This window comes from Pedobacter fastidiosus (assembly GCF_014306625.1).
In the GTDB taxonomy this organism is placed as follows: domain Bacteria; phylum Bacteroidota; class Bacteroidia; order Sphingobacteriales; family Sphingobacteriaceae; genus Pedobacter; species Pedobacter fastidiosus.
In genome coordinates, this window is the sequence record NZ_JACRYL010000001.1 from 352121 (window position 1) to 397469 (window position 45349).

Consider the following 45349-nt stretch of genomic DNA (forward strand, 5'->3'; position numbering starts at 1 on the left):
TTAGTCGCATTTTTTACATTATTAGCTTCTTTCTTCAAAATTCTGTCTATACCAAGTGCAAATTTCGCAAACGAGATGGGTTTGAGTAAGTATTGATCTGATTGAACATCAAAAGCTTGAAGAGCATAATCTGGATGAGCTGTTGTAAAAATTAGGTATTTGGCTTTTTCCCTAATATTTTTTGCTAATTCTATACCGTTAATACCAGGCATATCAATATCCATAAACAACAAGTCGATTTCATCGTCGGCACTAATTTCGGTTAAGGCTTGTATGGGACTAGTAAAGGTTTTGAATAAGTTCAGACCTGGCATTTCTGCTATGTGGTCAGTTAAAACCTCAATCGCATGTTGTTCATCGTCAATAACAACGCATTTTAGATTCATGTTTTATATTAATATGTAAGTTTGGAATGATTTTAACGCAAGTTAAATAAAAAAAGAATCTCTTTAACTAGGTGTTAGAAAAAATCTTAAATCCTTTTTGTCTAATAATCACCACTGTTTCGTGTAATAATCCCTAAGGTTGATGTAAAAAAATAATTGTTGCAATTGATTTTATTAACCTTTATACTGTTTGCCAAAAACAAATAATTGGATAATTTAAACGACAACGTAAAATTTTTCGATTAAAAACAAACATCTACCTGCCCAATCTTGTGTAGCCTGTAGAAATAAAATTAAACAGGCCATACAATACTGGGTTCTTTAAAAGTAAATTTTTGGTTTAAAAGCAAATACACATAAGAAACTAGATCACCTTAAAAGATAATAATTATGGAACTTAAAGACGAAATCGGGCAATTTGCCGTACGGATTAAGAAAATGCTTCCTACAGTTCAAACAGAAGATTCTACTCGGAACGCATTAGTTATGCCTTTTATACAGATTTTAGGTTTTGATCCATCTGAAGTTCAATCAGAAGCCGTTTTAGATTTTGGCGTTAAGAAAAGCAAAAAGGTAGATTACACAATTATGAAAGATGGCGAACCAACTATTTTGGTAGAGTGCAGACATCATGATGAAAACCTTGATATTCACGATTCTCGTTTATCTAAATATTTCCGTAAAACGAAAGCTAAATATGGTTTATTAACCAATGGTTTGGTTTACCGCTTTTACACAGAGAAAATGGTAAAAAGCAAAAAGAATTCAGAGCCCTTATTCGAATTTAAAATTACGGATACCAAAGCAGCAACTATCGCCAAAATGATCGAAGAACACAAAGATTATTTTAATGTAGAAGCTAAAGATGATCAAATTGCCAGCTAGACTTTATCTAACCTAATATAGAAAAACCCCTCAAAATTAATATTTTGAGGGGTTTTTTATTAATTAAAACTTCTGACTATTAAATAATCAAAAGTTTAAACCTTAAATTAACTCAACGCTTCTGCTTACAAACGCAGTTAACTCTGCACCTGTTAACATACCCTGAGCCAATAAAGCTAAATCTATCGCTTGCTTAGCCAAATTACTTTGGTCTTCACCTTCAGCTTTTAAAATTTTGCTTACTAATTTATGGTTTCCATTAATGGCAACTTTATAGCTATCTGGCATTTGGCCGTAAAAGCCCATTCCGCCACCCATTGCAGCCATGTCTTTCATACGGCGCATAAACTCATCCATCGTAATCGTAACCGGTAATTCTTCAGGATGTAAAGCCACAACTTCTACCTGCATACCTGGTTTGGTAATCGCTTTTTCGAAAATTGCAGTTACTTCTTTTACTTGATCTTCCGTTAAAACGTGTTCATTAACTTCATCTTTCTCAATCAATTTATCAGCAACGCTAGAATCAACACGTTTGATTGTAGTTTTATCCAACTTTTGCTCTAACTGATTAATGAAGTGGTTATCAATCGGAGAATCTAAAACCAAAACATCATAGTCTTTTTTGTTTGCCGATTGAATGAAAGCATCTTGTTTCGAAGCATCATTGGTGTACAAATAAACTACTGTTCCGTTTTTATCCGTTTGCAAAGGCGCAACTTTTTCCGCGTATTCTGGTAAAGTAAAAAGCTCATTTTTGGTATTTCCAACTAAAGCAAAATCTTTTGCCTTATCGTAGAATTTATCTTCGCTAATCATTCCATATTTCACGAACATACCAATGTCTTTCCATTTGTTCTCGTATGATTTACGATCTTTTACAAAAAGTTCGCCCAATTTATCGGCAACCTTTTTGGTGATGTAACTGTTAATTTTCTTAACGTTGCTATCAGCCTGCAAGAAACTACGCGATACGTTTAATGGAATATCTGGCGAATCAATTACACCATGTAGTAACATTAAGAATTCTGGAACGATGTCCTTAACCTCATCCGTAATAAATACCTGACGAGAGTATAGCTTGATTTTGTTGCGCTGCATCTCGAAGTCGTTTTTCAACTTAGGGAAATACAATACACCAGTTAAATTAAAAGGATAATCAACATTTAAGTGAATCCAAAATAATGGTTCTTCGCTAAAAGGATATAATTCTCGGTAAAAGCTTAAATAATCCTCATCTGACAAATCTGCAGGTGCTTTTGCCCAAATCGGATTAGTAGTGTTGATGATGTTATCAACCTCAACATCGTTGTATTTTGCTTTGCCTTCTTCATCAACACCATCTTCTACAGATTCTGTTTTTGTACCAAACTTAATTGGAACAGGTAAGAATTTGGCGTATTTATCAAGAATTTCCTGTAGTTTCGATTCCTCTAAAAACTCTTCAGAATCTTTGTTAACGTGAATAATAATATCTGTACCACGGGTGGTTTTCGTGCCTTCGGTAATTTCGAATTCTGTACTACCATCACAAACCCAACGAGCAGGTTCTGCACCTTCTTGGTAAGATAAAGTTTGAATTTCAACTAAATCTGAAACCATAAAAGCAGAGTAGAAACCTAAACCGAATTTACCAATAATCTCATTGGCATCTTTCGCATCCTTAAATTTCTCTACAAACTCACTTGCGCCAGAAAATGCAACTTGGTTAATGTATTTTTTAATTTCTTCGGCAGTCATACCCAAACCATTATCGCTAATGGTAATGGTTTTTGCTTCTTTATCAACAGCAACTTGCACCAAAGGCTGGCCAATTTCTCCGTTAAACTGTCCTAATGAACTTAGTCTTTTAATTTTCTGAACCGCATCTACTGCGTTAGAAACCAACTCACGAAGAAAAATCTCGTTGTCAGAGTATAAAAACTTCTTAATTATCGGGAAAATATTCTCGGTATGTATCGAGATGCTTCCTTTTTCTTGTATGCTCATATGTAAATAAATTGTTTAATCTATAACCTGCATAACAAGGGTTGTTCCAAAGCACTTTATTTGCCAAAATGACAGGAGGTTTTGGGAAGAGGATTTGAAAATTACCCTATCGGTTGGTGTCTCACCGACCGAAATCATAAGCCTTGGTTCGTGTCTCCACGAACCAACAATCGACAAACTAATTAATGAATAATGCTTCATCAAACAGGAACGATTTACATGAACGGTCGTCATCCTCAGCTTGACTGGGGGATCTGTCCTCACCAACTGAAACATTTACCCTATCGGTTAGTGTCTCACCGACCGAAATCATAAGCCTTGGTTCGTGTCTCCACGAACCAACGATCGACAAACTAATTAATAAACAAGGTTCATCAAACAAGAACGGTTTACATGAACGGTCGTCCTCCTCAGCTTGACTGGGGATCTGTTCTCATAAGCCTTCGCCTATATCGGTTGGTGTCACACCGACCGAAATCATAAGCCTTGGTTCGTGTCTCCACGAACCAACGATCGACAAACTAATTAATGAACAATGCTCATCAAACAGGAACGGTTTACATGAACGGTCGTCCTCCTCAGCTTGACTGGGGATCTATCCTCATAAGCCTTGGTTCGTGTCTCCACGAACCAACAAATCGATAAACTAATTAATGAACAATGCTTCATCAAACAGGAACGATTTACATGAACGGTCGTCATCCTCAGCTTGACTGGGGATCTGTCTTCATTTAACGAAACATAAATCTATTTTTTGGAAAGCAAAACCTGTTTTTCAATTAATGTTAGTCCCGCTTTTCGCTTTAGCCCCGATAGAAAAAATCGGGGGCTGTCGCTTCAATCTGGTTAGGAAATAAGGTATTGTACTTTTTTTACAGGTTGTGAATCATAATATGGTGTTATTTAATTCAATTATAATCCTATCGTCTAGTGTCCCCACTGAATGAAACTTAATTCTATATCATATCAAATTCATCTTCTCCATAAGCCAGTTCAATATCAATAAACTGAATAATGAGTGAGCAAATATTTTCATCCACATCAAAGCCATAATAAACGGGGTAGGTGCCATCACCAAAACCGCTCTGAAAAAATGGAATGTTATAGGTTGTTCCGGGAATTTGCCAGTTAATCCAATCACCACCTTCGCGTTGGTAAGTTGGATTTTCAGAATAATTTTTAGCAAAAAGTTCTGCAAAATAATCATCATAAAGGTTCTTGCCTGGATTTTCTAATTGAAACTTATCTTGAAAGGCGCAAAAATGTTTAAGGCTTTCTCGATCTAAAACGCAACCCAAACCGGCATCAACATTGAAACCAAAAAACTCGCCCTCATTAAATTCTTTTAAATCTTCAATCCCAATTAAAGCTTCCTCAAACCTCACAGCATCATAAGCTGTAAATTGAACTTTAACCGCGGCATATCTTGCACAGTCTCCGTCCTCATCAGGCACTACTATACACGCAGTTACAGGAAATTCTCCCGTCGGAACTTTCAACGTGTATGGTTGAGCATCTTGTTGTATGAAAACCAATGGATCTCTAACCAAAATTTCTCCCGTTGGAATGGATACACTACCCAATTCTAAATGATCTAGCTTTTTGCCTGATATTTCTTGAGTTTCAAAATAATCGTTCAAATCACTCGGGCAAGCTAATAATGCTTTTTTTTCTTGCCAAATTTTTAGCCATTCTGCAGTTGGAGTCATAGAGACAGATTTTAAATAATATGCTTACCCAAAGGAATTATTTAATTTTTAATTATCAAAATAAAATTGCCTCGTTTCATTCCTTTAGTAAAACCTAAATATATAAGCCTTGTTTGCGTCTCCACGAACCAGCAATCGGCAAACTAAATAATAAACAATGCTCATCAAACAGGAACGATTTACCTGAACGGTCGTCCTCCTCAGCTTGACTGGGGATCTATACTCACCGACCGAAACATGAATCTCATAGTTTATCAATCAAGAACGATTCACCTGAACGGTCGTCATCCTCAGCTTGACAGGGGATCTGTCTTTACCGACCGAAACATGAATCTACCAAAAATCGACAAGCAAATTAATGAACAAAAATGGTACGTGGAGAAACGAACCATGGCTTAAGGTGGCAAGATTTTTCTATCGGTTCGTGTTTAACTTAGCAAAACATAAATATATGAGCCTTGGTTCGTGTCTTCACTAACCAAAAATCGACAAGCAAATTAATTAACCAGGTTTATCAAACAGGAACGGTTTACCTGAACGGTCGTCATCCTCAGATTGACTGGGGATCTGTCTACACCGACCGAAACATAAATCTACCAAAAATCGACAAACAAATTAATGAACAAAAATGGTTCGTGGAGACACGAACCATGGCGTAAGGAGGTAAAATTATCTACAAACCAACATCTCAATTCAAATAAAGAATAAAACCAAAAAAGCCAAGAAACTTGTCGAATCCTGGCTTAATATCTTGAGTTAAATTTATTAATTCATTAAATAAGTTTCATCTTGCTCTAAAGAAAGAATCTTGCTTATTTTCTTTAACAATACATCCATTTGGAAAGGTTTTGAAAGGAAATCATCCTGACCATAATTTAAGGTTGTAAAATCTTTAGGATCATATAAGCCAGAAATCAATAAAATTGGAATTTGAGATGTACTCTCTATCGATTTTAACTGCTCACACAAAACGCGACCATCGATATGGCCAAGGGAAATATCCAGTAATAATAAATCTGGCTTAAAAGTTTCAATTCTGTTAAAAACTTCTTCACCATCGCTAAGTGCTGAAACTTTAAAGCCACCTATTTCTAATATTAATTGTATGGTTTCTAAAACCTCAATGTCATCATCAACTACCAGTATTCTCTTCATATGTTCTGTGCAATTTTTGTGTGTTGTTACTTATAACACTATTGCGGGTTGTTATGTTTACAATCTTAAGAATATTTTAACAATAAATTTATATTTACCATAAAAAGGTTGTGCAGTTTAAATGGCCTGCTTTACAATACCTTCTTTTTGTAAAATAAAATTGAAAAGTTCTTCGATTGGTTTTTGTAAAATTTTGCCAGATTCTATTCCGTTTTCGGCCAAAACCTGTTTTAATTCATCTTGATAATAGTAAGCAATTGAACCTACAAAATGACAGGGAACTTTTTTATGACGAGGGTAATCCTTAACATTTGTGTCTACAAATTCTTGAAAGCCTGTTTTTAATAATTCCTGAATGAAAGGATGATTTTTATGGTTGGCCATGAAACGGCTGAAGCCCGCTAAGTAGATATTGGGAAAGGGCTTTTGATAAACGTTGGTAATAATCTGTTCTTTTTCGGTTGGAAAAGCCTTTTTAAATTCAGAAGATAAATCGGAAGGCATTTTTTTATAGAGATAACTCAATAAAACCTTCTTGCCGAAAAATGTTCCCGAGCCCTCATCGCCCAAAACATATCCTAAACCGTGGTGACCATCGTGAATTTTTTCGCCATCGAAATAACAAATGTTTGATCCTGTGCCTAAAATGCAATTTAAACCCTCGGCATCGCCACAGGTTGCATAAACCGATCCAAGCAAATCATGATCCACAGAAATAAATGCATTGGTAAAAACTTCAGAAAGCCCGTTTGATACCACTTCATGTTTATCTGGAGAGGAACATCCAGCTCCAAAAAAGTAAATTTCTTTAACTTCTTCGGCATATTGCATAACCGTCTCATTTTTCGAAATCAGTTTAGTTATCTCCTGCTCACTTAAAAAATAAGGGTTTATTCCAGGAGTATTAAACTTAATGGTTTCACCATTAAAATAACCCATCCAATCGGTTTTGGATGAACCACTATCTGCAACAAGTATCATGGACTAAATATAAAAATTAATTGGTTAAATTTATATTTCCGCTGATTTCTTTCAACGTTGTTTCTGCAAGTTTAGCTTGATATTGCATTTCGATGAAACGATTTTTTGCATCGATTGCGTTTCTCTGCGCCTCTCTTAATTCTAGCGGAGCAATGCTCCCTAAACGGTATTTTGCAAGTGTGATATCTAAGTTTTCTTTAGCGATGTCTACATTTCTTTGCTCGAGTTTTACCAAATCTAAATAAGTACTATAGTTTTGATAGGCTGAAAGCAATTGTGCATTAACATCAAGCTTGGTCTTACTCAACGTAAGCAATGAATTGTCTATGTCGATTTTAGCATTGCGTTCCTGTTGGCGTTGCAAAAAGCCGTTAAAAATATTTAAGCTTGCTGTTACTCCATAAGTAAAACCATTTGCAGCAAACTTTTGGTTAAAACCTGTTGGGCTCGTACTGTTTGCCCTGCTATAACCAGAATTTAAACTTACTGCCGGATATCTTGCTCCTCTAACTGATTTCAGCGTTAAGGATGCAATTCTTTGGTTAATAAATGCATTTTGAACATTTGGATTTTGCTTTTCTGCTATTTCTGCCAACTGACTATAAACTAGGCTTCCATCTACACCAATAGAATTAACAACAGTAAAGTTGGTGCTAATTTCTCTAACCATTAACTGGTTTAAGCGTACTTTGGCAATTTGCAGTTCGTTTTTAGTTTGCAGGTAATTTGAGGTATCCGTATTGTAATCTACCTGAGCGGTCAATACATCTAGCTTAGAACCACGACCCAATTCCAGCTTTGTTTTTGCAATTTGCGTTCTTAAAACAGAAACATCCATTGCGCTATCCGCAGCAATTACAAGTTGCTGTTGCCTCACCACATCATAATAAGCAGTAATCACATCAGAAACTGTGGTTAAAATAGTTAAACGCGAATTTAATTCACCTTGTTTTTGCAGTTCTTTCAATCTGTCATAATTGGCGAACATGGTAAAACCATCAAAAATGGTCCAGTTTAAATCGGCTCCCAAACTGTTATTGGTGCTTTTTGCTCCTTTTATTACTCGATCCTCTCCAGTTACCGGCGTTTGTCTGGTATTCTGAATACTTCCTCCATTTGTATAACTAGCAGCAACATTTGGCAACATACCTGCATTGCCAATGGTTGCATTATTTTTTGCAATATCGATGTTGTTCTTGCTTATTTTAATGTCGTAATTATTTTGAAGCGCAATTGAAATTGCATCTTGCAAACTGAGTTGTTCTTGGGCAAAAGCCGAAAGCGAACATAAATTCAGCAATACTATAAATAGGTTTAATCTTTTGCTCATGTTATCTATTTTGATCCCTCCAATGCTTCATGTTCAAAACGCTCGGCTTCTTTTAAATCCTTATTTGGTTTGTACGGTTTAGCCCAGTATGAATAAATTGCTGGGATTACAAAAAGGGTTAAAATCAACGAAAATAATGTTCCGCCAACAATAACGGTTCCCATACTCATTCTGCTTTTTGCGGCTGCACCTAAAGCCAACGCAATAGGTAAGGCGCCAATTGCAATGGCCAAACTTGTCATTAAAATTGGTCGTAAACGAGAAACCGCAGCTTCGCGAATGGCTTCGGGAATTGGAATACCTTTTTCTTTAAGCTGGTTGGCGAATTCTACAATTAAAATACCATTTTTGGTTACCAAACCGATTAGCATAATGGTACCAATCTGACTGAAAATATTCCAACTTTGACCACATAACCAGAGCGATAAAAATGCCCCGGCAACCGCCATTGGCACCGTTAAAATAATAATAATTGGATCTTTAAAACTCTCAAACTGTGCCGATAGAATTAAATAAACCAATAACAACGCTAAGCCAAAGGCGAAAAATGTGTTTGAAGAACTTTCTTTAAAATCTCTAGATTCACCACTTAAATCAGTCGAAAAACTTTCATCCAAAACCTTTTTTGCAATGGCATCCATCGCGTCAATTCCATCACCAATACTTTTTCCCGGCGCTAAACCTGCAGAAACCGTAGCTGCAATAAAACGGTTATTTCTGTACAATTGTGGCGGACTACTTTCTTCTTTTGCCGTAACCAAATTATCCAGCTGAACCAATTCCCCACTATCATTCCGAACATAAACCGAACTTAAATCCAAAGGATCTTTCCGGTCACCACGATCGAACTGTCCAATAACCTGATACTGCTTTCCATTCATAAAGAAATACGAAAACCTTTGCCCACTTAAACCAAGGTTTAAGGTTTGCGCAATTGCAGCGATGGAAACACCAAGGTTTTTAGCTTTATCTCGATCAATAGTTAAGTTAATTTCTGGTTTATTAAACTTCAGGTTTACATCCGAAGTGGTAAATGTCGGGTCTTTTGAAACCTCATCCATAAACAATGGAACTTTCTCTCTCAGTTTCTCGAAATTTTGAGCCTGAATAATATAACTAATAGGTAAACCACCTCTACGACCAACAGAAATGGTGGGTTGCTGATTTACAATCGTTTTTCCTTCGGTATATTTTTTAGTAATTTTTGTAAGCTGATCAGCAATTTGCTGTTGGGTTCTTTCTCGATCTTCGGGATCGACCAAGCCCATGCGCAAAAATCCAGAGTTTACAGAACCTGATCCTCCAAAACCTGGTGAAGTAATGGTAATGTTTACATTTTTTTCGGGAACCGAATCGATAACTAATTGATTCAGTTTCATGATAAACTTGTCTGTATAAGCGAAGGAAGCGCCTTCTGGTGTGGTCACATTAATGTTAATTGCACTTCTATCATCATAAGGAGCGGTTTCTTTTGGAAGAATTTTCCAAAAGAGAAAAATCAAGCCCATACAAACCAAAATAATTGGAATGGATAACCATCTTTTATCTAAAAACTTATTTAGATTGGTTTCGTAACCGTCGTTCAGCTTAACAAAATAAGGCTCTGTCCAGTTGTAGAATTTTGAAGGCTTGTGTCCACCTTTTTTCATCAGATAAGCGTTAAGCATTGGCGTTAACGTAAGCGATACAAAAGCAGATACCAATACGGCTGCGCCAATTACAACCCCGAATTCCCTAAACAGTCGCCCAACAAATCCCTGTAAAAATATTACTGGAAGGAATACGGCAGCAAGCGTAATTGAGATGGAAATAACAGCGAAAAAGATTTCATTTGAACCTTTAATTGCAGCCTCAAACGGCGACATTCCTTCCTCAACTTTCTTAAATATATTTTCCGTTACCACAATTCCATCATCCACTACCAAACCCGTGGCCAAAACAATTGCAAGTAAACTCAATACGTTAATGGAGAATCCAAAAGCGTACATAATAAAGAATGTAAAAATTAAGGAAACTGGAATATCGATTAACGGTCGGAAAGCAATTGCCCAATCTCTAAAGAATAAATAGATAATCAGAATTACCAAGATAAGCGATAAACCAATGGTTTCGGCTACTTCGGTTACCGAACGTTTAATAAATAGGGTAGTATCTAAAGCAACTTTAAGTTTAATATCCTGCGGGATATCTGCTTTTAACTTATCAAAACGCTTATAAAATTCGTTACTGATATCTAGATAATTTGCGCCAGGCTGAGGGATAATCGCAACGGCAACCATCGGTCTGCCAGATTCTCGTAAAATGGTTTCTTCATTTTCAGGACCTAAAACTGCGTAGCCAACATCCTTTAATTTGATTACCTGATTGCTGTCCGTTTTTAATATTAGGTTGTTAAACTGCGATTCGTTGGTTAGTTTACCGAGTGTTTTAACAGTAAGCTCGGTTGTTGCGCCGGTAATTTTTCCTGATGGCAATTCAACATTTTCATTATCTAGCGCCGTTACAATATCTTGAGAAGTTAAACCATAAGCACTTAACTTATTCGGATCCATCCAAATCCGCATGGCATATTTTCTTTGTCCTTGAATTTGAACACTACTAACACCCGGAATGGTCTGAATACGATCGGCAATAACATTTTCAGCAAAATCACTTAATTCTAGTGTATTTCTTTTATCGCTCTGGATGGTCATCGATAAAATCGCATCCGAATTTGCATCAGCCTTACTTACGGTTGGCAAACCATCAATATCTTTAGGGAGCGTTCTTGCTGCCTGCGAAACTTTATCGCGAACATCGTTGGCGGCTTCCTCGATGTTTTTATCAAGATTAAATTCGATGGTAATATTACTGGTACCCTGATTACTTGAAGAGGAAATATTACGAATTCCATCAATCGAGTTGATTGATTTTTCTAAAGGTTCGGTAATCTGCGATTCTATAATATCTGAGTTGGCTCCGGGGTAAGATGTTCTCACAGAAACCACTGTTGGATCGATAGATGGATACTCACGGACGCCCAAAAAGTTATAACCGATTATCCCAAAAAGGACAATCATTAGGTTCATAACAATAGCAAGAACCGGTCTTTTTATACTGGTGGTCGAAATACTCATACTTATTGTTTAACCAAATGAACTTTTACCGGAGCGTCTTTTTTCAATGCCATTGATCCTGTTGTTAAAACAGTGTCGCCAACTTTTAAGCCAGAGGTTATCACAATGTTTTCGTCTGTACGGGTTCCTGCTTCAACTTTTACTTCCTGTGCCTTTCCGTTTTTTTGGATGTAAACAATTTTTCCTTTTAAAACAGGAACAACTGCTTCATTTGGAATTAGAATAGCATCTATTAATGTATTTAATGCCAGTTTTATTTTAGCGAAAGATCCTGGTAGCAAAGCATTATCTGCATTTGATGCTAGCGCTCTAATTTGTAGAGTTCTTGTTGTGGCATTAATTCCTGGCTCAATTGCATAAACTTTTCCAATGTTTTCTTTTGAAGAACCATCAGTAGTAAAGGTGATTTCTGAGTTCACTTTTATCTGCCCAGCATATTTTTCTGGTACTGAGAAGGTAACCTTAATTGGGTTTGTGCTTACTAAATTTGCAATTGTAGTTGCGGGAGTTAAATACGTACCGGCTGAAATATTTCTTAAACCAACTCGTCCGGTAAATGGTGCACGGATTGTAGTTTTTGCCAGTTGCGCTCTAATTAATTGCGATTGTGCCTGTAAAGATTTTAAATCTGCTAAGGAAGTATCGTACTCTTCCTGACTGATTGCTCCTTTTGCCAAAAGTTGTTTAGCCCTATTTTCGTTTGTTCCAGATAAGCGTTGTTTAGTTAAGGCTTCTTGCAGTTGAGCCTGAATATCTAAATCGTTAACTTTTACTAAAACGCTTCCTTTTGAAACGGTTGAGCCTTCTTTGAAAAAGATTCCGGTAACCAATCCAGAAACTTCACTTTTCAATACAACAGATTCATTGGCATCAATTGCACCAGTAATTTCTAAGTCGTTATCAAACGAAACAGGTTTTACTATAATCCCATCAACTACTAAAGGTGCAGATTTTCCACCTTTTCCGCCTTTGGCCTGTCCGGCACCCGCTCCACCTTTACCTTCTATTTTTTTGTTTGCGCTAATGCGATAATAAACTAAATAAGCTAGCCCAAGCGCTAGAATAATGTAAAAAATATACCTTTTCTTCATGTATTTGTGTGTGTATTGCCTTTCAGAACATCAATATATTAAGAAATGTTCCAAAAATAGTCTGTAAAAATATTCAATTTGTTTAACCTTAAATTCGTTGTATTAAGGATGTTACTAAATTGCTTGTAAGTAATTAGTTAGAAATATAAACGCGTTAAGCTGAAGTTCAAGCACCGATTTTATAATCTTTTGAGTAAAATTTATCTCTCAATTCGCATTTAAATTTTAAAGGATGGAGAGAAACTATAAATTTGTTGCAAAACACCATCAATATGTTTATTAGAAAATCAATTTTAAGTTTAGTTTTATTACTAACGTGTATTATGGCAGCGAAGGCGCAGGTAAAAATAGGTTTCGAGGTTTCCTTTAAAGAACCGCAGGCACATTATGCCGAAGTTCAGATGAATATTTCTGGTTTGGTTAAAGATTTTGTGGATGTAAAAATGCCAGTTTGGACTCCAGGTTCATATTTGGTTCGTGAGTTTGAAAAAAGTGTAGAAGAATTTAAGGCTACAGCATCTGGCAAAGCTGTTAGAGTAGAAAAGGTAAGAAAAAATACTTGGAGAATCTTTTCGGCGAAGGCTGCAAATATTCAAATCAATTATCGTGTATATGCATTTGAAATCTCCGTACGTACGCCTTTTATCGATGAATCTCATGCCTTTTTATCTCCAACGGGAATTTTCATGCATCCTGATGGAATGATTAAATCGCCTAGTACAGTTAAAATTGTTCCCTTTAAAACATGGAGCAAAGTTTCTACAGGCTTAACTCCAGTTGCTGGCGAAAGCTTTACTTATAAAGCAACTGATTTTGATATTTTATATGATAGTCCTATTGAAGTGGGCAATCAAGATGTTTTCGAATTTATGGCTTCGGGTGTTCGCCATGAAGTGGCTATGTATGGTGGTGGAAACTACGATAAAGAAAAACTAAAGGTAGATATGGCTAAAATTGTAGAACAGGAAACTGCAGTTTATGGCGAAAATCCCAATAAATACTACCTATTTATTGTGCATAATTTTGCTCGCGGTGGCGGAGGTTTAGAACATTTAAACTCCACTACTTTAGGCGCAACAAGAGATGCCTACAATACGGATAAAGGTTACAATGGCTTTTTGGGATTGGTTGCGCACGAATATCATCACCTTTGGAATGTTAAACGTTTGCGTCCGGTTGCTTTAGGTCCGTTTGATTATGATAATGAAAATTATACAACCAATTTGTGGGTTGCTGAAGGTTTTACTTCGTATTACGAAAATAAATATATGTACAGGGCTGGTTTTAACGATGCAAATACTTTTGTAAATGATTTGGCTGGTGGCGTTGCTGTCGTTTTAAATACACCGGGTTCGAAATATCAATCTGCTTCGGCTTCTAGTTACGATGCATGGATTATTGGTTACCGCCCGAACGAAAATTCTAAAAACAATTCAATTTCTTACTATAATAAAGGGGAGGTAATTGGAATTTTAATGGATTTGGAAATCATCAACGCTACAAAAGGCGCTAAAAGTTTGGATGATGTTATGAAAGCCATGTATTTACAATGCAAAACTTTAAAACGCGGTTATACCGATGCAGAATTTAAAGCGATGGTAGAGAAAGTTTCAGGCATTAGCTTTACCAATTTCTGGGCAAAATATGTTAATGGAGTAGATGATGCTGAATACGTTAAATATTTCGGCTATGCTGGTGTAGATGTTTCTACAGAAAATGCAACCCCTGGAAAGCCCGTAACTGGCGCAAGTGGCCAATTAAGCAACAGTGGTTTGGTTGTAACTTCTGTTACAAGAAATTCTGCAGCTTGGGTTGATGGATTAAATGTTAATGATGAAATTGTTTCATTAGATGATGTTTCTATTAACGATGCCTTATATACCATCCGACTAAAAAGTCCTTTGCTTTCTTTGGATATTTTACCAGTTGTGGCTAAAAAGAATATTGGTGAGGTGTTAAAAGTGAAAATTAAACGCGATGGAATTGATAAGGAATTATCTTTAACACTAAGGGAAAATCCAAGTGTTCGTTTAAAGGCAACAATTAACGAAAATGCAACACCAGCTCAAAAGGCGATATTTAAGAAATGGGCAGGTAAATAGAAAAACTAAAATTTCTGTTGCATAAAAAAACCGATGAGAATTGTTTTCTCATCGGTTTTTTTATTGGTATGTGAATTGAGCAACAATTTTTTTGTGACTTTTTGGGGTAAATTCTCAACGTTTTTAATCCCGATTTTTTAATATTTCCCCAATAATCAACAAAAATAAAAGGAATGGTATGTTTTTGCCAACTAAACAGATTGGCTTAGTTTTTGGGTATATTAAACTGCCAAGGTTTTTTCTTGAGAGTGTTAATTTATTTTGGCATAGAACAGTTTTACATCCAAAACATTAAACTGTTTGTTTATTTAGATTCATCATTAGATAGCGTTGGGCTTGTATTGCTTTCCGGTTATACGCCAACGCTATTCTTAATGGTGATGTTTATGATTGAATATTTATAAGCAAAAAAAAATCCCGCACCTAATTGCTACGAGATTCTATAAATTCTTATTTTATCTTGGCCTAGAAAGTATATCTAAAACCTAAACCAAATCTTCCAGCATTAAAGTCGCTATCATTGCTGCCAATGTATAATCTTGGTCTCCAATCTAAAGCCAATGCCAAAGGTGCACCACTAAATTTGTAATCCAAACCAACCATTGGTACTAAATAAAAACTAGAACCTCCATCATAAAGTTGTACTGATGGACCACCACCTAAATACCAATCAAGTCCTTTAGCACCAGAAATTGGAGCATTGTACTGTAAAAAGGCTTGCAAAATAGTCGAGTTACCTCCAAATAAAACCTCACCTTGTAAAGCTGCGTTTCTGCTAAAGTGATGTCTAATCGAAGGTCCAACCAGAGTAGCACCATCACCAAAATCTATACCTAAGCCTAAGCCTGTTTTGTAATTCTGAGCTTTTACACTTGTTGTAGTCATTGCAAACAATGCTACACAACCAAAAATAGTAAAGATTAATTTTTTCATAATTTGTAATTTATAGGATGTAATTGTTAAAAGTTTTCAACTAAACAACTTTTGTGCCGTTTATGTTTTTTAGGTAAAAATCTTAATTGATAAAAACAATGCTTGCATAGTAATTTTGTAATTGCTAAGTTTATTTAAAAATTAAGGCATAAAATTTAGGATTAGCATTACAAAGCAGAACCGAGATTTTCAAACACAAAAAAACAGAGTGGATTACGTCTTTATGTTTGATTTTTTTAACTTAACCAAATATTATAAATTATATGGCTGCAGAAATTACACGGGTTTTCGATCTCTTAAAATTTAGTCTTGAGCAACCTAAAGCAGAATTCATCAGCGGGAAAATTAAAGGAAAGTGGCTAAATTATAGTACACAAGATTTTTGTAACGCAGTAGATTATTTAAGCCGTGGTTTAATTAAGCAAGGAATTGGTAAAGGTGGCCGAGTTGCGGTAATGTCTCACAACAGGCCCGAATGGAATATTGCAGATTTTGCTGCCAATCAAATCGGTGCATACCAAATTCCATTATACCCAACCCTTGCAGAGCACGATATTCAGTTTATTTTAAAGGATGCAGAAATCTCTATAATTTTTGTTGCTGATGAAGAAATTTATAAAAAAGTAAAGCCATGTGTGGATGTGGTAAATCCCAGCATAAAAATTTATAGTTTCAGCGAGATTGATGGTGCAGAAAGTTGGACTAATTTACTAGAAGATGGTAAAGCAAGTAGCGAAATAAATCTGGATGAATACCGTGATAAAATCGAGCCTGAAGATATTCTTACCTTAATATATACATCGGGCACGACAGGCACGCCAAAAGGAGTAATGCTAACGCACCATAATTTGGTAGCAAATTTTGTGAACTCTGCCGTTGTAATGCCCGAAGGTGTGCATAAAGGCTTAAGTTTTTTGCCTCTTTCGCACATTTTCGAGCGGATGATTATTTATCTATATCTTTTTAATCATACCGCTGTTTATTATGCAGAAAGTATGGATACCATTGTTGCGGATATTCAACAGGTTAAACCAAATGCATTTTCTACCGTTCCACGCTTATTGGAAAAGGTTTACGATAAAATAATGGAGAAAGGAAAATCTCTAACAGGAATTAAAAAGGGGATTTTCTTTTGGTCGGTTGCTTTGGCCGAAAAATATACCCTTGATGCAGGAGCTTGGTATAATTTTAAATTAGGCATTGCCAGAAAATTGGTTTTCAAGAAATGGCAAGAAGCTTTGGGTGGCGAAATTGTGGTAATTGTATCTGGAGGAGCGGCTTTAAATCCTAGATTGGCCAGGATTTTTTGGGCAGCAGGAATGCCAGTTTTCGAAGGCTACGGTTTAACCGAAACCTCGCCGGTTATTACGGTAAACCATTTTGGTGGAACAATGTTCGGTTCTGTTGGGGAAGTTATAAAAGGTGTTGAGGTAAAAATTGCCCAAGATGGGGAAGTTCTAACCCGCGGACACCAAGTAATGAAAGGTTATTATAATCGTCCAGATTTAACAGATGAAGCAATAGACAAAGAAGGCTGGTTCCATACAGGTGACATTGGGGAATTGGTAGAAGGTCGCTTTTTAAGAATTACAGATCGTAAAAAAGAAATGTTTAAAACGGCTGGTGGAAAATATATCGCACCGCAAATGCTTGAAAATAAATATAAAGAATCTATTTTTATTGAGCAGATTATGGTTTTGGGAGAAAACAGAAAATTCCCTTCAGCTTTAATTGTTCCTAATTTTGAAACGCTTAAAACTTGGGCCGGTCGTAAAGGCATTACATTTACAACGAACGACGAAATTATTAAAAACGAGCAGGTTTTAACAAAATATACTGAAGTGATTGAAGCCGCTAGTGTTGGCTTTGGTAAATGGGAACAAGTGAAAAGATTTGCTTTGTTGCCTAAAGAATGGAGTATAGATGGTGGAGAACTTACACCAAAATTAAGTTTAAAAAGAAAAGTAATTACTGAAAAAAATAACGCAGTAATTGAAAAAATATATAAGGATGCAGAAAACTATAAAGCACCAAACTAGTTACAAAATATTATCAGTTTATCTTATTGCGGTAGCTTTTTTATCTGGTTGCGCAAGTGGGCAATTGGGAAAAAACAATAGTGGTGAATACAGAAATGGAATGGTGGTTTCTGCCCATCCAGAAGCATCAGAAGTTGGAATAGAAATATTAAAAAAGGGAGGCAATGCGGTTGATGCTGCGGTTGCAGTTCAATTTGCACTTGCTGTTGTCTATCCGAATGCTGGTAATATTGGTGGAGGTGGTTTTATGGTTTATCGCGCTGCTTCTGGCGAGGTAAATACTTTAGATTTCAGAGAAAAAGCAGCCCAATCTGCAAGCCGAGATATGTATTTAGATTCGGCAGGGAATCCCATAGTGGATAAAAGTTTATATGGCCATTTAGCTTCGGGCGTTCCCGGTTCGGTTGATGGAATGGTGGAAGCGCATAAAAAATATGGTAAACTTTCTTGGGCTCAAGTTGTTCAGCCAGCAATTGATTTGGCTCAAAATGGATTCAAAATCACCAAAAGGCAGGCAACTGAATTAAACAGTCTTCATCAAAAATTTATGCAGTTTAATCCAAATGGAACTGCTTTTGTGAATTTGGAAAGCACTTGGCAGGAAAACGACTTGCTTGTACAAAAAGAATTAGCGAATACACTAAAGTTGATTCAAGAAAAAGGTAGAGCTGGGTTTTATGAGGGTGCAGTTGCTGATTCTATCGTCGCAGAAATGCAACGTGGAAATGGGTTAATCAATAAAGAAGATTTAAAGAATTATCACGCAGCATGGCGTAAAGCAATTACTGGTGAGTATAGAGGGTATAAAATTATTACTATGCCACCAACATCCAGTGGCGGAATCGCATTGATTCAATTGCTTCAGTCTGTAGAGCCTTACCCACTAAAAAAATGGGGACATAATGCCGATTCTACAGTGCAGGTAATTGTTGAGGCTGAAAGAAGAGTTTATGCAGATCGAGCCACCCACTTAGGAGATCCTGATTTTTATGCAGTTCCGCAGATGGAGCTTACTAATCCAGCGTATAATAAAAACAGAATGGCGAGTTTTACATGGGCTTCGGCCACACCAAGTAGTTCTGTTTTAGCAGGAGAGGTTAAGGGAAAAGAACACGAAGAAACCACACATTATTCTATTGTAGATCGCGAAGGCAATGCCGTTTCCATCACCACAACTTTAAATGGTTCTTATGGATCTTTGGTTGCCGTAAAAGGAGCAGGGTTTTTATTAAATAACGAGATGGATGACTTTTCTGTAAAGCCAGGGGCACCAAATATGTACGGTTTAGTTGGCGGCGAAGCTAATGCTATTGCTCCAAATAAAAGAATGCTAAGTTCTATGACCCCGAGTATTGTAGAGAAAGATGGAAAATTATTTATGGTTGTAGGTACACCTGGGGGGTCTACCATCATCACGTCTGTTTTTCAAACCATTATAAATGTAATCGATTTTGATATGTCTATGCAATCTGCAGTAGCAGCGAAGAAATTTCATCATCAATGGCTGCCAGATGAAGTGTATGTAGAAAAAGACGCTTTAGACAGTTTGACTACACAAAAACTAAAATCAAAGGGGTATGTTATCAGTCCTCGAGGAGCAATTGGACGTGTTGATGCAATCCTTAAAACTAAATGGGGCTACTATCAAGGTGGTGCAGATCCACGTGGCGATGATAAGGCCATTGGCTACTAATGTGAAAAAGTTAATAAGTATTTTAAGTATTGCATAATTTTGGTATGACGATTGCATAGAGTGGGCAACGCTTACTTACGTTATTTAAGAAATTATGAAATCAAAATTATTCAAAGCATTACCAGTTGCATTAGCTGGTTTATTTATTGGATCGGTAGCTCAAGCTCAAGAGCCAACAACAACAAACACAACAAGTTTAAGATCATGGTCTATTGGCGTTAACGCTGGTGTACTTACCCCACTTTCTCCGCTAGGAGGTAAAAACGATTTTAGTAATAACAAATCGAGTTTAGGTTACGGTCTTTACGTTAAAAAACAATTTACGCCTTATTTCTCTTTACGTTTAGATGGAGTTAGAGGAAAATTAAAAGGTGATAATACAGAAGCTTTTGAAAGCGGAGCTGTTAACAATTCACCAGTTAAAGCCTTTGATACTCAGTTAGAGTACTCTGGAACTTTAAGTGCTGTTGTTAATATGTTTAACATCGACATGTTTAAAAAAGAAAATGCATTACAACTTTACGCTTCTGCAGGTGCAGGTTTAGCAGGTTACAAACCAACCATTACAACAGCTACAGGTACAACTTTATATGCTGGTGATAAAACTATCAGCGAATTAATTATTCCAGTTGGTTTAGGTGCAAAATTCAAAATCTCTGATGCTGTAAATTTCGATTTAGGTTGGACAATCAACTTTGTTGATGGAGATAACTTAGATGGTTACTACAGAGGATCGAACGATAAATACAACTATGCTTATGCTGGTTTAGAGTTTGCATTAGGAAGCGGAAAACAATTGGCTTTCCACAATCCGGTAGCTTTAACTTATGATGAAGCTTTAAAAGCAAAACAAACTGCTGACGGTTTAAAAGCTGATTTAGATGCTCAAAAATCTGAAAATGCTAAATTACGTTCAGATTTAAACAACCTATTAGCTGATGCTGATGGTGATGGTGTTGCTGATAAATTGGATAAATGTCCAGGTACACCAGCAGGTACTGTTGTTGATGGTGCAGGTTGCCCATTAAAAGTTCCAGCTCCTCAAATTACTGAAAAAGTAATCGTAACAGAAGCAGATCGCGCTGTAGTTAAAGAAGCAATTAAAAATTTAGAATTCGATTTAGGTAAAGCTACAATCCGCTCTAAATCTTTCGCATCATTAAACAGAGTTGCTGCATTATTAATCGAGAAAAACTTCAGCTTAAAATTAGCTGGTCATACTGATAACACTGGTTCTAAAGAATTAAACTTACGTTTATCTAAAGACAGAGCAGAATCAGTAAAAGCATATTTAGTTTCTCAAGGTGCAAATGCATCTCGTATTGAAGCTACAGGTTATGGAATGGGTCAACCAATTGCAACTAACAAAACTGCAGCTGGTCGTCAACAAAACCGTCGTGTAGAATTTACAATTTACTAGTCAAATCTAGTTTTGAAATAGAGCGTCCTGATGAAAATCAGGACGCTTTTTTTGTGACAAAAAATAATTAATTTCTCCTTGCATTAACAAAATACATTTATTAGCTTTGTTATGCAAGCATAATAAAATTAACCAAATGAAGCAACAACAAACATTAGATTACCACGTCAAGTTTGCCTGGCAAAATATGTTTAATAAGTACAATCAAATGGCATCGAGCTTTGGGATAACTCAAGCTATCGGCTATATGCTTATTAATATCAATGATGATGAAGGTACTGCTGTTTCAAACTTAGCTGGCTTGCTTGGTGTTAAAGCAACGAGTTTGTCTCGCATGTTAAACAACATGGAAGATGCCAAGTTAATCTATCGCGAAACTTCCATAGGTGATAAACGTTCTGTTAAAGTTTTTTTAACCGATTTTGGAAAAGAAAAAAAGCACTTGGCCAAAGGTGTTGTTCGTAAATTTAATGAATATCTCGATGAGCATTTCTCGAAAAAGGAAAAAGAGACTTTCATTAATCTCTTGATAAAACTAAATGATATAACTGTAGCATATACTGTTGATTAATAAATTATTATAATGAAACGAAGCATTAATAAGGTTGCTGTTTTAGGCTCGGGTATTATGGGTTCGCGTATTGCATGCCACTTCGCCAATATTGGTGTAGAGGTTTTGCTTTTAGATATCGCCCCAAAAGAACTGACTCCTGAAGAGCAAGCAAAAGGATTAACAATTGATAACCCAGCGGTAAAAAATCGGATTGTAAATACAGCTTTGCAAACTGCTGTAAAAACAAATCCATCACCGGTTTATTCGAAAAAAGTATTGAATAAAATCAAGACCGGAAGTTTCGATGATGATATGTCGAAAATTGCTGACTTTGATTGGGTAATAGAAGTGGTTGTAGAAAATCTTGAGATCAAGAAAAAAGTTTTCGAGCAGGTAGAGCAATTCCGCAAACCAGGAACTTTAATTACTTCTAACACTTCGGGCATTCCCATCCATTTAATGGCTGAGGGTAGAAGCGATGATTTTAAAGCGCACTTCTGCGGAACACACTTTTTCAATCCACCACGTTATTTAAAGTTATTGGAAGTGATTCCAACGCCACATACCAAGCCAGAAATTGTTGATTTCTTAATGCATTATGGCGATAAGTTTTTAGGTAAAACCACTGTTTTATGTAAGGATACGCCTGCTTTTATTGCAAACCGTGTTGGCGTTTATTCGATTATGGCGCTGTTGCATTTGGTCGAAAAATTGGATTTAACAGTTGAAGAGGTTGATAAATTTACGGGTCCGGCTTTGGGCAGACCGAAATCGGCTACTTTCCGTACTTCGGATGTGGTTGGTTTAGATACCATGATTAAAGTTGCGAAAGGACTTTACGATAATTGCCCTGACGATAAAGCGCACGAGCTATTTAAACTTCCAGCTTACGTTACCAAAATGGAAGAGAATAAATGGCTTGGCGATAAAACCAAGCAGGGTTTCTATAAAAAAACTAAAACAGCAGATGGCAAAACTGAAATCCTTGCGCTGGATTTAAAAACGTTAGAATACAAACCTCAGCAAAAAATAAAATCGGCAACGTTAGAAATGACCAAGCCGGTTGAAAATCTTCGAGAACGAATGAAGATTTTTGCTAAAGGAAAAGATAAAGCAGGCGAGTTATTCCGTCATTCTTCTTTCGGGCTCTTTGAATATGTATCAGATCGAATTCCAGAAATTTCTGATGAATTGTATCGTATCGATGATGCCATGCGAGCAGGTTTTGGTTGGGAATTAGGTCCATTTGAGCTTTGGGATGCCGTTGGTGTGAAAGAAGCGATTGAGGGAATGGAGCAATACGGAAATAAAGCTGCGGCTTGGGTTCATGAAATGCTCGATGCCGGAAACACTTCATTTTATAAAGTGGAGGGTGGTGTTAAAAAGTACTACGACATTCCATCTAAAACATACAAAGCTTTATCGGGAACAGATGATTTTATCATTTTAGATAACATTAGAGAAAATCAAACCCTTTGGAAAAACTCTGGTGTTTCGATTATCGATTTAGGTGATGGCATTTTAAATGTAGAATTCCATACCAAAATGAATACGATTGGTGGCGATGTAATTGCAGGAATCAACAAAGCGATTGATATGGCGGAGAAAGATTATCGTGGTTTGGTAATCGGCAACGATGGTGCAAACTTCTCTGCCGGTGCTAATGTGGGGATGATTTTTATGATGGCTGTTGAACAGGAGTGGGATGAATTGAATATGGCGATTCGCATGTTCCAAAATACTTCCATGCGCATTCGCTATTCGTCGATTCCGGTTGTGGTGGCGCCACATAGCTTAACTTTAGGTGGTGGCTGCGAGTTCAGTTTACACGCCGACCACGTTCAGCTTTCTGCCGAAACGTATATGGGTTTAGTTGAGTTTGGTGTTGGTGTAATTCCAGGTGGTGGTGGAACAAAAGAGTTCGCTTTACGGGCTTCTGATGAATTTAAAGACGACCAAATTGTTCAAAATGCTTTAAAAGATCGTTTCTTAACTATTGGAATGGCTAAAGTTTCTACCTCAGGTTATGAAGCTTATGAATTGGGTTATCTGCAAAAGGATAAATTCTCAATTTCAATGAACCGCAACCGTTTATTGGCCGATGCAAAAGCAAAGGCGATTGAATTGGCTGAAGCAGGTTACACTAAACCCGTGCAACGTACAGATATAAAAGTATTAGGCAAACAAGGTTTAGGAATCGTTTATGCCGGAGCAAACAGTATGTATGCAGGTCATTTCATTTCTGAGCACGATAAAAAAATCTCTGAAAAATTAGGTTACGTAATGTGTGGTGGCGATTTATCTTCTCCAACAGAAGTAAGCGAACAATACTTATTGGATTTAGAAAGAGAAGCATTTTTGTCACTGGCGGGAGAAAGAAAATCGTTAGAAAGAATTCAATCGATTATAACAAAAGGGAAACCGTTGAGGAATTAGACTTGAGCTTTGCTTAACCACCTCGTCATTGCGAGGCACGAAGCAATCTTACAACTAAGGGTTTTTCTATCGCATTAAGATTGCTTCGTGCCTCGCAATGACGGCAAGGGGCAGGGAAATGCGAACAATTAAAAAGATAATATTGGCTATCGCCATAAGAAATACTAAATAAAATGGAAGCATACATTATAGCCGGATATCGTACAGCAGTGGGCAAAGCGCCCCGTGGCGTATTCCGTTTTACAAGAGCTGATGATTTAGCCGCAGAAGTGATTAGAGCTTTGGTGGCGTCGGTTCCAAATTTAGATAATGAACAAATTGACGATGTAATTGTGGGTAACGCTACGCCAGAGGCGGAACAGGGCTTAAATATTGGCCGAATGATTTCGCTAATGGGTTTGGATACTGATAAAGTTCCAGGGGTTACGGTGAACCGTTATTGCGCATCGGGTTTAGATACTATTGCCACTGCAGTTGCGAAAATTAAAGCAGGAATGGCCGATTGCATCATCGCCGGTGGGGTAGAAGTAATGAGCGGAATGCCTTTCGGCGGATGGAAATTGGTTCCAAATGCTGAGGTTGCAAAAAACAATCCGGATTGGTATTGGGGAATGGGTTTAACCGCCGAAGCTGTAGCTAAAGAATATAATGTTAGCCGAGAAGACCAAGATGCATTTTCTTTAAAATCTCATGAGAAAGCGATTCATGCCATTAAAAACGGTCATTTAAAAGATGGAGTTTTGCCGATTACGGTAAACGAAAACTATTTGGATGAGAACTTGAAAAAGAAAACACGTTCTTATATAGTGGATACGGATGAAGGGCCTCGTGCCGATACGACGTTAGAGAAACTGGCAAAATTAAAACCTGTTTTCGATGCTGTTGGAAGCGTAACTGCTGGTAATTCATCACAAACATCTGACGGTGCAGCCTTTGTTTTGGTGGTTTCTGAAAAGAAAATGAAAGAACTAAATGCAGAGCCAATCGCCAGATTAGTGAGTTATGGGGTTGCAGGTGTTCCGCCAAGAATTATGGGCATTGGCCCGATTGAGGCGATTCCGAAAGCACTAAAGCAGGCAGGATTGAAACAAAACGATATCGATTTAATAGAATTGAACGAAGCTTTCGCATCACAATCTTTAGCAGTAATCAGAACTTTAGATTTGAATCCAGAGATCATCAATGTAAACGGTGGAGCCATTGCATTGGGCCATCCACTTGGTTGTACTGGCGCAAAATTAACTGTTCAGATGATGAACGAGCTTAAAAGACAAAACAAAAAATACGGAATGGTTACCATGTGTGTGGGAACCGGGCAAGGCGCTGCAGGGATTTTTGAGCTTTTCTAAGCGGATAGCTCAGGCGCCCCGTCATTGCGAGGCACGAAGCAATCTCACTCGCGAATTAGATTGCTTCGTACCTCGCAATGACGACCGTGTTAAGCAAATGCAAAGAACGGTCGTCAGCTTGAATTTAATTCAGAGTCTTAATTGCATGGTGGCTTAGGATAAAAGATGCTAAAATAAATTCAGCATGACGAATTGGTAAGGTAGAATGTGAAATAAAAATTAGGCGATTATTTCAAGCGCACCGTCATTGCGAGGCACGAAGCAATCTCACTCACGAATTGAGATTGCTTCGTACCTCGCAATGACGACCGTGTTAGGCAAATGTAAAGAACGGTCGTCACCCTGAACTTGTTTCAGGGTATTAATGCAGCATGACGAAGTGGCGAATTAGGATGTAAAATAAAATTATTATGATTTGAATTTGAGCAGGTCTCAAATCTCATTTCTCAAATTTCATAAAAATGGAAACAACTGAAAAAAAAACAATTAAAGGCGGTGAATTCTTAATTAAAGAAACCACTTACCAGGATGTATTTATTCCTGAGGAATTTGATGAAGAGCAACAAATGATTGCACAAACTTGTCGCGATTTTTTGGCATCGGAAGTTTATCCGAATTTAGATAAAATTGACAAACAGGAAGATCCAGAATTAATGCCAACGCTTTTAACCAAAGCAGGCGAACTTGGTATTCTTGGGGTTTCAGTACCTGAAGAATATGGAGGTTTTGGTAAAAACTTTAACACTTCCATGCTGGTTGCCGATGTTGTTGGCGCTGGTCACTCTTTTGCAGTTGCGCTTTCGGCTCATACAGGAATTGGTACTTTACCAATCCTTTATTATGGTAACGAAGAACAAAAAGCGAAGTATATTCCAAAATTAGGTTCTGGTGAATGGAAGGCAGCTTATTGTTTAACTGAGCCAAACTCAGGCTCTGATGCAAACTCTGGTAAAACTAAAGCTGTTTTAAGTGCTGATGGAAAACATTATATCATCACCGGACAAAAAATGTGGATTACCAATGGTGGTTTCGCAGATATTTTTATCGTTTTCGCGAAAATAGATGACGATAAAAACCTAACTGCTTTTATTGTTGAGAAAGATTTCGGTGGCATCACAATGAATCCTGAAGAGCATAAAATGGGAATCAAAGGATCTTCAACCCGTCAGGTTTTCTTTAATGATTGCGAAGTTCCGGTTGAAAATATGTTGAGCGATAGAGAAAATGGTTTCAAAATCGCAGTAAACATTTTAAATATTGGTCGTATTAAATTATCGGCTGCAGCAATCGGCGCTTCAAAGGCAACTTTAAGCACGGCTATTAATTATTCAAACGAAAGAATTCAATTTGGTCGCCCAATTTCTAAATATGGCGCCATCCGTTTCAAAATTGCAGAAATTGCTTCTAAGCTTTATGCGGTGGATGCAGCAAATTATCGTGCCGGACAAAATATTGATGATACTTATGATCAATTGGTTGCAGGTGGAATGGAGTCTGGAAAGGCGAGATTAAAATCTGTTGAGCAATTTGCTGTTGAATGTGCGATTCTAAAAGTTTGGGGATCAGAAGCGTTGGATTATACGGTAGATGAAGGCGTTCAAATTTATGGTGGAATGGGTTTCAGTGCCGATGCGCCAATGGATAGAGCTTATCGCGATGCCCGTATTAATCGGATTTTCGAAGGAACGAATGAGATTAATCGTTTGCTAACGGTTGATATGATGTTGAAACGTGCAATGAAAGGCGAATTGGATTTGATGGGGCCAGCTACTGCAGTAGCAGCTGAATTAATGAGTATTCCAGATTTCGGCGAAGAAGACACCACTTTATTTGCTGCGGAGAAAAAAGTTTTAGCCAACTTAAAGAAAGCAACACTAATGGTTGCAGGTGCTGCGGTTCAGAAACTAATGATGACCTTAAGTAAAGAGCAGGAAATTTTAATGAACATTGCAGATATGGCAGGTTACGTTTATGTAGTTGAATCAGCTTTGCTTAGAACAGAAAAATTAGTGAGTATGCGTGGAGAAGAGGCTTCTGCTGGTCAGTTAGATTTGTTAAGAATTTACTTGGTTGAAGCCGTAGATGGAATTGCAAAGGCAGGTAAGGAAGCGCTTTGGGCATTTGCTGAAGGTGATGAACAACGCATGATGTTGGTTGGATTACGTCGTTTTACAAAAATGGAACCATTTAATGTTAAAGATGCTCGCCAAAGAGTTGCGCAACAATTAATAGAAGCGAATAAATATATTTTTTAAAATAGAGGGTTAAAAATTGAATGTTAAAGGTTTAAAGTTTGGGAGCTTAACTCAAATTTTAAACCTTTTTTTTGCTTAACGAACTTTACTTATTACAAAGGAGTTCGGTTAATATTTCATTAAAACCGAGGTCTAAGAACCGTGTACTTCATTGCGAGTTAAGAAACAATCTCATTAGCGAGATAGATAGCTTCAGCTCGCACTAAGTTCAGCTTTGCAATCACGACCGTTCTTTTAAAATGCGCACAGCTATTCTAAAAGGAATTTTAATTATCGAACTCAGGTTATAACTTTTAACCCACAACTTTCACCTCTAATGTTAAATTTGGTTAAAAATTGTGGCATCCGTATTAAAAGCTTATTTTTGCGGATAATGGTTAAGTTAAAATATTTGTCAATAATTCTTTTATTTGTTGTTGCGTTATCTTCTTGTAAAAAGGAAGAAGATGCTGAAACGCAGATTACAAAGTACATCCAGCAGAATAACATTAATGCTGTGAAAGATCCATCAGGTTTATATTATCAAATTATTAAACCAGGTTCTGGAACAACCGTGATCAATTCCAACACCAACATCACCATAAAATATGAAGGTAAATTGCTAGATGGAACCGTTATTGATAATGGTGGTGGTAAGGAAAATACTTTTCTACTCGGAGGTTTAATAAAAGGTTGGGTTATAGGAATTCCAAAAATTCAAAAAGGCGGGGAAATTAGATTAATTATTCCTCCAGCTTTAGGATATGGAAGTAGAGATGTTGGTCCTGTTCCAGCCAATTCGGTGTTAGATTTTAATATACAGTTAATAAACGCACAATAAAATATAATGAATAATTTTACTAAAATAAGTCTGGCTGCCCTTTTATTGGCTACAACAATTTTCAGCTCTTGTAAAAAAGAATATGAAACTATTGAAAGCGTTGATGAGGCTACTATTCAAGCTTATATTAAAGCAAATAATCTTGGTTCGGTAATGAAACCAGATGGCGCTGGATCTTACTATCAAATTATTGATGGTGGAAGTGGCGATGTTTTCGCAAATAAGGATTCAGTTTTCTTTAGCTACCAAGAAAAATCAATTACTGATGCAACGGTTTATAATTCTACTTCAACTTATGCGGTAAGTGGAACTTATTATGGTTACATGAGCAATACTTTTAATGGTACTTGGGGTAAAGCATTAAATGGATTAAAGTACGGTGCTAAAGTTCGTATTCTAGTACCGTCACATTTAGCTTATGGTAAAAATGGTTATGCAGCATTAAATGTGCCTTCAAATGCTATTTTAGATACTTACATCAATACGCTTACCTTTAGAAAGCAATGGCAATTGGATGATTATTATATCCAAACCTATTTAACAGCTAATAAAATTACGGCAACTAAAGATCCTGCTACTGGAATTTATTATGTGGTTACAAGTGCTGGAACACCAGGAACTGTTATCAACGATCAAACTACTTTAGTAATAAAATATACTGGTAGATTTTTAAGTGGAACTTCATTCGATTCTTCTACAGATGGGACTTTTTCTACAACATTAAACAATGTTATTAAAGGTTGGGGTATTTTGAAAAACTTTGCTCCAGGTGCAAAAGTTAGGCTTTTCATTCCTTCTGTTTTAGCTTATGGTCCGGCAGGAAGCTCAGATTCATCAACTGGTTTAGTTGTTATTCCAGCAAATACAACATTAGATTTCGATATTGAAATCGTAAGTGCTACGAATTAGACAAAGCTTCTTTAAAAGCTTTCAAAACTCTTTCCCTTGCAAATGTATGCTCAACAATTGGTTGGGCATATTTTTTTGTGCCAAACTCTGGAACCCACTTCTTTATATATTCAAATTTCGGATCGAACTTTTTAGTTTGGAGCTCAGGATTAAAAACCCTAAAATAAGGCGCAGCGTCGTTTCCTGATCCTGCTGCCCATTGCCAACCCCCAACATTGCTGGCCATTTCATAATCTAAAAGTTTTTCGGCAAAGTAAGTTTCGCCCCAACGCCAATCAACTAAGAGGTGTTTTGTTAAAAAACTCCCAACAACCATCCTTACCCGATTATGCATCCATCCGGTTTCGTTGAGTTGCCTCATTCCGGCGTCTACAATTGGGTAGCCAGTATTTCCGGTACACCATGCTTTAAATTCTTCTTCGTTATTGCGCCATTTAATTTTGTCATATTGCTTTTTAAAAGAATCATAAGCCGAATAAGGAAAGTGCCATAAAATGGTCATGTAAAATTCTCTCCAGGCAAGCTCAGAAAGCCAAACATTAGATTTTGCATCAATTGCATCTTTTACCGCTTTGCGGATGCTTAAAGTCCCGAATCGTAAATGAAGGCCAATATGTGTAGTTCCATCCAAAGCTGGATAATCTCGCTCTTTGAAATAGCTATCCAATTTATTTTTATAGCTGATTTTTGGAAAATCTAAACTGCTTTTTTCAAAGCCCATTTCTTTTAACGACGGAAGGCTAAGATGTTTAGTTTCGTAAAGATTTTTAAAGTATTTTTTTGTTGGATAAGGTTTTACATAAAAATCGTTAAGCTTGGCATGCCATTGTTTATAGAAAGGCGTAAAAACTGTGTAAGGCGTTTTATCGGCTTTTAAAATTTCGCCTTTTTCAAAAATAACTTGATCTTTAAACGTTTTGAAAGCAATTTTTTCACTGGTTAAAAATTCAGACATGCTATCATCACGTTCTCGGGCATATGGTTCATAATCATGGTTGGTGTAAACTTCTTTAACTTCGTAATCCTTTAAAATCTCTGGCCAGATTTTTTCAGGTTCCCCATATTTTACTAATAAATCCGAGCCATGTTTACGAAGTTCTTCTTTCAAATCCTCAATGGTTTGATAAATGAAAGTTACTCGAGCATCATCTTTTGGTAGTTTATCTAATATATTTTTATCAAAAATGAAAAGAGGAAGCACTGGGTTTTCGCCTTTTAAAGCATGGTAGAAACCAGCATTATCCGTTAAACGCAAATCGCGGCGAAACCAGAAAACCCCCAAACCCCCTAAAGGGGACTTTTCCGTTCTATCGTTCAGCTCCTCCGCCTTTAAAGCGGAACTTGAATTTCCATTGTTACTTTTATCCTGCATAAATAAGTTTTAACGTTAATTTATTATTTGCTTTTGCTATTTCCACCTTGCATTTAATTCTCCCTTCGGAAGTTAGGGGGGATTTAGCTTATCGCTTTTAACACCCCCTTTAGGGGGCTGGGGGGTAAAGATCTTTCAGCGCATCTTCTAACTGGGTAAATTTGAATTTAAAACCCGCATCTAAAAGTTTTTGAGCCGAAGTATTGTTGCTCATTAATACGGCCTCGGTTCTATCTCCCAATAAAATTGATAATGCAAATTTAGGCACTTTTATTGGCCAAAAAGGTCGATGCAACTGCTTTGCAATAGCTTTGGTTAAAGCAATATTAGTTATTGGAAATGGGGCACTGGCGTTATAACTGCCTTGTGTATTTATGTTTTCTAAAGCATAAATATACATTTCTACCATATCATCTAGATGCAGCCATGGCGTCCACTGTTTTCCGGTTCCAATTGCAGAACCGACAAACAAGCGCACAGGTAAATCCAGCTGAGGAAGTGCGCCACCGGCTTTACTCAAAACAATTCCTGTACGAAGCTTAACAATTCGAAGACTCAATTTTTTGCCTTCATCAACAGCATCTTCCCAAAGTTTGCAACATTCGGCTAAAAAACCATATCCGTTAGGGCTTTCCTCTTTTAAAATTTCATCGCCACAATCCCCATAAAATCCAACCGCAGAAGCAGATATAAAAGATTTAATTTGATGATCTGATTTTGATTTAATGGTTTTAAAAAGGAGTTCGGTCGATTTTACTCGACTATCAATAATCTGTTTTTTACGCTCTTCAGTCCATTTTTTATCTGCTACCGGCTCGCCAGCCAAATGGATAATCGAATCTACCCCATTTAGGCAGTTGGCATCTATTGTTCCCTTATAAACATCCCAAACAAAGTTATTTGGATCGTTACTCTTTTTTCTAGAAAGTGTATTTACCGCATAGCCTTTGTTGAGTAAATGCTTTTTAAGCTCAGTGCCAACAAGTCCAGTCGCTCCTGTAATCAGAATCTTTTTTGCCATGGTTTTAAAACACCAAAGATACGAAAGGGTTTTTGTGACTGCTTACAATAAGGTTAATTTCCTTTTTTGTACTGAAATGATCATAACGTTGTGATGAAATGCACTAAAAATGCCGTTTCTTCCATCTGCCAAATGCTTGTTTTCCTTGTTTATAAACCTGATCGAAGCGAAATGCCCTCAATTTTTCATTGGGGCAGAAGCGTGAGCGGGACTGAATACCGCCAAAAGTTCAGTACCGCTCATTTCCAAATACTTTATCTAAAACTCATTTTGAATTTTGCGTATCTTTAAACAACAGCATTAAAGCCCAGCAATAATTCTACTTTTCGGTGCTTTAACCGAATAACTTAGCTTAATTGTTTTGGTTTCGTTTGGAGCAATCTTCAATTGCCATGAAAGCATTCCATTTTCCTTGTTAACTTCTGCACCGCTATTTTCCAATAATTCTATTTCAATATCGCTTTCTGTAGATAATGGATACTGATCTTTCAAGGATAAATCAATGCTTTCTTTTTTCGTATTTCTAATCTTGATCAAATAAGTAAATACTTGTTTTTTATTGGTTCCAACAAATTTGGTGTTGCTAAAATCTTGTTGTTTCTCTTTGGTGATGATGATTTTTTTGTCCTTACCCATACTCAAACTCAAGGTGTCTAAAATATTTGCAGGATCGATATATGATTTGCCTGTGTAAGTGCCTTCAAAAATGATATTTGCATTCCCAGCCTGAAGATTTAATTTTTCCCAGTCTGTAACATCTGCTAATAAATACGCATCAGTACTTAGTTTTGGAGCAGCATAATATTTGTATTTCGCAGGCACTTCATACTCTTTAAAAGCTACGGTATGGGGTTTATTGTCGCTATTTACATCATAAGGAATATCGATGTTAAAAGTTACACCGAGCTGTGATTCGTTAACTGATGTATAATTATTTACTGTAGAAACTGATCCAGTAAGGTTTTCTCTTTTAGCTTTTGCATAGCTCACCACAACTACTTCATTAAGGTTGTTGTTTTGGTCTGCAATTGGAGAGGACAAACCTCTAATGCGAAGTTGTTGTTGCTGATAAGTTGATACAAACCAGGGATTTAAAACTGGCGCAGTAATATTATAATTTGGGTTTCCGGTTGAGAGTGCAAGTTTTACTTTTTTCCAATCTAAACCTGTGTTTTGAGTGATCGCGGCTTTATAAACCACACCTAAAGGATTTGAAATATTCATGGCTTTAATATCGTAACTGGCAACCCAATTTGCACTTGGCGTAACATAAGATACATTATAATTGGCGTCGATATTTTCTTTGGCCATTAATTGCAGAACCAATTGCCCTAATTGTTGATTTGGGTTATTTCTTAACTCTGCTATCTGTTGTTGTAAAGCGGTTAATTTTTGGTTCTGTTTGTCTTCGGTTATGGTTAGTATAGCAATGGTGTTTCTCACTTCAGCATTTTTAGTACGATAATAATCCGCAAGTTTAATGAGTTCGGCTACATTCGTTCCAGAATTTGTACCCCCAGATTTTCTATTTTCATCCAGTAAAACCAAAGTCTGCTCTTCAATAGTTTTTGCATTTCTTGTTTTAATCAGTTCGTTAGAAATAATTTTAACACTGTCGCCTAGTTTTTTAATTTCAGGATTGGCTACATCGGTATTTAGAAAATCTTTATTAAACTGAACAGATAATATGGTTACGCCGCTGGATACGCCGACCTGAATTGAATTCTCGTTTACGCGACCGGAAATATTATTAATTACAACTTCGGATGTTCCCGCCGGAAGATTAACTTTCCCAATGTGGGTAAGTTGTGCCCCATTATTATAAACCGTTACACTTTCTAATGTCGCTTTTGTTTTAACTTGTTGTTGCGCAAATAAACTTATAGGGAATAGTAAAATAGTTAGAAGCTGTTTCATGTTTTTTTCTTATAATGTGTAGTTAAATTTGAATGGAAGATGTACGGATTTGGGATATTCCATAACTAAATTTGCTTTTGTTGAGTATTTGTAAAGAATTCCTCATGTTTTTGCTACAAGAGAAAAATAAGATATTTTTGTATAGCGTTCTTAATACCCTTTTTCGATAAAAAATGTCCAAAAAAATTCTAGTCTGGTTTAGAAATGATCTTCGCTTGCACGACAACGAAATGCTTGTGGAAGCAATTGCTAAATCCGATTCAATTTTACCCGTTTACATTCTTGACCCACGTCTTTTCGGAGAAACGAAATACGATACTTTAAAAACAGGAAATATTCGAGGGCAGTTCATCTTGGAAAGTGTGGCATCGCTGAGAAGTTCTTTAAAGCAAATTGGTGGTAACTTATTAATTGCAGAAGGGCATCCAGAAGAAATTATTCCACAACTGGTTCAGGAATACGAAATTACAGAAGTTTACCATCATCGTGAAGTGGCCAGAGAAGAGACCCACGTTTCTACATTGCTCGAAAATGCCTTGTGGAAACTTCGCGTCAATTTAAAACATTTTATTGGTCATACTTTATACAATAAGGAGGATTTGCCGTTTCCGATAAAAGATATTCCTGATGCTTTTAATCAATTTAAAAAGAAAATTGAACGCGATTCGATTATCAAGCCCTGCTTTTTAGCACCTGATCGAATTAACGTAGCCGAAGTTATTGATTGGGGAACTTTATCTACCCTTAATGATTTCAGTCTTGTTCCCCAGCTTAAAGATCAGCGTTCTGATTTTGAATTTGTGGGTGGGGAAGCCTCTGGAATCGCACATCTGCACAAAGTTATACTGGCCATGCAGCAGGCCGCAACGACTAAAAACCTAATTCTTGCTTCTAAACTTTCTGCTTGGTTAGCCATGGGTTGTTTATCGCCCAGAAAAGTTTATTGGGAAATTAAAAAAATGGAAACTACGCCAAACACTAAGGCCATGTTTAACCATATTTTGTTGGGCTTACTTTGGAGAGATTATTTCCGATTCATGTTTAAAAAATATGGCAATACTTTTTTCAATCCAGATGGATTTGGAAGCCAAGGACCTGTGGACATTGAGAACGAAAAGGATAATTTTAATAAGTGGAAGAATGCTCAAACTGGCTTTGCGGTAGTGGATGCGGTGATGACCGAGTTAAATCAGACCGGATATATTTCTAACATTGCTCGCCAAACCGCTGCCTTATACCTAATAAATAATTTAGAAGTTAGTTGGATTTTTGGTGCTGCTTATTTTGAAGAGAAGTTAATTGATTATAATCCGGCAAGCAATTGGGGCAATTGGGCAAATATGGCCGGAGTTGGTAACGACCAGAAAACAAAAAGTGTATTTGATTTGGATAAATATATCAAAAACCTCGATCCGAAAGGGAATTACGCCTTAACCTGGGCTTCTTAAAGAAATTGTTGAGTGGCTAATTGGTGACTTTTTTGTTAACGATCAGGCTAAGCTCACTGATTTTGTTAACCCTAAAATCCTACAAATCCAGAGTGATATTTTAATCGAGATTTTTTCCATTTATATAAGGTAAAATTCTAATTTTGTAATGCTTATAGTAAACAGTTAATAATGGGTAGTTTATCTTATCTTAATGGCGCAAACGCCGAATATATAGAGTCTTTATATCAATCTTATCAGCAAGACCCCGAGTCGGTTGAGTTTGGTTGGCAGAAATTTTTTGAGGGTTTTGATTTTGGAAGAGAATCTGAAGCTCCAACGGTAACTGCAGAAACTCCAGAACAATTTTTAAAAGAGGTTAGTGTTTTAAACTTGATTGATGGGTATCGTACTCGTGGTCACTTGTTTACACATACCAATCCTGTTCGCGAAAGACGCAAGCATTTACCAACTTTAGATTTAGCCAACTTTGGTTTATCTGATGCAGATTTGGAAACCGTTTTTAACTCTGGTGTAGAAATTGGTATCGGTGCAGCAAAGCTGAAAGATATTGTTGCCTTTTTAAAACAAACCTACGCACACTCTATCGGTGCAGAATATAAATTTTTACGTACACCAGAAGTGTTGAACTGGATTCAGCAGAAAATGGAAAGTGCACGTAATACGCCTAACTTCTCTATCGATGAGAAAAAGCGGATTCTTAGGAAATTAAACGAGGCCGTAAGTTTCGAAAATTTCTTGGGAACAAAATTTTTAGGACAGAAGCGTTTCTCATTAGAAGGCGCAGAAGCTTTAATCCCGGCATTGGATTCGGTTATCGAAAAAGGTGCTGAATTAGGAATTGAGGAATTTGTAATCGGTATGGCGCATCGCGGTCGTTTGAACGTGTTGGCGAACATCATGCAAAAAACTTACAAAGATATTTTTGCCGAATTTGAAGGTAAAAGCTATAATCCTGATACACCATTTGGTGGTGATGTAAAATATCACTTAGGTTATTCTACCGATGTAACAACTGTTGCAGGTAAAAGCGTTCACTTAAGTTTATGTCCAAATCCATCGCATTTAGAAACCGTTGATGGTGTGGTTGAAGGCATGAGCCGTTCGAAAATCGATTTCAAATATGGTGGCGATAACTCTCGTTTAGCGCCGATTTTGATTCATGGTGATGCATCAGTTGCAGGACAAGGTATTGTTTATGAAGTCATTCAGATGGCAGGACTTGAAGGTTATAAAACTGGTGGAACAATCCACTTAGTGATTAATAACCAAATCGGTTTTACGACCAATTACAAAGATGCCCGTACCAGTACTTACTGTACAGATATTGCAAAGGTAACTTTATCACCAGTTTTCCATGTAAATGGTGATGACCCTGAAGCTTTGGTTTATGCAATTAATCTGGCAATGGAATATCGCCAGAAATATAAAAACGATGTTTTCATTGATATTTTGTGCTACCGTCGTTTCGGGCATAATGAAGCGGATGAGCCTAAATTTACTCAGCCTTTATTATACAAAACAATCGAAAAACACCCTAATCCAAGGGAATTATATATCGAGCAATTAACCAAGGAAGGTAAATTGGAAGCTGGATTGGCAAAAGAAATGGAAAAAGATTTCCGTGGAATTTTGCAAGAGCGCTTAAATGAAGCCAAAGAATATGTAGCTGGAAATACCGAAGTTAAATTTGGTGGTGCTTGGGCAGATTTACGGATGGCAACTCCAAAAGATTTTGAAACTTCTCCGGTTACGGCAGTTAAAAAATCTACTTTATTAGAGATTGGTAAACGCATTACTACTTTACCAGCAGATAGAAAGTTTTTCAAAAAAATTGAAAAATTATTTGGCGAACGCACCAAAATGGTTAACGAAACCAACGTTTTCGATTGGGCAATGGGCGAGCAATTGGCTTACGGTACTTTGTTATCAGAAGGCAAACGTGTTCGTTTAAGTGGTCAGGATGTAGAACGAGGAACTTTTTCTCATCGCCATGCGGTATTAACTTTAGAAGATAGCGAGGAAGAATATGTGCCATTGGCAAACATTTCAGACCAACAAGCGCCGTTTGATATTTACAATTCGCACTTATCAGAATATGGTGTTTTAGGTTTCGAATATGGTTATGCAATGGCCAACCCGAATGCTTTAACCATTTGGGAAGCACAATTTGGAGATTTCTTTAACGGAGCGCAAATTGTTGTCGACCAATATATTGCGAGTGCTGAAACAAAATGGCAACGTGAAAATGGATTGGTCATGTTATTGCCTCACGGTTACGAAGGTCAAGGTCCAGAGCATTCATCGGCACGTATTGAGCGCTTTATGGAGCTTTGTGCAGATTACAACATGCAAGTTACAAACTGTACAACGCCAGCAAACTTCTTCCATGTTTTACGTCGCCAGTTTAAACGCGATTTCCGTAAGCCTTTAATTGTGTTTACACCGAAAAGCTTATTGCGTCACCCGGCTTGTGTTTCAAAATTAGAAGAATTTACAGATGGCGGTTTCAAAGAAGTAATTGATGATGTAAATGTAAAAGTTGCAGATGTAACAAGAGTTGTTTTCTGTAGCGGTAAAATTTACTATGAATTGTTGGAGAAACAGCAGGCAGATAAATTGAAACACGTAGCTATTGTACGTGTGGAGCAATTATATCCAACCCCTGTTGACCAAATGGAGGCCATTAAGATAAAATATAAAAACGCAAAAGATATTTTCTGGGTACAGGAAGAGCCAGAGAACATGGGCGCATGGCCATATTTGTTCCGTAAATTATACAAAACTGCATTGAAAGGTATTGATGTGATTTCGAGAAGAGAAAGTAGCAGTACAGCAACAGGTTTTGCAAAACAACATGCTAATCAACAAGCTTATATTTTGGCAAAAGCGTTGGAAGTTCCGGTAACTGAAGAGGTAAAAGAGATTGCTAAAAAAGCAACAAAAAAGTTGGTTCAAATAGATTAGGTACCTCGCATTACACGCAGGTTTGATAATTGTTAATTGAAATTTGATCGTTAAAAGATAATAAGATATATATTACATTATGAGTTTAGAGATAAAAGTTCCACCAGTTGGTGAGTCGATAACGGAAGTTGTTTTATCACAATGGTTAAAGAAAGATGGCGATGTTGTTGAAATGGATGAGGTTATTGCTGAGTTAGAATCAGACAAAGCTACTTTCGAATTAACTGCAGAACAGGCAGGAACTTTAAGAACCATAGCGGCCGAGGGTGATACTCTACCAATTGGCGCAGTAGTTTGTAAAATTGAAGATGGTGGCGCTGCTCCTGCAAAAGCTGATGCGCCTAAAGCTGAAGAAAAAGCAGTTGTTGCTGAAGATAAAACTTCTGCTCCTGTTGCAGAGAAATCTGGCGATAGTTATGCTACAGGAACTCCATCTCCTGCTGCCGGCAAAATTCTTGCTGAAAAAGGAATAGATACCGCTGCCGTAAAAGGCACAGGTGTTGATGGTCGTATTACTAAAGATGATGCTGTAAAAGCGGAAGCTGGTAAAAAACCAGAAGCACCTAAAGCAAGTGCTCCCGTTGCAACGCCTGCACCAGCAGGAAGCCGTACTGAACGTCGTGAGAAAATGTCTCCTTTGCGCAGAACGGTTGCAAAACGTTTGGTTGCCGTTAAAAATGAAACCGCAATGTTAACCACTTTTAACGAAGTTAACATGAAACCGATTATGGATTTACGCGGAAAATATAAAGACCAATTCAAAGAAAAATATGGCGTTGGTTTGGGTTTCATGAGCTTTTTTACTAAAGCTGTAACCGAAGCTTTAAAAGATTTTCCTGCTGTTAACGGCCGTATTGAAGGTGAAGAATTGGTTTACAATAACTTCGCTGATATTTCTATTGCAGTTTCTGCACCGAAAGGTTTAGTGGTTCCTGTTATTCGCAATGCAGAAAGCATGACTTTAGCTCAAATTGAAAAGTCTGTTCTGGAGTTGGCTTTAAAAGCTCGCGATAGCAAGTTAACTATCGAAGAAATGACAGGTGGAACATTCACCATTACCAATGGTGGTGTATTTGGTTCAATGATGTCGACACCGATTATCAATGCGCCACAATCGGCTATTTTAGGAATGCACAATATTGTTGAGCGTCCTGTTGCTGAAAAAGGTGAGGTAGTTATTCGTCCGATGATGTATGTTGCTTTATCTTACGACCACAGAATTATTGATGGACGTGAGTCTGTTGGTTTCTTGGTACGCGTTAAACAATTATTAGAAGACCCAGCTAGATTATTATTGGGCATTTAAGACCAAATTCGATAAATCGAACTAAAGTATTCAAAGCCTCGACCATTCTGGTTGAGGCTTTTTTTTGCTATAATTTATGACTCATCATTTCTACTAACAAAGCGCATTGAGAAATATTTGTTTAATGGTTCAAAGATTTCTCGGCTTCGCTCGAAATGACAGTATTTCATTTGATATATTTGAAGATGAAATTAACGTTCAACTTAAAATTTCTCTTAATCTTTTTGGCAATTCTTATTACCGAAATCTTAATTGCAAAGTACCTACACGACGCCTACATTCGGCCTTTTGGTGGTGATGTTTTAGTAGTGGTTTTGATTTATGCTTTTATAAGAATATTCTTAAAGACGAATAACAAGAAGCTTGCTTTGGGGGTATTGGTTTTCTCTTTCTTAATTGAAGCTTTACAAGCTGTTCATTATGTAAATTGGTTGGGGTTGCAGGATAACAAATTCTGGAGTATTGTTCTTGGTACTTATTTTAGTGTTTATGATTTATTGGCTTATTTTGTTGGATACTTAATTTGTTTGCTGTTTAAGGATTGAGGATTTTGGCACTTAGCTTATCCAATTCGTCAGCAATGACGACCGCCTTAAAAATAAAAAAGCCCATCTCAATTAAGAAATGGGCTTGTAAAACTTTGTCAATTTTCTCTGCTACTGCTTATTAAAGTTGACAAAGTTAAACTTAGTATAGATGCGATTAGGATTCTAATCGTAATTTGTAACCCGATAGCTATCGGGTCTATAATCGTAATTCTCCTAATCTTCTACAATCTCACTATTAATATTAACATCATCTTTTACATCTTCCTTAAAGTAATTCTTCTGGAAGATTAGAATTAGGATCACACCAACTGAAATCGCAGCATCTGCAAGATTAAAAACGGGTCTGAAGAATACAAATTCATCACCACCCCAAATCGGAATCCAGGTAGGGAAGTGTCCCTCAGCAATCGGGAAGTAGAACATATCTACCACGCGACCGTGAAACCAGCTTTCGTAACCATAAATCTTTCCGTAAAATACAGAATCAATTATGTTTCCTAATGCGCCAGAAAAAATAAGTGCAACATTTAAGATTAGCCCACGATGATATTTATTCTTGATTAAATAATGTAAGCCATAACCAATACCCGCAACCGCTGCGATTCGGAATAATGATAAAGCCAATTTGCCAAACTCACCACCAAATTCCATCCCAAAAGCCATCCCATTATTTTCAGTAAAATGGATAATAAACCATTTGCCAATAATGTTAAACTCCTGACCAAGATACATGTGAGTTTTAACCCAAGTTTTAACCAGCTGATCGGCTAGTAAAACCAAAAAGATTAGAATTAAAGGTTTTGTATAGCCTTTCATTAACTCTGCTTTAATTTAGCTTCCATGCTTAAGGTTGCATGAGGCACTGCACGTAAACGTTCTTTAGGAATTAGTTTGCCAGTTTCGCGACAAACTCCGTAGGTTTTGTTTTCGATTCGCACTAATGCGTTTTCAAGATTATCAATAAATTTTTTCTGACGAGCAGCTAATTGATTGATTTGCTCTTTTTCCATTGTTGCAGAACCGTCTTCTAACGTTTTGTAAGCACCTGAAGTATCTTCTGTTCCGTTTGCATTTGGGTTGCTTAAAGAAGTTGTTAACGAGTTAAGTTCTTCTTTAGAACTGCGCAATTTATCTTGAATTAATTCTTTAAATTCTTGTAGTTCACTGTCTGAGTAGCGTGTTTTGTTGCTGTTTTCCATGTTCGTATCTAATTTTCTAATTTATGGATTTCTTTATATTTTATTTACTGAAATGTTTAATTCAACATCATCTATTATGATTTTGTTTGCGTTATCTATTTCATCCGTTAATTCAAATTCATCTGCAAGTATTTCGGCGCAAATGTAAGCTTTGTTTTTAGCAACTGCATTAGCTACTAAGTTATCATTTTGTAACCTAACTTTTATCCTATCGGTTACTTCAAAGTTTAATTCTTTACGCAAATTTTGGATCCGGTTAACCAATTCACGAGAGATTCCCTCTTGTTTCAATTCATCGGAAATAGTAACATCCAAAGCAACAGTTAAACTACCGAGATTGGTTACTTGCCATCCTGGAATATCTTCAGCAAAAACTTCAACATCGCTATTTAAATCGATGGTAAATTCTACATCATTGCTTCCAGCTACGGTTAAGAAACCCTCGTTTTCTAAGCGTTGAATATCATCTTGATTAGCGTTTTCTAAAGCTTCCTTAATCAAGCTCATATCTTTGCCCACTTTTTTACCTAGTGATTTAAAATTAGGTTTTAGCTTTTTCTTAACGATTCCATGAGTATCCGTTATAAACTCGATGTGCTTAACGTTTGTTTCACTTAAAATGTAATCAGCTACTTTCGATATCTTTTGCTCAAAATCGCCATTCAATGACGGGATTAAGATCTTCTCCAAAGGCTGACGAACATTGATGCTTGATTTTTTGCGCAATGATAAAACCATTGATGAAATATCCTGAGCATAAACCATCCGTTCGTTCAAATCAGTATCGATTAAGCTTTGGTCGGCCTCGTTCCATAAAGTTAAGTGAACCGATTGCTCGGCTTTTGGATCGTTAACGGTTAAGTTTCTGTATAACCAATCGGCAAAGAAAGGTGCAACAGGACTCATCAGCTGTGCTAAAGTTTCCAAACAAGTGTAAAGCGTTTCGTAAGCAGCACGTTTATCATCCGTCATTTCACCTTTCCAAAAACGGCGACGACTTAATCTAATATACCAGTTGCTTAAATGTTCATCAACAAAAGCTTGAATGGCACGAGTTGCTTTTGTCGGCTCGTAAGTGTTGTAACTTTCATCAACTTCGTTAATTAAGGTTTGCAATAACGATAAAATCCAACGGTCTAACTCCGTTCTGTCTTCTACTTTGCTTAAATTATTTTTGTCGATTTCGAATTTATCGATGTTGGCATATAAAGCGAAAAATGCATAAGTATTATAAAGCGTTCCGAAGAATTTACGGCGAACTTCAGCAATTCCCTCACTATCGAATTTCAAATTATCCCAAGGATTTGCATTCGAAATCATGTACCAACGCGTAGCATCAGCGCCATATTCCTTTATCGTTTTGAACGGGTCAGCAGCATTGGCCAAACGTTTAGACATTTTTTGTCCGTTTTTGTCCAAAACTAATCCGTTGGATACTACATTTTTATACGCAACTTTATCAAAAACAAGTGTCGAGATGGCATGTAAAGTATAAAACCAACCACGAGTTTGGTCTACACCTTCAGCGATAAAATCTGCAGGGAAATCTTCGTTTTTATCAATTGTTTCTTTGTTCTCGAAAGGGTAGTGCCATTGTGCGTAAGGCATTGAGCCCGAATCAAACCATACATCAATTAAATCGCTCTCGCGACTCATTGGTTTGCCCGATGGTGACACTAAAATAATTTTATCGACAACATTTTTGTGTAAGTCGATAAGATCGTAGTTCTCTTCAGACATATTTCCGATTTCGAATCCTTTAAACGGATTTTCTTTCTGGAAACCTGCTTCAATAGATTTTTCAATGGCATTGTAAAGTTCTTCAACCGAACCGATTAGAACTTCTTCTTTTTTATCTTCAGTTCTCCAAATTGGCAAAGGAATTCCCCAATATCTCGAACGCGATAAATTCCAGTCGTTGGCATTTTTTAACCAGTTTCCGAAACGGCCCTCACCAGTAGATTTTGGTTTCCAGTTGATGGTTTCATTAAGGTCGAACATTCTGTCCTTAACATCAGTAACTTTAATAAACCAAGAATCTAATGGATAATATAAAAGTGGCTCATCAGTTCTCCAACTGTGTGGGTAACTGTGAACGTATTTTTCAACTTTAAAAGCCTTATTTTCCTCTTTTAATAAGATGGCGATTTCTACATCAACAGATTTCTCTGGTGCTTCGCCCTCATTGTAGTATTCATTTTTAACATATTTGCCAGCAAAAGGACCAACATGCTTAGTAAATCTACCCTGCAAATCTACAAGCGGAACAAGGATGTCATTATCATCCATTACCAACATTGGCGGGATTTCCGGAACAGCTTCCTTGGCAACTTTAGCATCATCAGCACCGAATGTTGGTGCAGTGTGCACAATACCAGTACCATCTTCTGTGGTTACAAAATCACCGGAAATTACTCTGAAAGCATTCTCTGGGTTTGTATAGGGTAATGCGTAAGTTAAAAGTTGTTCATATTTAATTCCTACCAAGTCCGTTCCTTTGCATTCTGCAAGAATTTGGAAAGGTATTTTCTTATCACCAGTTTTAAAATTAGTGAAATCTTCCTCTTCGTTACTTTCGAAGAAAATTTTACTGAATTGCTTTGCTACAAGGTTTTTAGCCAAAATTACATTCGAAGGAAGAAATGTATATTGGTTAAAAGTTCTTACTAAAACATAGTCGATTTTCGGGCCTACAGTTAAAGCTGTGTTTGATGGTAAAGTCCACGGTGTTGTCGTCCAGGCCAGCAAATAAATATCGCCAAATCCCTGCAAAAAAGATGGTAAAGTATCAGCCAATGCTTTAAACTGGGCAACAATTGTCGTATCGGTAACATCGCGATAAGCACCAGGTTGGTTCACTTCGTGAGAACTTAAACCCGTTCCTGCTTTTGGAGAATAAGGTTGAATGGTGTAACCTTTGTAGATTAAGCCTTTATCGTAAATTTGTTTTAAAAGCCACCAAACAGATTCCATATATTTAGACTTGTAGGTAATATATGGGTCGTCCATATCAACCCAATAACCCATCTGCTCAGTCAAATCGTTCCACACATCGGTGTAACGCATTACTGTTTTTTTGCAGGCTTCATTATAGTCTTCAATAGAAATCGTCTTGCCAATATCTTCTTTGGTAATGCCTAATTCTTTTTCTGTTCCAAGCTCAACAGGTAGGCCGTGTGTATCCCAACCCGCTTTTCTTTTAACCTGATAACCTTTAATTGTTTTGTAGCGACAAAAAATATCTTTAATAGCACGAGCCATTACGTGGTGAATCCCCGGCATGCCATTGGCAGAGGGTGGCCCTTCGTAAAAAGTAAACGGATTAGACTTCGGACGAGAAGAAATGCTTTTTTCAAAGATGTTTTCTTCTTTCCAAAAATCCAGTATTTCTTGCCCTATTTTGGCAAGATCCAATTGTTTAAATTCGCTATACATCAATCAAGTACCTCAAAAAATTAAGGATGCAAAGTTAAAAAAATTGACTGAATTTTGGTAGTTTTGGTGTAAATACTTTTAACGTGAAATTATTTAATATCGGGCTTTGCTTAATGATTTTCGCTGTAGTTGCATTACCTATAGTTGCCGTTATTAATCCAGCCAACCGCAATTTTGTGCTTTATGGCTTTTATTTTTGTGGTCTTTTAGAACTTATAGGACTAATCTTTGTTTTATTTCATATCATTACCTTAAAAAAGAAACTCCATGATTAAGCTACTTAAATTACAAAAAGCCGTTTTAGTTCTTGTTTTAGGGATACTTTCTTATATCGCATATAGAATTTTAGACGCTAACGAAGTGAGTTGGGCTCGCTATTTGCAAATGTTGGCCGGGGCACTGGTTATTATTGGCGCATTGTGGATGTTGTATCCAATTCTTTTTGCCAAGAAAGATGAAGATGGAAATGCAGAAATTATTACTGATCCAACTGTTGAAGTTCCAGTAGATGAGGAAGAAAAAAAGCCGGCAACCGAATAGTTTCTGTTGCTCAAAAACTATTTCAAAAATCTAATTATTAAAATTCATATATGCGGATCTTCTTGAAATTTGCAGGATTATAAATTCAACTTATATTTTCTTAAATCTCTTTTATGGTCGATTTTTAAGATTGTAACCGCAAATTCTTTACCATAAGTTCATTTAAGTCTTATCTGATAAATCTTCCCAATTCTGCAGGAATAAATTCAGCTTATATTTTCTTAAATGTCTTATTTGGTCGATTTTTAAGATTTTAACCGCAAATTCTTTACCATATAAGAAATGTAAGTTCATTTAAGTCTTAGCTAGAAAATCTTTCCAACTCTTCAGGAATAAATTCAGCTTATATTTTCTTAAATGTCTTATAAGGTCGATTTTTAAGAACCGTAACCGCAAATTCTTTACCATATAAGACATGTAAGTTCACTTAAGTCTTAGCTAGGAA

General features: G+C 36.8%; 31 protein-coding genes (1 of these 31 only partly in view). 16 read left to right on the top strand and 15 right to left on the bottom strand.

Translation table 11 applies throughout. The annotated features are described in order from the left end of the window. Positions 1 to 386, bottom strand: partial view of a LytR/AlgR family response regulator transcription factor gene (locus H7U22_RS01520; RefSeq protein WP_187069574.1) — the 5' portion only. The gene continues 358 nt to the left of window position 1, outside the view; the window shows 386 of its 744 coding nt (coding positions 1-386); it begins with the start codon at positions 384 to 386; the stop codon falls past the left edge of the window. Between the two features lie 390 nt (positions 387 to 776). Between H7U22_RS01520 and H7U22_RS01525 the strand changes: the two genes are divergently transcribed. Beyond that, positions 777 to 1271, top strand: coding sequence for a type I restriction enzyme HsdR N-terminal domain-containing protein (locus H7U22_RS01525; RefSeq protein ID WP_187069575.1), 495 nt, complete (start codon positions 777 to 779; stop codon positions 1269 to 1271). Positions 1272 to 1373: 102 nt separating this feature from the next. Here H7U22_RS01525 and htpG read toward each other — a convergent pair whose 3' ends face one another. From htpG to H7U22_RS01560, 7 genes are all read right to left on the bottom strand, one after another. Next, positions 1374 to 3260 (bottom strand): molecular chaperone HtpG, encoded by a 1887-nt coding sequence (gene htpG / locus H7U22_RS01530; RefSeq protein ID WP_222621774.1) that lies wholly within the window; start codon positions 3258 to 3260, stop codon positions 1374 to 1376. Between the two features lie 956 nt (positions 3261 to 4216). Continuing rightward, entirely contained in the window at positions 4217 to 4969 is a 753-nt protein-coding gene (locus tag H7U22_RS01535; protein ID WP_187069576.1) for a DUF4241 domain-containing protein, read from the bottom strand. Positions 4970 to 5734: 765 nt separating this feature from the next. Continuing rightward, on the bottom strand, positions 5735 to 6124 hold the full coding sequence (locus H7U22_RS01540) for a response regulator (RefSeq protein ID WP_109925170.1): 390 nt from the start codon (positions 6122 to 6124) through the stop codon (positions 5735 to 5737). A 117-nt stretch (positions 6125 to 6241) separates the two neighbouring features. Then, a complete protein-coding gene (locus tag H7U22_RS01545; RefSeq protein WP_248284646.1) occupies positions 6242 to 7105 on the bottom strand; it encodes an N-acetylglucosamine kinase in 864 nt (287 codons plus the stop codon). Positions 7106 to 7121: 16 nt separating this feature from the next. Continuing rightward, positions 7122 to 8435 carry a TolC family protein gene (locus H7U22_RS01550; protein ID WP_187069577.1) on the bottom strand — a complete coding sequence of 438 codons (1314 nt, stop codon included), beginning with the start codon at positions 8433 to 8435 and terminating at the stop codon, positions 7122 to 7124. A gap of 5 nt (positions 8436 to 8440) precedes the next feature. Continuing rightward, positions 8441 to 11551, bottom strand: a complete 3111-nt coding sequence (locus tag H7U22_RS01555) for an efflux RND transporter permease subunit (RefSeq protein WP_187069578.1) — start codon at positions 11549 to 11551, stop codon at positions 8441 to 8443. Positions 11552 to 11553: 2 nt separating this feature from the next. After that, the gene (locus H7U22_RS01560) at positions 11554 to 12642 is read right to left on the bottom strand and encodes an efflux RND transporter periplasmic adaptor subunit (protein WP_187069579.1); all 1089 of its coding nucleotides are present in this window, start codon (positions 12640 to 12642) and stop codon (positions 11554 to 11556) included. 272 nt (positions 12643 to 12914) lie between these two features. Here H7U22_RS01560 and H7U22_RS01565 point away from each other — a divergent pair, with 272 nt between their 5' ends. After that, positions 12915 to 14744: a M61 family metallopeptidase gene (locus H7U22_RS01565; protein WP_187069580.1), complete on the top strand. Its 1830-nt coding sequence runs from the start codon at positions 12915 to 12917 to the stop codon at positions 14742 to 14744. A 465-nt stretch (positions 14745 to 15209) separates the two neighbouring features. Here H7U22_RS01565 and H7U22_RS01570 read toward each other — a convergent pair whose 3' ends face one another. Beyond that, positions 15210 to 15677 (bottom strand): hypothetical protein, encoded by a 468-nt coding sequence (locus H7U22_RS01570; RefSeq protein ID WP_187069581.1) that lies wholly within the window; start codon positions 15675 to 15677, stop codon positions 15210 to 15212. 263 nt (positions 15678 to 15940) lie between these two features. On the opposite strand from H7U22_RS01570, the gene H7U22_RS01575 reads away from it, so the two are divergent. The 9 genes from H7U22_RS01575 to H7U22_RS01615 all read left to right on the top strand — a co-directional run bounded on the left by H7U22_RS01575 (position 15941) and on the right by H7U22_RS01615 (position 29151). Continuing rightward, positions 15941 to 17716, top strand: a complete 1776-nt coding sequence (locus H7U22_RS01575) for an AMP-dependent synthetase/ligase (RefSeq protein ID WP_187069582.1) — start codon at positions 15941 to 15943, stop codon at positions 17714 to 17716. Continuing rightward, a complete protein-coding gene (gene ggt, locus H7U22_RS01580) occupies positions 17688 to 19409 on the top strand; it encodes a gamma-glutamyltransferase (RefSeq protein WP_187069583.1) in 1722 nt (573 codons plus the stop codon). The genes H7U22_RS01575 and ggt overlap by 29 nt, the downstream gene beginning before the upstream one ends. 94 nt (positions 19410 to 19503) lie before the next feature. After that, positions 19504 to 20829: an OmpA family protein gene (locus H7U22_RS01585; protein ID WP_187069584.1), complete on the top strand. Its 1326-nt coding sequence runs from the start codon at positions 19504 to 19506 to the stop codon at positions 20827 to 20829. Between the two features lie 136 nt (positions 20830 to 20965). Beyond that, positions 20966 to 21400, top strand: coding sequence for a MarR family winged helix-turn-helix transcriptional regulator (locus H7U22_RS01590; RefSeq protein WP_187069585.1), 435 nt, complete (start codon positions 20966 to 20968; stop codon positions 21398 to 21400). Between the two features lie 12 nt (positions 21401 to 21412). Beyond that, positions 21413 to 23818, top strand: a complete 2406-nt coding sequence (locus tag H7U22_RS01595; protein WP_187069586.1) for a 3-hydroxyacyl-CoA dehydrogenase/enoyl-CoA hydratase family protein — start codon at positions 21413 to 21415, stop codon at positions 23816 to 23818. 173 nt (positions 23819 to 23991) lie between these two features. Further along, entirely contained in the window at positions 23992 to 25167 is a 1176-nt protein-coding gene (locus H7U22_RS01600) for an acetyl-CoA C-acyltransferase (protein ID WP_187069587.1), read from the top strand. 461 nt (positions 25168 to 25628) lie between these two features. Continuing rightward, the gene (locus H7U22_RS01605) at positions 25629 to 27422 is read left to right on the top strand and encodes an acyl-CoA dehydrogenase family protein (RefSeq protein ID WP_187069588.1); all 1794 of its coding nucleotides are present in this window, start codon (positions 25629 to 25631) and stop codon (positions 27420 to 27422) included. Positions 27423 to 27813: 391 nt separating this feature from the next. Next, a complete protein-coding gene (locus tag H7U22_RS01610) occupies positions 27814 to 28242 on the top strand; it encodes an FKBP-type peptidyl-prolyl cis-trans isomerase (protein WP_248284647.1) in 429 nt (142 codons plus the stop codon). Positions 28243 to 28248: 6 nt separating this feature from the next. Continuing rightward, entirely contained in the window at positions 28249 to 29151 is a 903-nt protein-coding gene (locus H7U22_RS01615) for an FKBP-type peptidyl-prolyl cis-trans isomerase (RefSeq protein WP_187069590.1), read from the top strand. On the opposite strand, the gene H7U22_RS01620 is transcribed toward H7U22_RS01615, so the two are convergent. From H7U22_RS01620 to H7U22_RS01630, 3 genes are all read right to left on the bottom strand, one after another. Continuing rightward, positions 29141 to 30523: a cryptochrome/photolyase family protein gene (locus tag H7U22_RS01620; protein WP_187069591.1), complete on the bottom strand. Its 1383-nt coding sequence runs from the start codon at positions 30521 to 30523 to the stop codon at positions 29141 to 29143. The genes H7U22_RS01615 and H7U22_RS01620 overlap by 11 nt on opposite strands. A gap of 109 nt (positions 30524 to 30632) precedes the next feature. Next, the gene (locus H7U22_RS01625; protein ID WP_187069592.1) at positions 30633 to 31544 is read right to left on the bottom strand and encodes a TIGR01777 family oxidoreductase; all 912 of its coding nucleotides are present in this window, start codon (positions 31542 to 31544) and stop codon (positions 30633 to 30635) included. A gap of 300 nt (positions 31545 to 31844) precedes the next feature. Continuing rightward, positions 31845 to 33461, bottom strand: a complete 1617-nt coding sequence (locus H7U22_RS01630; RefSeq protein WP_187069593.1) for a DUF4139 domain-containing protein — start codon at positions 33459 to 33461, stop codon at positions 31845 to 31847. 173 nt (positions 33462 to 33634) lie between these two features. Here H7U22_RS01630 and H7U22_RS01635 point away from each other — a divergent pair, with 173 nt between their 5' ends. The 4 genes from H7U22_RS01635 to H7U22_RS01650 all read left to right on the top strand — a co-directional run bounded on the left by H7U22_RS01635 (position 33635) and on the right by H7U22_RS01650 (position 39727). Then, on the top strand, positions 33635 to 34909 hold the full coding sequence (locus H7U22_RS01635; protein ID WP_187069594.1) for a DASH family cryptochrome: 1275 nt from the start codon (positions 33635 to 33637) through the stop codon (positions 34907 to 34909). A 171-nt stretch (positions 34910 to 35080) separates the two neighbouring features. Then, positions 35081 to 37876, top strand: coding sequence for a 2-oxoglutarate dehydrogenase E1 component (locus H7U22_RS01640; protein ID WP_187069595.1), 2796 nt, complete (start codon positions 35081 to 35083; stop codon positions 37874 to 37876). A 79-nt stretch (positions 37877 to 37955) separates the two neighbouring features. Next, positions 37956 to 39182, top strand: coding sequence for a 2-oxoglutarate dehydrogenase complex dihydrolipoyllysine-residue succinyltransferase (gene odhB / locus H7U22_RS01645; protein ID WP_187069596.1), 1227 nt, complete (start codon positions 37956 to 37958; stop codon positions 39180 to 39182). Positions 39183 to 39367: 185 nt separating this feature from the next. Continuing rightward, positions 39368 to 39727, top strand: a complete 360-nt coding sequence (locus H7U22_RS01650) for a ribosomal maturation YjgA family protein (RefSeq protein WP_187069597.1) — start codon at positions 39368 to 39370, stop codon at positions 39725 to 39727. A 216-nt stretch (positions 39728 to 39943) separates the two neighbouring features. On the opposite strand, the gene H7U22_RS01655 is transcribed toward H7U22_RS01650, so the two are convergent. Genes H7U22_RS01655 through ileS form a run of 3 tightly spaced genes read right to left on the bottom strand, consistent with a single transcriptional unit; the run spans position 39944 to position 44364 of the window. Next, positions 39944 to 40546: a lipoprotein signal peptidase gene (locus tag H7U22_RS01655; RefSeq protein ID WP_187069598.1), complete on the bottom strand. Its 603-nt coding sequence runs from the start codon at positions 40544 to 40546 to the stop codon at positions 39944 to 39946. Then, a complete protein-coding gene (locus H7U22_RS01660) occupies positions 40546 to 40929 on the bottom strand; it encodes a TraR/DksA family transcriptional regulator (protein ID WP_131555916.1) in 384 nt (127 codons plus the stop codon). Before H7U22_RS01660 ends, H7U22_RS01655 begins: the two co-directional genes overlap by 1 nt. Positions 40930 to 40962: 33 nt before the next feature. Then, on the bottom strand, positions 40963 to 44364 hold the full coding sequence (ileS, locus tag H7U22_RS01665) for an isoleucine--tRNA ligase (RefSeq protein WP_187069599.1): 3402 nt from the start codon (positions 44362 to 44364) through the stop codon (positions 40963 to 40965). Positions 44365 to 44631: 267 nt separating this feature from the next. On the opposite strand from ileS, the gene H7U22_RS01675 reads away from it, so the two are divergent. Continuing rightward, positions 44632 to 44904: an isoleucyl-tRNA synthetase gene (locus H7U22_RS01675; RefSeq protein WP_187069601.1), complete on the top strand. Its 273-nt coding sequence runs from the start codon at positions 44632 to 44634 to the stop codon at positions 44902 to 44904. Positions 44905 to 45349: the final 445 nt, after the last annotated feature.

What these genes read in the sequence shown, in the direction of transcription:
- H7U22_RS01525 (WP_187069575.1), top strand. Translation starts at nt 777, where the DNA reads ATGGAACTTAAAGACGAAATCGGGCAATTTGCCGTACGGATTAAGAAA.
- htpG (WP_222621774.1), bottom strand. Translation starts at nt 3,260, where the DNA reads ATGAGCATACAAGAAAAAGGAAGCATCTCGATACATACCGAGAATATT.
- H7U22_RS01535 (WP_187069576.1), bottom strand. Translation starts at nt 4,969, where the DNA reads ATGACTCCAACTGCAGAATGGCTAAAAATTTGGCAAGAAAAAAAAGCA.
- H7U22_RS01540 (WP_109925170.1), bottom strand. Translation starts at nt 6,124, where the DNA reads ATGAAGAGAATACTGGTAGTTGATGATGACATTGAGGTTTTAGAAACC.
- H7U22_RS01545 (WP_248284646.1), bottom strand. Translation starts at nt 7,105, where the DNA reads ATGATACTTGTTGCAGATAGTGGTTCATCCAAAACCGATTGGATGGGT.
- H7U22_RS01550 (WP_187069577.1), bottom strand. Translation starts at nt 8,435, where the DNA reads ATGAGCAAAAGATTAAACCTATTTATAGTATTGCTGAATTTATGTTCG.
- H7U22_RS01555 (WP_187069578.1), bottom strand. Translation starts at nt 11,551, where the DNA reads ATGAGTATTTCGACCACCAGTATAAAAAGACCGGTTCTTGCTATTGTT.
- H7U22_RS01560 (WP_187069579.1), bottom strand. Translation starts at nt 12,642, where the DNA reads ATGAAGAAAAGGTATATTTTTTACATTATTCTAGCGCTTGGGCTAGCT.
- H7U22_RS01565 (WP_187069580.1), top strand. Translation starts at nt 12,915, where the DNA reads ATGTTTATTAGAAAATCAATTTTAAGTTTAGTTTTATTACTAACGTGT.
- H7U22_RS01570 (WP_187069581.1), bottom strand. Translation starts at nt 15,677, where the DNA reads ATGAAAAAATTAATCTTTACTATTTTTGGTTGTGTAGCATTGTTTGCA.
- H7U22_RS01575 (WP_187069582.1), top strand. Translation starts at nt 15,941, where the DNA reads ATGGCTGCAGAAATTACACGGGTTTTCGATCTCTTAAAATTTAGTCTT.
- ggt (WP_187069583.1), top strand. Translation starts at nt 17,688, where the DNA reads ATGCAGAAAACTATAAAGCACCAAACTAGTTACAAAATATTATCAGTT.
- H7U22_RS01585 (WP_187069584.1), top strand. Translation starts at nt 19,504, where the DNA reads ATGAAATCAAAATTATTCAAAGCATTACCAGTTGCATTAGCTGGTTTA.
- H7U22_RS01590 (WP_187069585.1), top strand. Translation starts at nt 20,966, where the DNA reads ATGAAGCAACAACAAACATTAGATTACCACGTCAAGTTTGCCTGGCAA.
- H7U22_RS01595 (WP_187069586.1), top strand. Translation starts at nt 21,413, where the DNA reads ATGAAACGAAGCATTAATAAGGTTGCTGTTTTAGGCTCGGGTATTATG.
- H7U22_RS01600 (WP_187069587.1), top strand. Translation starts at nt 23,992, where the DNA reads ATGGAAGCATACATTATAGCCGGATATCGTACAGCAGTGGGCAAAGCG.
- H7U22_RS01605 (WP_187069588.1), top strand. Translation starts at nt 25,629, where the DNA reads ATGGAAACAACTGAAAAAAAAACAATTAAAGGCGGTGAATTCTTAATT.
- H7U22_RS01615 (WP_187069590.1), top strand. Translation starts at nt 28,249, where the DNA reads ATGAATAATTTTACTAAAATAAGTCTGGCTGCCCTTTTATTGGCTACA.
- H7U22_RS01620 (WP_187069591.1), bottom strand. Translation starts at nt 30,523, where the DNA reads ATGCAGGATAAAAGTAACAATGGAAATTCAAGTTCCGCTTTAAAGGCG.
- H7U22_RS01625 (WP_187069592.1), bottom strand. Translation starts at nt 31,544, where the DNA reads ATGGCAAAAAAGATTCTGATTACAGGAGCGACTGGACTTGTTGGCACT.
- H7U22_RS01630 (WP_187069593.1), bottom strand. Translation starts at nt 33,461, where the DNA reads ATGAAACAGCTTCTAACTATTTTACTATTCCCTATAAGTTTATTTGCG.
- H7U22_RS01635 (WP_187069594.1), top strand. Translation starts at nt 33,635, where the DNA reads ATGTCCAAAAAAATTCTAGTCTGGTTTAGAAATGATCTTCGCTTGCAC.
- H7U22_RS01640 (WP_187069595.1), top strand. Translation starts at nt 35,081, where the DNA reads ATGGGTAGTTTATCTTATCTTAATGGCGCAAACGCCGAATATATAGAG.
- odhB (WP_187069596.1), top strand. Translation starts at nt 37,956, where the DNA reads ATGAGTTTAGAGATAAAAGTTCCACCAGTTGGTGAGTCGATAACGGAA.
- H7U22_RS01650 (WP_187069597.1), top strand. Translation starts at nt 39,368, where the DNA reads ATGAAATTAACGTTCAACTTAAAATTTCTCTTAATCTTTTTGGCAATT.
- H7U22_RS01655 (WP_187069598.1), bottom strand. Translation starts at nt 40,546, where the DNA reads ATGAAAGGCTATACAAAACCTTTAATTCTAATCTTTTTGGTTTTACTA.
- H7U22_RS01660 (WP_131555916.1), bottom strand. Translation starts at nt 40,929, where the DNA reads ATGGAAAACAGCAACAAAACACGCTACTCAGACAGTGAACTACAAGAA.
- ileS (WP_187069599.1), bottom strand. Translation starts at nt 44,364, where the DNA reads ATGTATAGCGAATTTAAACAATTGGATCTTGCCAAAATAGGGCAAGAA.
- H7U22_RS01675 (WP_187069601.1), top strand. Translation starts at nt 44,632, where the DNA reads ATGATTAAGCTACTTAAATTACAAAAAGCCGTTTTAGTTCTTGTTTTA.